Here is a 56,448-nt window from a genome sequence, read left to right on the forward strand (position 1 = left end):
GACTGGCATTGCCGCCTGCGGCCGCCGTGTTGGTGCTGATGGCGCGCTCGAGCACCAACCGCTCCTGTGGCACCGCCTGCCCGGCTGCCACCGCAGTCACCGGCACAATGGTGCCGGGACGCGCCGCCAGCGCCTGCAGCAGGGCCAGCAAGCCGGCTTGCTCGCCTTGGTATAGGGCGGCCTCCAGCGGCGCGCGCAGGACATCCTGCGTGAGCGTCACACGGGCGCGCAGCGCCTCGGGCAAGGCCCGGTGCAAGGCGCCAGCCACGGCATCGCGTCCATCCCAGACCGCCCGCGACCCCACGGCCAGCACCGCCGCCAGCTGCGTCAGCAGGCCCGCCTCGCTGTCGGCGCGGCACAGCACCGCCGCGCGCGGCAGCACTTTGTAGACGTTGCTCTCGCCGGTCGGTCCGGCCAGCACATGCGAGCTGCGCGCAAAGAACGGCGCCGGCGCGACGAACGCCTGCCCACGCGCGTCGCACCATTGCTGCAGGAGCGGCAGGGCGACATCGGGCGCATCGGCCTCGGATGACTGCACGCCGAAGGGCTGCGCCAGCGCCGCATCCGGACGGCTGGCCAGCAGGCGATAGAGATAGAGCGGGCCGCCGGCCTTGGGCCCGGTGCCGGACAACCCTTCGCCACCAAAGGGCTGCACGCCCACCACCGCCCCCACCATATTTCGATTGACATACAGATTGCCCACGCAGGCCTGCGCCGCGACACGCTCGATGGTGTCATCGATGCGGGTATGCAGTCCCATGGTCAGGCCATAGCCGGTGGCCTGCACCTGCGCCAGCACCTCATCGAGCTGGTCGCGGCGGTAGCGCAGCAGATGCAGCACCGGGCCGAAGACTTCGCGGGTCAGTTCGCTCAGGGAGCCGATTTCTATCAGGGTGGGCGGCACATACGTGCCTTGCGCCAGCACCGGTTCGCGCGCCGCAGCGCCGCCCCAGGAAAGCTGATGCACTACGCGGCCCTTGGCCCGCATCGCCTCGATGTGGCGCTCGATGGTGTCGCGCGCACGCGCATCGATGACCGGCCCGACATCATTGTCCAGCTGCATGGGATTGCCCAGGCGCAACTGCGCCATGGCTCCCTTGAGCATGGTCGTCAGGCGATCGGCGACGTCCTCCTGCACACACAGCACGCGCAGGGCCGAGCAGCGCTGCCCGGCGCTGTCGAAGGCCGACATCACCACGTCCTGGACCACCTGCTCGGCCAGCGCCGACGAGTCCACGATCATGGCGTTCTGGCCGCCCGTCTCGGCCACCAGCGGCACCGGGCCGCCGTGCGCGGACAAGCGCTGGGCCAGCACGCCCTGCAGCTCGCGTGCAACCTCGGTAGAACCGGTGAACATGACGCCCTGGACGCGGGCATCGCCGGTCAAGAAGGGGCCCACCTCGCGCCCCCGCCCGGGGACCAGCTGCAAAGCTGCCCGCGGCACACCCGCCTGCCACAACAAGCCGACCGCCTGCGCGGCGACCAGACTGGTCTGCTCGGCCGGCTTGGCCAGCACGGTATTGCCAGCCGCCAGCGCCGCGGCCACCTGGCCGGTGAAGATCGCCAGCGGGAAGTTCCAGGGGCTGATGCAGGTCACCGGCCCCAGCGGTCGGTGGGTGGCGTTATCGAAGGTGGCGCTGACCTGGGCCGCGTAATAACGCAGGAAGTCCACGGCCTCGCGGATCTCGGCCACGGCGTTGGCGTAGGTCTTGCCCGCCTCACGCACCAGCAATCCGATGAGACGAGGCGTGTCGGCCTCCATCAGGTCGGCGCCGCGCTGCAAAGCCGCTGCGCGTGCGCCGGGCGCCACGGCCGCCCAGGTGGGCGCAAAGGTGCTGGCGGCCTCGATGGCCTGGTCCAGCTGCTCAGGCGTGATGCGCCCCAGGCTGCCCACGACATCGGCCGCATCGGCGGGGTTGAGCACCGGCTCGCGGCTGGCCGGCTCGGCCTCGAACGCCAGCATCGGCCCGGCCTGCGCGGCTTGGGCCCCGGCCTGCAATTGCTGCGCCAATTGCGCCAGCGCGGCGTCGCTGGCCAGATCCAGGCCCCGCGAATTGCTGCGCGCCGCGCCATAAAGCGCGGCCGGCAGCGGGATGCCCGGGTGCGAGCGGCCCAGCTCGCCTTCGCGGGCAGCCCACTCCTGCACCTGCTGCACCGGATCCTCCACCAGCGTCTCGAGCGAAATATCGTGATCGGCCACGCGATTCACGAACGAGGTGTTGGCGCCATTTTCGAGCAGGCGGCGCACCAGGTAGGCCAGCAAGGTTTCATGCGTGCCCACCGGCGCATAGATGCGGCACGGTCGCCCCAGCTTGTCCGGACCGCTGCCGACCACCTGCTCGTACAGGGCTTCGCCCATGCCGTGCAGGCACTGGAATTCGTACTGCCCGGGCTGATAGTCCGCGGGGCCGGCCAATTCGTAGAGGGTCGCCAGCGTCTGCGCATTGTGGGTGGCGAACTGCGGATAGATCTCCTTCGGGGCGGCCAGCAGTTTGCGGGCGCAGGCGATATAGGCAATGTCGGTATAAGGCTTGCGCGTGTAGACGGGATAGTCGTCCATGCCATCGAGCTGGGCACGCTTGATTTCGCTGTCCCAATAAGCCCCCTTGACCAGGCGGATCATCAGGCGACGCCCGCTGCGCTGTGCCAGGTCGATGAGGTAGTCGATCACCGCCGGGCAGCGCTTCTGATAACCCTGGATCACAAAGCCGATGCCCTGCCAGCCCGCCAGATCCGGCTCGAAGCACAGGCGCTCCAGCAGATCCAGCGACAGCTCCAGGCGGTCGGCCTCTTCGGCATCGATGTTCAGGCCGATGTCGTAGCGCCGCGCCAGACGCGCCAGCCCCAGCAGGATGGGGTACAGCTCGGCCTGCACCCGGTCCACCTGCGCGCGGCTGTAACGCGGGTGCAGGGCCGACAGTTTGATCGAGATGCCCGGCCCTTCGTAGACGCCACGGCCCGCCGCGGCCTGTCCTATGGCATGAATGGCGCTCTCGTAGTCGGCCAGATAACGTCGGGCATCGGCCTCGGTCAGGGCCGCCTCGCCCAGCATGTCATAAGAGTAGCGAAAACCGCGCTGCTCCAGCGCTGCGGCATGCGCCAGCGCCTTCTGGATGGTCTCGCCGGTGACGAACTGCTCGCCCATCATGCGCATGGCGACATCCACGCCCTTGCGGATCAACGGCTCGCCGCCGCGCGCCAGCAACCGGCCCAGGGCCGAACTCAGGCCGCGTTCGCTGTGCGTGGCGACCAGCTTGCCGGTCACCATCAGGCCCCAGGCCGCCGCGTTGACGAACATCGACGGACTCTGGCCGAGGTGGGCCTTCCAGTCGCCGTCGCGGATCTTGTCGCGGATCAGGGCATCGCGCGTGGCGGTATCCGGAATGCGCAGCAACGCCTCGGCCAGACACATGAGGGCCACGCCCTCCTGCGACGACAGCGAGAACTCCTGCAACAGGCCCTGCACCAGACCGGCCTTGCCGGCGGCGCCCTTGCGCTCGCGCAGGCCACGCACCACCTGCAGCGCCAGCCGGCGGCAGCGCTGCGCCATCTCCGGCGGCAAGGTCGCCGCCTGCACCAGCGCAGGCAGGATGGCCGGCTCGGGCAGACGCCAGGCACGGGTGATCGCCTCGCGCAAGGCCGTACGCGCCGGCAGGGGCGTGATGGCGGAAAAGGGCGGGCAGGCGGCAGACAAAGGCAGGCTGGACATGGCAGGAAGCGTCGGAAGGCACAGGTTATGGAATCAATGACAATGATCCCCAAATATCAGACGAATTATTTGCTATATTTCGTGACCCTGATGGAGGAAAGTTCACCATGGAAGACAGCGATCACGGCCTGGACCGCATCGACGTGCAGATTCTCGACCTGCTGCAACGCGATGGCCGCCTGCCCAACACCAAGCTCGCCGAAGCCGTCTCGCTGTCCCCGACTGCCGTACTGGCGCGCGTGCAGCGCCTGACGCGCGAGCAATACATCCTCGGCTACGAAGCCCGCCTGAACCCCCGCAAGCTGCGCGCCGGCCTGCTGGTCTTCGTCGAGGTGCTGCTGGACCGCACCACCCCCAACGTCTTCAACGAATTCAAGGCCGCCATCGCAGTGCGCCCGGAAATCATGGAATGCCACATGGTGGCCGGCGGCTTCGACTACCTGCTCAAGACGCGCCACCACGACATGGAAGCCTATCGCGAGTTTGCCGGCCGGGTGCTGTGGGAATTACCCGGCATCCGCGAGACCCGCACCTTCGCCGTCATGGAAGAAGTCAAAGACTCGATGCGCCTCGATATCCGCCCCGGTCGCGTGCTCGACTGAGCCAGAGCAGCGGTTGCGGGGAGACAGCGGCATCCGGCCGCCGCGCAAACCCAGGCCATGTTGTGTGTTCCCCACGAAATCGACCGAGCACACCGATTTGCCGGAGGGCGTCATTTGCGGCTTGGGGCAGGCAAGTCTGAGCCCCGCCCTGGTCGCCGGAATGCATTGCTACGGCGCGTCCTGCGGGCCTGAAGGCCTAGCTGCAGCGCCCCGTTCATTACGTCTGAAAATAGCGTTTCCAGACATCGCAAAGTGCCACTAATTGAAAACGCCGGGTACGCACCTGCTGCCACATTGCCTACACTGCGTGACGGGAACCCCCAACCGATGCGGCTGATTCGGATGCGTGGTTCCCTTTTGTTTTTCCGGCGCCCTCCGGCGCCGGGGCTTTCCCCAACTTTTCTCAGTACGGAGAATCCAGGATGAAAAAGACGTTGCTCGCAACGGCTCTGGGCTTGTCCCTGGCCGGCATTGCCCAGGCAGAAACGTCGGTCACGCTCTATGGTGTCATCGACACCGGCATCGGCTACAACAAGATCAAGGGTCCCGACTACAGCGGCAGCCGTGTCAGCATGATCAACGGCGTTCAGGCCGGCTCACGCTGGGGCCTGCGCGGCAGCGACGAACTGGGCGATGGCCTGCGCGCCATCTTCACGCTGGAAAGCGGCTTTGATTCGGGCAACGGCAACAGCGCACAGGGCGGACGCCTGTTCGGCCGCCAGGCCACCATCGGCGTGGCCAACGACGCCTGGGGTTCGCTGGAATTCGGCCGTCAGGCCACCGTCGGCTCCAACTACCTGGCCGACATCGACCCGTTCTACACCAGCTATGGCCAGGCCAACATGGGCACCGGCTTCAGCGCCGCCAACACCATGCGCTGGGACAACATGGTGATGTACCGTACGCCTTCGGTCAACGGCATCGAACTGGGCGTCGGCTACTCGTTCAATGTCGACAGCGAAGACGCCTCGCACTCGGGTTTCCGCACGGCTGACAACACGCGCGGCATCACCGCCGGCGTGCGTTACCTGAGCGGCCCCCTGAACGTGACGCTGACCTATGATCAGCTCAACGGCGCCAGCCGCTCCAGCGTGGACAAGGGTGCGACCCCGCGCCAGTACGCCATCGGCGCCACCTACGACTTCGAAGTCGTCAAGGTCGCCGCCGCCTACGGCCGCACTACCGACGGCTGGTTCGTCGGGCAGGATCTGGATAGCGGCACGCCCTACAGCAACGAGTTCGGCTCCTACCGCTTTGCCGACGGCTTCAAGGCCAACGCCTACATGGTCGGCGCCACCGTGCCGCTCAGCGGCGCATCGAGCCTGTTCGGCTCGTGGCAGCGTGTCGATCCGTCCAACAAGCGCCTGAACGGCAACGATGACACCATGAATGTCTTCAGCCTGGGCTATACCTACGATCTGTCCAAGCGCACCAACGTGTACGCCTACGGCTCCTACGCCAAGGACTATGCCTTCGTCGACGGTCTCAAGAGCACCGCGATGGGCGTCGGCTTGCGCCACCGCTTCTAAGCCGACCCGGCCGGTCTGCACGGGCGCCCAGCGCGCCCCCTTCATGCAGTTCCCCCGCCGCATCGTGTGGCCGGCCGCCACCGTCAACGCGCGCCGCTATTGGCGGCGTTGACGGCCCCGCCAATTGCGGGCAATCTGTTTGCGATAGTGAGCCGGACGCGCCAATGTCCGGCCAGATGCGTTTCCGAGTCCTGTCTTTGCTTCCAACCGCAAGTCTTGCCAACCGGAATTCATGTCATGACACCGCCGCTCTCCGAGTCATCGCCTGCCCGGCCCCTGCAGATCGCAGACATCACCGTCATCGACAACACCAAGCTGAAAAAAGCCGTCACGGCCGCTGCCCTGGGCAACGCCATGGAGTGGTTCGACTTCGGCGTCTATGGCTTTGTCGCCTATGCGTTGGGCAAGGTCTTCTTCCCCGACGCATCGCCCGCCGTCCAGACCATCGCCGCGCTGGGCACCTTCTCGGTGCCCTTCCTGGTCCGTCCGCTGGGAGGGCTTTTCTTCGGCGTCATGGGCGACCGCTTCGGACGCCAGAAGGTGCTGTCGCTGACCATCATCATCATGGCCATCAGCACCTTCTGCATCGGCCTGATCCCCTCCTATGCCGCCATCGGCCTGTGGGCGCCCATCCTGCTTCTGCTGTGCAAGCTGGCGCAGGGATTCTCGGTCGGCGGTGAATACACCGGCGCGGCCATCTTCGTGGCCGAGTATGCGCCGGACCGGCAGCGCGGCTTCCTGGGCAGCTGGCTGGACTTCGGCTCGATCGCCGGCTTCGTGCTGGGCGCCGGCCTGGTGGTGCTGCTGCAGACCATTCTCGGCGAACAGACCTTCCTGGACTGGGGCTGGCGCGTGCCATTCTTCGTGGCCGGCCCGCTGGGCCTGCTGGGCTTGTATCTGCGCCATGCTGCCGAGGAAACCCCGGCCTTCACCCAGCAGCTGGAGCGCATGGAAAAGGAAGACCGCGACGCCATCCAGGAACGGCCCAGCATCTCTTTTCGCGAAATCTTCTCCAAGTACCGCAAGCCGCTGATGATCTGCATCGGCATGGTGCTGGTGACCAACATCACCTACTACATGCTGCTGACCTACCTGCCGACCTATCTGTCGAGCAGCCTGGGCTACTCCGAAGAACACGGCGTGCTGATCATCGTGGTGGTGATGATAGGCATGCTCTTCGTGCAGCCTGTGGTGGGGTTCTTCAGCGACAAGATCGGGCGCAAGCCCTTCCTGCTGGTGGGCAGCGTGGGCCTGCTGGTCGCCGCCATTCCGGCCTTTCATTTCATCGGCAGCGACAACACCGGGCTGATCTTCCTTGGCCTGCTGATGCTGGCGGTGCTGCTGAACTGCCTGACTGGCGTCATGGCCTCCACGCTGCCGGCGCTGTTTCCCACGCGCATCCGTTACAGCGCGCTGGCGGGCTCGTTCAACGTCGCCATCATCATCGCCGGCCTGACCCCCACGGCGGCCGCCTGGCTGGTCGAAGACACCGGCAACCTGCTGATGCCGGCCTATTACCTCATGATCGCCGCCGTTGTCGGCCTGGTGACGTCTTTCTTCCTGCCCGAGACCGCCAACCGCCCGATGCGCGGCGACACGCCCAACGCCTCCAACCGCCAGGAGGCCCGCGCACTGCTGCAACAGGCCTACGAGCACATCGAGGAAAACCTCAATGACGTCGAGGCCGAGATCGCCGAACTGGAAAGCCAGCTCGAAGCCTTGCGCCAGCGCCGCCAGCGCCTGGCCGACCGGCACCCGCACATCAACTGAGAGACGCCTGCTGCCGGCCCGCGAGGGCCGGCGCTTACGGCACCGGGGTCACCGGGCCCCGCCCGGAGAAATAGCCGTCGAGGTTCTCCATGAAGATACGGAACTGCGCGGCCACCGATTCCGGTGACCAGCCCGCCACGTGGGGGCTGAGCAGCACATTGTCCAGCCCGATGAGCGCTGCCGGCGGCCGGGGTTCGCTTTCATAGACGTCGATGCCGGCGCCGGCGATCACGCCCTCGGCAAGCGCCTGGGCAAGCGCCTCGGTATCGACCACGCTGCCGCGTCCGACATTGATCAGGTAGCCCTGCGCACCCAGGGCGCGCAGCACCCGGGCGTCCACCAGGTGATGCGTGGCGGCGCCCCCGGGCGCCGCGCAGACCAGCACGTCGCTCCATTCGGCCAGCGCCAGCAGCGAGTCGAAGTAGCGCTGCGGCGCTGCGGCCTTGGGGCGCCGGTTGTGATAGCCGACCGGCATGCGGAAGGCCGCTGCGCGGGCGGCCAGCTTGTCACCGATCGCCCCCATGCCCAGGATGCCCAGACGCTTGCCCGAGACATGCGCCGGCAAGGAAATGTCCGTGCGCCAGATACCCTCTCGGGTGCACCGGTCGAGCTTGCGGAACTCGCGCAGGCAGGCGATCACCACGCCCATCGCGTGATCCGCCACGCACTCATCGTTGGCGCCGCGTCCGTGGGTGACGATCACGCCGCGCGCCCGCGCTGCCGCGACATCGATGCCTTCGTAACCCACCCCGAGCGAGGCCACCAGTTCCAGCGCCGGCAGCTGTGCGATCTCGTCGGCCGTCAGGCCCGAGCCGCCGTTGGTCAGCACGGCGCGGAACTGCCCACCCTGCGCCTCGATGGCCGCACGCCGGGTCTGCGGCGTGATCGCATACGCGACGGCATAGGCCGGCGACAGGGATTCGAGTTGGGCCTCGGCCAGCGGGCAGAGCACGAGCAAGGGAATGGGCATGGCAGACAAAACCGACATCGGTTCCGGATAAAGAAGGGAAACGCCGCCTGCCCGGGCAGGCAGCAAGGGCGCACGACTATAGGCTTTTCATCGGGGACTGTCATGCCGCGCCGCAACCGTCGGTGCCGCTGCCGTCCGGGCATCGGCATCACGCTGGCTCCTGTATGGAGGGCCGGGAAATTGCGCAGGCGCAGTGCGCCGGGCATAAAAAAAACCGCAAGGCGGCACCTTGCGGTTTTTTCAAGACCTTGCAGGCCAGGGGCCTGCCGCGCCTGTTACAGCGGGGTGATCTTGGTTGCCATCGGGCCCTTGGGACCTTGGCCGGGCACATAGCTCACGCGTTGCTGCTCGACCAGCGTCTTGCGGCCGCTGCCCTGGATCTCGGAGAAGTGGGCGAACAGATCGGGGCCGCCGTCTTCCGGCACGATGAAACCAAAACCCTTTTCGTCATTGAACCACTTCACAATACCTGTTTTCATTCGTCATTCCTTGGGTACGGGGACACCTCTCCCCGAGTAGAGAGGCTGATCAAGGAAAGGAATCTCGACACAGGCGTTGGGATACGCAAAACGGAACAATTATCACGATGCTTGATTAGCCGTGTGTACTGTGCTGCGGCAAGACCTTGCCAGTCAAGTATTTTTTCAATTCTGACGCCGGATTTCCCCCTGGGGATATCACCAGTTGGCAAGCGCGCGACACCCTTGCTATTGCCGCTTTCGCCGGCCATGAAAAACCCCCGGCAGCCAGGGCAGGCCGACGGGGGTGGCAAGCGGGGCGCGCGGCAAGGCGCGCGCCAGTCAGGCTGTGCGATCAGCCCTTGAGCTGAGCCAGCACCTGCTCGATCGAGCGCTGCTGGGCGTCGGCATAGAGCGCGATCTCGTCGTGCACCGAGGCGCCCAGGTCAGCCTCGAAGGCCTGCTGTGCGGCGTTGGCTTCGTATTGCTTCTGTTCCTGGCCGCCCAGGTTGGACTGGAAGATCCCGGCCGCGCTGACCGGCAGGAAGTCTTCGTAGATGATGGCGTCGGCGCGCACCAGACCCTGGGAGATCAGGGCATCCAGGTCGGCCTCGGCCGGCGCGCCCAACTGGCCGCGCTTGGCTTCGCCCTGCGGCGTCAGGCTATAGCGGTAGAAGGCCAGCCCTTCGCGGCGCAGCGCGTCGTGGGTATCGGGGAAGTCGCCGAAGGCGGCCGCCAGACGGGCTTCGTAGTCGGGCGCGGCGCTGCCGGCGCTATCCATGCTGCGCACCTTGGCCAGCAGGGTGTCATAGAGCGCACGGCCCTTGCGGGTGAGGGCCACGCCACGCTGTTCGATCTCGCCGAAACGGGCGGTGTGCGCCCCGGCGCCGGTGTCGTCGGCAAAGCGGATCTTCTCTTCCAGCGCCTTGAAGCTGGTCTGGCGCAGCAGGATGGGGCAGGCGCGACGCGGCGGGCCTTCGACCACGTCCTTGGCGGCGATGCCACGCTGCGGCATCGCCTGCTGGGCCGCGTCGATATCGAGGGTGCGCGGGGTGAGGTGGTTGATGTGCGGGCCACGGAAGCACACCACATCCGAGATCAGGCGATGGGCCTTGAGCAGCGCGGCATAGGTTTCGGCATCGACGGTGGCCTCGCTGTGCCAGCGGAAGGTCTCCAAGGCCTGGCGCACGAATTCGTCGGCCTGCTCGCTGGTCAGGCCACCGGCCGACTCAAACTGCGCGATCAGCGCGAGCGCGCCTTCCGTGAAGATATTGCGCTTGGCCAGGATGGCCTGCGCCTTGGCGCGCAGCTCCGGATCGGCGATCAGTTCCAGGCGCAGCAGCGACGTAAACACGCGGAAAGGATTGGCCAGCAGAGCCTCGTCGGACACCGGGCGGAACGCGGTCGAATGCACCGGCACCCCGGCCACCGACAGGTCGTAATAGCCCACCGGCTCCATGCCCATGACGGCAAACAGGCGGCGCATGGTCGACAACTCGGCAGCGGTGCCGACACGGATGGCGCCGTGGCGCTCCACGCCCAGGCGCTCGATCTCGCCGGCTTCCTGCATGGCGGCGCGCAGCGCCGCATCTTCCTGCAGCACCTGGGCGTTGATATCGGCCACCAGATCCACGAGCGTGCCGTACTGCGGTACCTCCAGGCGGTACATCTCGGACATGGCGCTGGAGAAGCGGTGACGGATCTCGTTGGTCGAAACAAAGGCGGAGGAGGAACAGGAGGACGACATATCAGTGGGCAAGGATAGGGAAACCGTAGCGGAAGCCCGGCTTGAACCGGGCGAAAAAGAAGCAGGTAATTCTGTCTCGGTATACTAATTACCCATGCCGACTCTGGGCAAGCGACGATTCGACCCCTAAGTCATTCCGATTCAGAATGACCAGGGGCGAGAACCAGGATCTCCCAACATGTCTTTGTCACGGCGTTTCCTGCCTCCGATGTCACTGTTGTGCGCCTTCGAAGCGGCCGCCCGCCACGCCAGCTTCAGCGCCGCCGCTGCCGAGCTGCACCTGACCCAGAGCGCCGTCAGCCGGCAGATCCGCGCACTGGAAGATCAGCTGGGCGCGGCGCTGTTCATCCGCGAACGCCAGACGGTACGCCTGAGTCCGGCCGGACAGGCCTATGTCCTGGAAATCCGCGAAGCGCTCACCCGCATCTCGTCGGCCACGCTGTCCTTCAGCACCAACCCGCAGGGTGGCGGCCTGACCCTGGCCATCCTGCCGACCTTCGGCACCCGCTGGCTGGCGCCACGCCTGCCCGAGTTTCTCGACAACCACCCTGGCATCACCATCAGCCTCACCACCCGGCTGGCCCAGTTCGACTTCAAACACGAGGCGGTCGATGCCGCCATCCACTTCGGCGCGCCGCAATGGCCCGGCGCCGATCTGAGCTTTCTGATGAGCGAGACGGTCGTGCCGGCCTGCAGTCCCGCCTTGCTGGCGCAGTTCGGTTTTCGCGAGCCGCGCGACCTGCTCAAGGCCCCCTTGCTGCACCTGGCTTCGCGTCCCGATGCCTGGCGCCAGTGGCTGGCTCAATCGGGCGTGCCGGCGCTGCGGGGTTCGGGCATGGTGTTCGACCAGTTTGCCGTCGCCGCCCAGGCCGCCGTGGCCGGGATCGGCGTAGCCCTGCTGCCGCGCTTTCTGATCGCACGCGAATTGCACCAGGGCGATCTGGTGTGCGCCTTTCCGGATCTGCCGGACATGGAAAGCGCCGAACGCTATTACCTGGCCTGGCCCAGCAGCCGGGCCGACTATCCGCCCCTGCAGGCCTTTCGCCGCTGGCTGGAAGGCGCGGCGCGCGACTTCACCGGAGCCGGGCCGGCCTGACCCTGGCGCTCAGAGCAGATGGCCGCGCAGGGCGCCGCGCTGGATCAGGCGCTCGATCTGGCTGCGCAGCAGATCCATGGTGGCGCGCGCCGGCACCGACAGGGCCGAGAACTCATGCCAGACAAAGGACAAGCTGCGTTCGATGCGCGGCTCTACGATGCGCGCTGCCTGCAGCAGACCGGCCTCGATCTCGACGCTGAAGGCCGAATACGGCACCACGGTGTAGACCGGGCCGGCCATCACGATGCTGCGAAACACCGATAGCGAATCCTGCTCGATGGCGACGTTGATGCGGTAACCCTCGCGGGCGGCGGTGTTTTCCAGATCGATGCGCAGCTGGTTTCTGCGCCCTCCGACGACCAGCGGAAACTTCGCCAGCTGGCTGAACGGCACATCCGGGCCGACGCCCGGCGGCAGTTCCCGGCCGACCAGATACAGCTCCTGAGCGATTACCGGCTCGCTGGCGGCACCGACCCAGGTGGCCACGTTGGGCAGCAGGCCGAAATCCACCTGGCGCGAGGTCACCAGCGTCTCGCTCTCGACCCGCAACAGATCGCGGATCACCAGCTTGATCCCGGGATGGGCCTCGCGCACGCCCCAGTACAGCTGCCCGGCCAGCAGCGGCGCCATCGAGGCGGCCAGCACCAGCCGCACTTCGCCGGCAATGTCGCGCCCCTCGCTGACCGTCTCGGCGCGCACCTGCTCGACGTGACGCAACAACGAGCGCGCGCCGTCGTGCAGGCGCTCTCCGGCCGGCGTGAGCGTCACGCCCTTGGTGCTGCGCTCGAACAAGCGGGCGCCCAGGCTTTCCTCAAGCGCCCGGATATGCGCCGAGAAGGCCGGCTGGGCCAGGTGGGATTTGCGCGCGGCCGCAGAAATGCTGCCTTCTTCGACGGCCCGCAAAAAAAGCCGCAACTGATCCAAGCGCATGACCCCTCCTTTTTAGCCATCGCAATCTACGATAGAGGCCATCTTAATATAATATTTTCCATATATCTGAACCTTATCTATCGTTCCAGCAATCCCGCTTCCATCAAGGTTCAGAACATGCACGTCACCTACCGCGCCGCCACGCAGAATGTCTTTGCCTCCCGCCTGAAGGGGCATCCGCTGTTCTCTTTCTGGACGCACTTTCCCGACCGGGACATGGACGCCGATTCGCTGGCCGAGGCTACCATCGCGCTGCAGCAGACCTTCGACCTGGATCTGGTCAAGACCGCGCCCAATGGCATGTACGCCATCGAGGACTATGGCGTGGAGGTCGATTACTCGCAGGTCAGCCAGGGCGGCACGGCCCGCCTGGTGAGCACCCCCTACCAAAGCGCCGCCGACTGGGATGCGCTGCCAGAACTGGACTGCCTGCAGGGCGCGCTGGCGCGCGAGCTGCGGTCGATGACGCAGGTACGCCGCGCGCTGCCGGACGTGCCGCTGGTGTTCACGCTGTTCAGCCCAATGACCATCGCCGCCAAGCTCAGCCACGGCCGCATCCACGGCCAGATCGCCGAAAAGCGCAACACCCAGGGCATCCACGCCGCGCTGCAACGCATTTCGCGCACGGTGGCGCGCTATGCCCAGAGCGCCATCGCCGCCGGCGCCGACGGCGTGTTCTTCGCCCATCAGGACACCGGCCGCCACCTCCTCAGCTACGACGACTTCAGCGAGTATGTCGCGCCCTACGACATCGAGGCGCTGGCCGGCGCACGCGACGGCCGCTTCAACGTGCTGCATATCCACGGCGAGAACATCCGCTTTCGCGAGCTGCAGGACTATCCGGTGGATGCCATCAACTGGCATGACTCGGAAACCTTCCCGAGCGCGCTCAGCGGCATGCTGACCTCCGGCAAATGCATCCTGGGCGGCATCGATCGCCGCTCCGTGACCGCCAACGACGTGCCGGCCATCCGCCAGCAGATCCGCAGCAACCACGCCGCCGTGGGTGGCCGCGGCGACATCATCTTCGCGCCCAGCTGCACCATCCGCGCCGGCTTCAAGCCGCAGACGCTGCACGCCATCCGCGACGAAATCAGGGCTTCCCATGGCACGCCGTCCGCGCATGACGCCGGGCAGCCCGCCGCACTGGCCGCCGCACTCTGAGCCCACACAACAAGAAAACTCGTCAGACCCCCAAGGGATAGAAAAGGACTTCGCAACATGCGTCGCTTCATTCGCAGCATCCGGGCCATTGCCTGCCTCGCCCTGGCCGGCGCCACCCTGAACGTGCAGGCGGCCGAGCCCATCACGCTGATCGTGCCGTTCCCGCCGGGCGGCTCGCAGGACGCGATGGGCCGCTTCTTCGCCAAGCACCTTGCCACCGAACTGGGCACGCCCGTGGTCGTCAAGAACGATGGCGGCGCCGGCGGAGTCATCGCCACCAGCGAGGTGGCCCGCGCCAAGGGCGACGGCCGCACCTTGCTGCTGGCCACCGGCGGCGCAATCACCATCGCGCCGCACATCCTGAAGAAGCTGCCCTACAACGTCGAACGCGACCTCGCCCCGGTGGCGCTGATCGCCGACACGCCGATGGCCATCGGCGTGAAGGCCGACAGCCCCATCCAGACTCTGCAGGACCTGCTCGATGCGGCCAGGCGCGAGCCGGGCACGCTGTCCTATGCCTCGACCGGCCACGGCACGGTATCCAATCTGGCGGCGGAGCTGCTGAGCCAGAAAACCGGCGCCCGTCTGCTGCATATCCCCTATCGCGGCGCCGGCCCCGCGCTGGTCGACCTGCTGGGCGATCAGGTCAACGCCATCTTCACCAGTACGGCCTCGCTGGCCCCGATGGTGCGCACCGGCAAGCTGCGGCTGTTGGCGACCTTCTCGAAAACGGCCGACGGCACGCTCACCGTCGCACAGACCACGGGCGACGCGGCGCTGGACGTGCCGATCTGGGTCGGGGTCATGGCCCCGCGCGCCACCTCGCCCGAACTGCTGGCGCAACTCGGCCAGGCCATTGCCAATATCTGCCGGACCGCCGACACCGGCCGCTTCCTGGCCGAGCTGGAAGCCACGGCCCGTTGCGGCGACCACGACACACTGGGCCAGACCATCGCTCGCGACGATGCCCGCTGGAAGGCGGTAGTGGCACGCGCCCCCGACCTCGGCGCCCAATGAATACCGGCCCGGGGCCGCCCCGGGCCGGGCACTTTCTCTTCACCTTATTGCTTTTCATCCCATGACTGCAGCCCCCTCCGGCCTGACGGCCATCGCGCCGCCCGGCGCGCCGTCCAAAGGCCCCTACTCGCACGCGATCCAGACCCCGGATCTGCTCTTCATTTCCGGGCAACTGCCCATCGACCCGGCCACGGGCCGCCTCGTCTCCCAAGACCCGGTCGAACAGTTGCAGCAGTGCCTGCGCAACCTCGCGACCCTGGCCCGGGCCGCCGGCAGCGATCTGAGCCGTACGGTCAAGACCACGGTGCTGCTGCGCGACCTGTCGCGCCTGGCCGAGCTCAACGCCGCCTATGCCGCCTTCTTCACGGCGCCCTATCCGGCGCGCACCACCTTCGCCGTCTCGGCCCTGCCCATGGACGCCCAGGTCGAAATCGACGCCACGCTGTATACCGGAGTCCCGGCATGATGAACTTTCCCGCGCTGCCCGCTGCCGCCTGCAAGGATCGCGCCTGGGTGCGCCAGGCCCTGGAGTTGCTGCAGGGCGATGCCCGCCGCTCGGCCGACACCCATCTGGTCAAGCCCATGCTGCCCGGCCTGAAAGGCATCAGCGTCTACCTCAAGGATGAAAGCACCCATCCCACCGGCAGCCTCAAGCATCGCCTGGCCCGCTCGCTGTTTCTGTACGGCATCTGCAATGGCCACATCGGCCCCGGCACGACCCTGGTCGAGGCCTCCTCGGGATCGACGGCGGTCTCCGAAGCCTACTTCGCACACCTGCTGCAACTGCCCTTCATCGCGGTCATGCCGCGCTCGACCAGCGGCCAGAAGATCGCTGCGATCGAGCGCTTCGGCGGGCGCTGCCATTTCGTGGACCATGCCGGCGAAGTCTATGCCGTGGCGCAGCGCCTGGCCGACGAGGCAGGCGGGCACTACCTGGATCAGTTCACCAACGCCGAACGCGCCACCGACTGGCGCGGCAACAACAACATCGCGCAGAGCATCTTCGAGCAGCTGCAGTATGAGGACCACCAGGTGCCTGCCTGGGTCGTGATGAGTGCCGGCACCGGCGGCACCTCGGCCACCATCGGCCGCTACATCCGCTACCGCAACCTCGCGACGCGCCTGTGCGTGGTCGACGTCGAGAATTCCGCGTTCTATGACGCCTGGGCGCAGGGCAACCGCAGCGTGACGGCAGCCGGCAGCCGCATCGAAGGCATTGGCCGCCCGCGCGTGGAGCCCTCTTTCATGCCCCATGTGATCGACCACATGCTGCGCATCCCGGACGCCGCGTCCATCGCCGCCGCCCATGTGCTGTCCGACCGCCTGTTCCGTCGTGTCGGCGGCTCCACGGGCACGAATTTCTTCGGCCTGCTCGTCATTGCCGACCAGATGATGCAGCAGGGCGAGGGCGGCGCGCTGGTGTCGGTCATCTGCGACAGCGGCGACCGCTACGAGTCGACCTATTACAACCCGGCCTGGATTGCAGCCCAGCGCCTGGATCTGGCGCCCTGGCGAGCACGCATCGAGGCCTTCCTGGATCACGGAACGCCTTTGTCCGGCCACGCCTGAGCGCTATCATTTTTCGCCCAATCCCGAGACAGACAAGGGGGAGACAACCATGAAAACCTTGATCCCGGCCGCCCTGGCGGCCCTGGCCCTGAGCGGCGGCAACGCCCTTGCGCAAACCGCCGACTACCCCAACCGCGCAATCCGCCTGGTCGTGCCCTACGCCCCGGGCGGCACGGCCGACATCGTGGCGCGCACCGTGGGCCAGAAACTGGCCCAGTCGCTCGGCCAGTCCGTCATCGTGGAAAACCGGCCCGGCGCCAGCGGCGTGATCGGCTGGAACTTCGTTGCCCGTTCGGCGCCCGACGGCTACACGCTGCTGGCCACCGAAACCGGTTTCTCGATGGCCGGCGCAGTCCTGCCCAAACTGCCCTTCGATCCGAAGAAGGATTTCACGCACCTGAGCATCGCGGCGAAATCGCCCTTCGTGATGGTCACCCCGGCCGACTCGCAATACACCTCGGTGGCGCAATTCGTCGCCGATACCCGCGCCAAGCCCGGCACCCTGAATTACGGCTCGGCCGGCAGCGGCTCCTCGACGCATCTGGCCGGCGAGTGGTTCCAGTCGCTGACCGGCACGCGGCTTATGCACATCCCCTACAAAGGCGGCAGCTCGGCCATCCAGGCGCTGATGGCCAATGAAGTGCAGATGGCCTTTCCCGCCATCGCCTCGACGCTGGAGTTCATCAAGACCGGCAAGCTCAAGGCGCTGATGGTCACCAGCGCACAGCGCAGCGCCGTGCTGCCCGACGTGCCCAGCGCCCCCGAGGCAGGCGTGCCCGACATGATCGGCTCGAACTGGTTCGCCTTCTCGGTGCCCAGCGGCACGCCGGCCGACATCACGCAAAAGCTCAGCCAGGCCATCAACGAGGCCATCGGTGACGACGCGGTCAAGACGCGCCTGAATGCCATCGGCATCGACACCGCAGGCACCTCGCCGGCCGATGCCCAGCGCTTCGTCGACCAGGAAATCCAGGACTGGCAAAACCTCCTCACCCGCGCCGGCATTTCCGTCCAGTGACGCCAGCCTCTCTTTACTCAGGACCCCGCCATGACATCTCTTTCGCCCTGCACCGTGCCGCCGCGCGTGCGTACCATCCAGGCCCGGCTCGCCCAGGCCGGCGTGGATGTGCTTATTTCCATGAAGCCGGAGAACAGCTTCTTTCTCTCCGGCTTCAACCCCATCATCTACAGCCACCCGGTGATCGCCGTGGTCCCCGCCGAGGGGGCCTCCTGCATCCTGGTGCACGCCCTGCGCGATGACCACGCGCGCGCCTCGGCCTGGGTCGAGGACATCCGCCTGTATGGCGCCTGGTCCACCAAGGTCACCATGGGCCCGAACTGGCTGGACGCGCTGCAGGAAATCCTCAAGGAAAAGGGGGTAGCCGAGGCCACCATCGGCTTTGAGGGCGACTGGCTGCCCGCCAACCTGCTGGCGACCTTCCAGGCACGGTTCCCCAACGCGCGCCTGAAGGATGTCAGCGACATCGTCCAGCATGCCCGACTCGTCAAGGATGCGCAGCAGATCCGCGACGCCCGCATCGCAGCCCACCTGGCCGACGCCGGCATGGACGCGGCCATCCGCGCCCTGGCCGGCGGGGCCAGCGAACGCGGTGTGGCCGTGGCGGCGCAAAACGAGATGAACCGCGTCTGGCTGGAGCAGTATCCGGACATCGAGGTGTGCGACTTCGGCAGTCTGGAAGGCGGCGTGCACAACGGTCTGTGGTGCTGGTGCCTGACCGGCGAGCGCGTGCTGATCAACACCGACAACCCGTCGCTGCGCGTGCCGCAACCCGGCGAGATCGCGATGATCCTCATCTGGGCCAACTGCAACGGCGTCCACGCCGAGAACGAGCGCTCGGTCGCCGTCGGCACGCTGCCGGCCGAACGGCAGGCCGCCTATGACGCCATCCTGGAGATCCGCGCCAAGGTGCAGCCGCATATCAGCCCGGGCGTGACCGGCGCGCAACTCTACCAACTGGCCCGACAGGAATACATCCGTCTCGGGCTGGAGCGGTACGTGCCCGGACGCATCGGGCATGGCCTGGGCCTGGGCGCGCACGAACATCCGTCGCTGGATTCCCGTTCGACCGAAGTGCTGGAGCCCGGCATGCTGATCACCTTCGAACCCAACATCCGGGTGCCGGAGTGGGGCGGTTTGCAGCACTCGGATACGCTGCTCATCACCGAAGACGGCTTCGAGTTCCTCACCACCACGCCGCGCGACTTCCTCGCCGTACCGCGCTAGGCGCCCCGGGGTCCGCACGGCGGCAGCAGGGCCGCCGTGTCATCGGGCTGCGCTACACTGGTGCGCCATTTTTTCCCTGGTTCGCCATGACTGCCTGCGGCATCGACTTCGGCACCTCCAACTCCACCGTGGGCTGGATGCGCCCGGGACAGGACGTCCTGCTCACCCTGGAAGACGGCAAGCCGACCCTGCCGTCGGCCATCTTCTTTCACGACGAAGACAACGAAGTCAGCTTTGGCCGCGCCGCCATCGCCGACTATGTGGCGGGCTATGACGGACGCCTGATGCGCTCCATGAAAAGCCTGCTGGGCAGCTCGCTCATGGAAGGCCACACCGAGGTGGCCGGCCGCGCCTTGCCCTTCAAGACGCTGCTCACGCGCTTCATCGGCGAACTCAAGGCGCGCGCCGAACACGCCGCCGGATGCGGATTCGAGGCGGCGGTGCTGGGCCGCCCGGTATTTTTTGTCGACGATGACCCCAAGGCCGACCAGCTGGCCCAGGATACCCTGGGCGAGATTGCGCGCGCCGTCGGCCTGCGCGAGATCGACTTCCAGTACGAGCCGATGGCGGCGGCCTTTGACTACGAGTCGCAGATCGAGCGCGAGGAACTGGTGCTGGTGATCGATATCGGCGGCGGCACTTCCGACTTCTCGCTGATCCGGCTGGGGCCGCAACGCGCCCTGCGGGACGACCGCCGCGACGACATTCTGGCGCACGGCGGCGTGCACATCGGCGGCACCGACTTCGACAAGCAACTGAGCCTGGCGCACGTGATGCCGCTGTTCGGTCTGGGCGGCCAATTGAAGACCGGCAAGGACGTGCCCTCCACGCAATACACCAACCTGGCATGCTGGCACACCATCAACCAGGCCTACACGCGCAAGGCGGCCGAGACCTTCGCCTTCATCCAGGCCCAGGCGCTGGAGCGCGACAAGATCGGCCACCTGATGAAACTGATCAAGAACCGCGAGGGCCACTGGGTCGCCATCCAGGTCGAGCAGGCCAAGATCGCCCTGTCCGAAGCGCCGGCGACCTGTATCGACCTGTCGCGCATCGCCCCCGGCCTGGCGGCCGGCATAGAACGACCCGCCTTCGACCTCGCCATGGACGGCCTGATCGAACGCATCCAGGCCACCGTGGCCAAGCTGCTTCAACAGGCCGGCGTCAGCCGCGTCGATACCCTGTTCTTTACCGGCGGCTCCAGCCGCGTACCCTGTCTGCGCGAGCGGATCTCGGCGCTGCTGCCCGAGGCGCGCAGCGTCGAGGGCGACCTGTTCGGCAGCATCGGCACCGGCCTGGCGCTGGACGCCCGGCGCAAATTCGGCTGAGGCGCACCGCGCCTAGCCCTCGCGCGAAGCCGCCGCGCGCGCTTGCCCGGCCAGCAGCCAATCCCGGAACAAGGCCGCCGGCGGCGACAACGGCTCATCCTGGCGATAGACCAGATAATCGCTGCGACCCGAGACCAGCTTGAAATCAGCCGCCTTGCGTATCAGGCCGTTGCGCAAGAGATCGCCCAGCATGAACTCCCACCCCAGGGCGATACCCTGCTTGTTGAGCGCGGCCGCAATGGCGAGCGTGGCCTGGTTATAGGAAATCAGTTCTTCGCCGGGCTGGTAGGCGACCCCGAAATGGCTCAGCCAATCCTTCCAGGTCGCCCACTTCCAGATCTCCGGATTGAGCTGGATGAGCCGGTGGCGCAACAGATCGGCCGGCGTGTGGATCTCGTCGACCGGATAATCGACATGGCAGACCGGATAGACCACTTCGGCGAACAGTTCATGGCTGTACAGCTGCGGCCACCGCCCGTCGCCATACAGAATGCCGAAATCATAGTCGTCCATGTCGAGGAGATCGATGTCATTGGTCGTGAAGACATTGACCTTCAGGCCGGGCTGAAACGCCGCCAGCTGCGACAGACGCGGCGCGAGCCAGTAATGCGCCACCGCCTCGGTGCAGACGATGCGCACCACCGCATCTCGCCCCAGGCTGCGGGCTTGCTGGATGGTGTGCTGCAGATCTTCGAGCACCCGTTCGGCGCTGGCCACCAGCAGCTCTCCCTGTGCGGTCAGGGCCACGCCCCGGCTCTTGCGGCGAAACAGCGCCATGCCCAGCTGCTCTTCGAGGCTGCGGATCTGCTTGCTGACGGCGCTCTGGGTCACGTGCAGCTGTTGCGCGGCCAGGGTGAAGCTGCCCAGGCGGGCCACCGCGTGAAAGACGGCCAGCGCATGAATGGGAGGCAAACGATTGAACAGCTTCACAGTATCCGGAACCGAAGACGCGGCGGGGGGCACGATGCCCCCGCGCGCGGGAATCACGTTCCGACTTTAGCAGCTTCGCCCAGGTCCATGGCGCCGGTTTCCGGGGCCAGCCGCCAGGAGGCCAGCGCACCGACCAGGGTGATCGCCGCCGCGATATACATGGTGTTGGCGATCCCCAGGCTGTCGAGCGAGATCGGCACCAGATACGTGCCAACGGCCGCGCCGATACGGCTGAGCGACGAGGCCAGGCCGACGGCCGAGGCGCGGATCTCGGTGGGAAACAACTCGTTGGGGTAGACGAACTGCAGGATCTGCGTACCGCCGATGAACAAGGCATAGGCGCTGAAGAACACGAACGTCACGGTCGAGGACGCCTGCGGGAACAGGCCCAGCAGCAACAGGGCCACGCCCGACCACAGAAAACTGTGGATCAGCAGATTTCGCCGGCCCATCGGGTTGACCAGCCACATCGCAACCACGCAACCCACGAAGAACAGCACCGTGATGGCGGCCGAGCCGAAGTTCTCCAGCGGGCCGGTGAGTTTCAAGGCTTCCAGGATCTTGGGCGCGAACGCATAGACCGCAAACAAGGGCACGATCGAGCAGGTCCAGAAGATGGTGATGAACCACATGCGCCTGCCGTAACCGGAATGAAACAGCTGGCCGACCGACACCGAGCGCTCGGCCTGCTGTTCGGGCAGGTCCTTGAGCGAATACTGCGGCCCGTAAACCCGTTTGATGACCGCATCGGCCTCGGCCTTGCGGCCCTTGCTGAGCAGCCAGCGCGGCGACTCGGGCGAACCATAGCGCAGGAACAGGAACAGCACCCCCGGCACCACCGCACTGGCCAGCATCCAGCGCCAGGCGTGCGGACCGGTGCCGATCAGCAGCTCGCCCACGATGTAGGCGGCCGCCGCGCCGACGAACCACATCATGATCAGACCGCCGACCAGCGGGCCCCGGTACTTGCGCGGCAGGAACTCGGTCAGCAGGGACGTGGCTATCGGATAGTCCGCCCCCACCGCCACGCCGATCAACAGACGCCACACGAACAGCATCCAGGCCGAGTCCACCCAGAATTGCGCGGCCGAGAACCCGATGATGGCCACCAGGTCCAGGGTGTAGAGCACCTTGCGGCCATACAGATCGGTGAACCAGCCGCCCAGAAAGCCGCCGAAGAAAATGCCGATCAGCGCCGAGGCCGCGATCAGGCCCTGCCACAGACTGGACAGCTGCAAGGCCGGCGTGGCCTGAATGAGCGCGATGCCGATGATGGACAGCACATAGCCATCCAGGAAGGGGCCGCCGGCCGAGTACAGGGCCAGCCGCTTATGAAAGCCGTTGAGGGGCGCTTCTTCGAGAGAACTGCTGCGTTGTGTCATGGTTGCCTCCTTTTTTGTTTTGACGATGCGCCGGCCAGGCGCCTAGATGTCGCCGCCGGCCTGGGCCGACTCGCGGCGCAGACGCCAGCGCGCTGCCAGGGCGCGCAGGGGGTCGGGCGGGATCCAGGCCGCCTGGTTGTGCTGCCGGATGAACTGCAGGGTCTCGCTGTCGTGGCCCGCCATCAGGTCGGCCAGGTAATAGCCCAGGTAACTGCCCTTGGCCACGCCCACGCCATTGCAGCCGCTCACCACATAGGTGCGCGCATCCACGCGCTGGAACACCGACTCGTGGTTGCGCGTCATGCACAACATGCCGCCCCAGGTATGCCGGAACGCTACCGAAGCCAGGCTCGGGAAACGCGCCTCGAACGAACGGCGATGCTGGCGCCAGGCCTCGGCGCGCTGGCTGGCGTGGCTGCCCAGAGACGGATTGAAATCCAGGGTGTTGCGTATCAGGATGCGCCGGTCCGGCGTCAGGCGCACGGTGGTTCCCGCAGGGTGCGCCGAGGTCAACCCCCAGGGCCGCACCCCGGAAAAACAGGACTCATACTGGGCTTCCGTCAAAGGATCGGTCAGGCTGCCATAGGTAAATACCGGCGCCAGCCGCTGCCTGACCACCCCGAACTCCTCGGCAAACGAATTGGTCGCGTGCACCAGCCGCTCGGCATGCAGCTCGCCGCCCACCGTCCGGATCCGATGCCCGCGCGACGACGACTCCACCGCCACCACCGGGCTGTCCTCGAACAGCGTCGCCTTGCCCGACAGACCTGCCGCCACGCCGCGCACCAGCGCCGACGGGTTCATCAGCACATTGCCCGGCGTATACACCGCCTGCTGGTAATAGGCGGTGCCCAGACGCCGCGCCAGCGCCTCGCCGGCCAGGGACTCATAGGCGAAGCCGCAGGCATCCAGGATGGCGGTGAACGCCGTCAGGCCACCCAGGTTGGCAGTTTCATGGGCGGTCATGTACTTGCCCGCGTCATGCCACAGGCAATCGATGGCGAACTGATCGCGCATGTGCCGCAGCCGTTCGATGGCAAAGCAGTTGAGCCGGTAGAGCGCCTGGTTGTAGGCCACATCGGGCGCGCCCGCATCCAGGTTGTGCGGCAGGTCGATGATGAATCCGGCATTGCGCCCCGACGTGCCCTGGCCGACCTTCAAGGCGTCGACCACCGCGATCGTCACGCCGGGCTCCAGCTCGGCCAGACGGTGCGCCACCGCCAGGCCAGTGAAACCGGCGCCGATGATGACGACATCAAAGCGCTGCGAAGACTTCAGCGGCGCGCCCAGCACCCGGTCTCGGTTGGGCGCGGTCTCGAACCAACCCAGCTCACCGTCGAGCTGGGGCAGGTGACGAATCGATTGCATGGGGTACCCCGTGTTGGATGGGGCGTACTCTAGTGAAGCGATCGCGCGGGAACCAGCGAATTAATGGCATGGCGAAATGCCAAAATGGCATATCACGCCGGCAGCGGCCTGGCTGCTGTCCGGCGCCATGCCTCCACCTCGAACAGGAACCGTCCCAAGCCATGAAGATCGAACGATGCAGCATCGCGCACGCCCAGGCCCTCACCAGCCTGTTCGTTGAAATGGAGGAATACTATTTCGGCGCGGGCTGCGTCAGCCCCCGGGAGATGCTGCTCTATCTGCGCGAACGCGTGCTGTCGCCGGACTCCGGCATGCGCATCATCGCCGCACGCCAAGCGGACACCCTGGTGGGGTTCGCCAGCTTCACCTTGATGCATCCCGGCCCCCGGCGCACCGGCCAGGCCTACATGAAGGAACTGTTCGTCTCGCACCGGGCGCGCGGCCTGGGCGCCGGCCGGGCCCTGATGCGCTTCATCGCCGAGGCGGCCCTGGCGCAAGGATGCTCACGGCTGGACTGGACGGCCGAACGATCCAATCCGCGGGCCGGGACGTTCTATCAGTCGTTGGGAGCAGCGCTCATCGAGGACAAGCAATACTTCCGTTTCGAAGGCGACGCGCTGCAACGCTTCGCCGCACAGACCCAGGCCCTGAAGGCCTGAGCCCGCCGCACCCGGCATCCCGATCGAGGTCCGACATGCGCCAGATCCTGCTGATCATTGATGTGCAACCCACCTTCTCGCCGCCACACTGGCTATTGCGCGGCATCGAAACCCTGGCCAGCCGGATCCCCGCCGTGGCCACCGTCGAGCAACACGATGAACGCGTCACGCCCTTTGCCCGCCAGCTGGGCTGGACGCCGGCGACCGACGACCACAGCCTGGTCCAGGCTGCACGCGTGTTCATCAAGCATGGCTACGCGCCGCCCCCGTCCCTGATCGAGTACCTCAAGGACCAGGCTCCCCAGCGCGTGCTGGTATGCGGCATCCAGGCCGACACCTGTGTTCTGGCTGCCGGCTTTGCGCTGTTCGATGCCGGCCTCATGCCCACGCTGCTGCGCGACCTCACCGTCGGCTCTTCGCTGGACCGCTCGGGCCAGCTGGGCGTGCGCCTGTGGCAGCATCACTTCGGCCACACCACCACCTCAATCGAGGTGCTTCAGGCCCTGGACGGCCCGCCTGCCTCCTACGCTCAGTAGGCAGCCTGATAGATCGCCAGGGCCTGGACCTCGTCGATCGGCAAGGGGTTGTTCATCAGCAGGCGTTGCTGCTGCATGGCCGAGCGCGCCAAGGCCGGCAGATCTTCCTGGCCGATGCCCACCGCCCGCAGGCCTTGCGGCAGCTGCGCCTGGCGGATCAAGTCCTCCAGAAACGCGATGAAGGCGGCCGCGCCGCTGTCGGCATCGGCGCTGGCCGGCAGACCCACGGCCTGGCCCAGTTCGGCATACAGCGGCGCGGCGGCCTGGGCGTTAAAGCGCAGCACGGCAGGCAGCACCAGGGCATTGGACAGGCCATGCGGCACATGGAAGATGCCGCCCACCGGATAGGCCAGCGCATGCACGCCGCCCACCGGGGCATTGGCAAAGGCCTGGCCAGCCAGCATGGCGCCCAGCAACATGTCCGAACGCGCCTGCAGATTCGCGCCGTCACGGCAGGCGGTCAGCAGATTCGCGCTGAGCAGCCGCAGAGCCAGCACCGCCAGATGATCCGACAGCGGATTCTTCAGGCGCTTGCTGGTATAGGCCTCGATGGCATGGACCATGGCGTCGATCCCGGTGGCAGCCGTCGCCGCCGCAGGCAGTCCGACCGTCAGCTCCGCATCCAGATAGGCGGCATCGGCATAGAGCTGGGGCGCGACCACGCCGCTCTTGGTGGTTGCGCCCGTGGTCACGATGGAGATCGGCGTGACCTCCGATCCGGTGCCCGCCGTGGTCGGCACCTGGATCAGCGGCAGACGCGCCACGCGCACCTGATTGACGCCGTACATGGCCGACAGCGCCTGCTCGTCCTGGCACAGCACCGCCACCAGCTTGGCCACGTCCATGGACGAACCGCCGCCGAAGCCGATCACCAGGTCGGCGGCAAAGGCACGGGCACGCTGCGCGGCCGCCTCGACTACGGCCTCGGGCGGATCGGCCACCACATCATCGATGACCAGCGTCTGCCAGCCATGCGCGGCCAGGCTGTCCAGCGCCGGCTGGAGCACACCGCTGCGGTGCAGAAAACCATCGGTGACCAGCACGGCGCGGCGACCGGCATGGCGCTCGCGCAGCAGCTCGCCGAGGCGGCGGGCCAGCCCGGGTTCGACAACGAGATGGGGAACGGTCTGGAAAGCAAAAGAAGACATGGGATCAGGAGAGTTCGTTGATGATGGTTTGCGCCGTGTCCTCAAGCGAGGAACGCGTCGTCATGGCACGGCCCTGGATCTGGCGATGCGCCTCGTGTTCGGTGATGCCCTCGCGGGCAATCAGCAGGGCCTTGGCGGTGGCCACTTTGCTGACCGCGGCATAGCGGCCCTCCAGCTTGCGCACCTGGGCCAGCGAGGCCGCCTGCTGGCGCCAGGCCGTACGGGTGAGCAGCAACTGGGTCAACAGGCCGAAGGGCCGTACCGGACGCTCGATCACGCCGGTGCAGCCGCTTTGCAGCACCAGCTGCAGGGTGGCGGGGTTTTCGTACTCGACGATGCCGATGAGCGGCGGGCTCAGTTCGGTCAGGCTGTCGGCCAGGCGCAGGATGGCGTCGCGCTGATCTTCCTCGATCGGGAGCACCACCACGTCGGCTTCGGTATCCAGCCGTGCAGGCAGGGGCCATTGCTGGGTCGGCGCGCAGCCGATGCGCCGCAGGTGCGACATCAGCAGGCGCGACTCGGCATCCTGCGGATGCAACAACAACACCCGCAGGCTGTTGAGCTCGCGCAGGGCGGTCGTGCTGCGGGCGGGCCGCCGTTGGCCGGGCGCAGTCACGGCAACACCAGCGCCTGGGGATCCAGCGCGTGATCCACCAGATACGGCACGGGCCGCACGGCGGCGCCGGCGGCGTAGATCACCTCGAACTCGCGGCGCGCATTGATGCGCGCGATGCGCGGCCAGAGCGAGGTGTGCTGCGTGCTGCCATCGACCGTCACCAGGCCCTGCGGCGCTTCGAAACTGGCGCCGGCCAGCGCGCCGACCAGCTCCGGCAGGCCCAGTGTGCCGGCACGCCGGGCGGCCTCGGCCACCAGATGCACCTGGAAATAGGCGGCCTCCGCGCCGGCAGTGATCGGGCTGTCCTCGCCGAAGCGGGCATGATAGGCGCGGGAAAAACGTCGGCTGGTGCCGCTGTCCAGGCTGGCGAAATAAGGCGCGGCCGTGATATGGCCTTCGGCCTGCTCGGCGCTCAGCGCCGCCACGTCGGTTTCGTTGGTCGCCAGACTGACGATGGGCATGCGCGCCGGGTCCAGACCCAGCTCGCGATAGGCGCGATAGAGCTTGACGATGTCGCGCCCCACCATGGTCGAGTAGATGGCATCCGGGCGCAGCGCCACGGCGCGCGCGAGCACGTCCCGCAGATCCTGCTGCGGCGCATTGAGCGGCAGATAGACCTCGTCGACCACCTCGCCGCCGGCCTGCTCGTAGAGCTCGCGCATGATGCGGTTGGATTCGCGCGGATAGACATACTGGCCACCGATGAACAGCACCCGGTTGCCGAAATGACGGATCACATAGCTGGCCAGCTGCACCGAGTTCTGGTTGGGCACCGAGCCGGCATAAAAGCAGTTGGGCGAGTACTCGAACCCTTCGTAGAGGGTCGCATAGCACAACAGGGCGCGACGGCTCTCGACCACCGGCAGCACGGCCTTGCGGGTGCTGGACATATGGGTGCCAAAGATCAGCGGCACCCGCTGGCTGTCGCACAGCCACTCGGCCGCCTGACGGTAGTCGGGCGGTTGGGCACCCAGGCGCGCGCTCACCGGCACCAGCGGGACCCCGTCGATGCCGCCGGCGTCATTGACCTCGTCAATCGCCATCAGCGTGGCGTTTTCCTGGGTGATCTCGGTGGCGGCGGTGAGGCTCTCATGCGAGAACAGCAGGCCGACCCGATAACCGTCGCGCGTCATCACAGGGCCGTCCAGTCGAACGATTGTTCAAAGGCGTGGGCCGCGCGATAGATGGTGGACTCGTCGAAGTAACGGCCCACCAGCATCATGCCGACCGGCAGGCCGTCACGCAGCGCGCAAGGCACCGACATGGCCGGATGGCCGGTGACGTCAAAGGGCGCGGTATTGGCATTCATCTCGAGCGCACGGGTCACGAACACACCCGGCTCGGCAGCGCCGCCGATCAGGCGCGGGGCGCGCATGGGGACCGTCGGCATCAGCAGCAGATCCACCCCGGCCAGCGCCTGGTCATAGGCCTGGCGCAGACGGCGCGCAAGGTTCTGGGCCTTGCCGTAGTACTGCCCGCCGTAACGCGCATGGAAATACTCGCCGGCCAGCAGGCAGGTCTTGACGTCATGCGGGAACTCGTCGGCGTGGTCGCGCCAATGGCGCTGCGCCTGCATCAGGCCGGTCACATATAGCCCCTTCCAGTTCGTTCCGTAGTTATACCCCTTCATCTGCTGCGTGGTGCCTTCCACAGCGATCGGCGTCCAGATAGCATGGCCCTGGCGATGCAGCGCGATGGACAGTTCCACCACCTCGGTGCCCAGCCCGGCCAGGCGGCGCGCGGCCTCGCGCACCGCCTCATCGACCACCGGATCGCTGTTGTGCCAGCCAAAGCCCTCGCTGACGACCCCGATGCGCAGGCCCTTGGCCGGCAGGCCCAGCGCGGCCTGGTAGGAGGGCCGTGCCGGCGGCAGCTGCTGCTGGCGCGGGTCCAGCCCGTCGCTGCCTGCGATCACGTCGAGCAGCAGGGCGTTGTCGGCCACGTTGGCCGTCATGGGGCCGGCGTGATCGAGCGTCATTTCAATCGGCATGATGCCGGAGTAGGGCACCAGGCCATGCGTGGGCTTCATGCCATAGATGCCGGAGTAGGCGGCGGGAATGCGCACCGAACCGCCCTGATCGGTGCCGATGGCCATATCGGCCTCGCCCGCGCCCACCAGCGCAGCCACGCCCGACGAGGAGCCGCCGGCCGAGTGATCGGGATTGCGCGGGTTGCGCACCACGCCGGCGGCGCTGGTATGGCTGCTGCCGGAGACGCAGAAATACTCGCAATGGGCCTTGCCCACGATGCGGCCACCGGCATCCAGGATGCGTGTGACCACGGTGGCATCCTGGTCGGGCACGTAGCCGCGCAGCGTGGCCGCCCCGTTCATCATGGGCACGCCGGCCAGGCAGATGTTGTCCTTGAGGACCACGCGCTTACCGGCCAGCGGCCCGTCCGGGCGGCCGTCGATCTCGCTGCGCACATACCAGGCGCCAAGCGGGTTGTCTTCCGGCTGCACGCCCGGGGTGCGCGGGTAGCGCACCACCGGCGGCTGGTCGATCAGGGCATCGACCTGGTCGTAGTCGGCGAAAGTCGCCTGCAGGATCTGGTCATAGGCGCGCAGCGTGGCGTCATCCAGGTTCAGGCCGATGCGGCGAGCCGCCTGCTCCAACGCTTGCAGGGTGGGACGGGGAAGGGACATCTGGAATTCCGTATCAGGATTGCAGACCGCCGTAACGCCGGGCGATCTCTTGCGGGGTGGTGGACGCAGTCGGGACATCGGCGATCAGCGCGCCTTTCTCCAGCACCAGAATCCGGTCGGACAGCGCACACAGAAAATCAATGTCCTGCTCGACCAGCAGGATGGCGATGCCATGGGCGGCTCGCAGATGCTGCAGGGCCTCGACGATCTCATCGCAGATGGAAGGCTGGATGCCTTCGGTCGGCTCATCAAGCAGCATCAGCTTGGGGTCGCCGCAGAGGCAGCGCGCCAGCGCCAGCAACTGTTGCTCGCCACCGGACAGGCTGCCGCCCGGTCGATCCAGCAGGCGCTGCAGCCGCGGAAACACGGTCAGCACCGAAGCGATCTTGGCCTCGGCCTGACCCAGGTTCTTGACGCAGCCCATGCGCAGGTTCTCGGCCACGCTCAGGGCCGGGAAAATCTGCCGGCCCTGCGGCACGAAGCCCAGGCCACGACGGGCGCGCGCATGCGGCGCCAGCGTGCCGACCGGGCAGCCGTCCATCGTCAAGGTGCCGCCGGTCAGCGGCACTTCGCCCATGATGGCGCGCAGCAAGGTGGTCTTGCCCATGCCATTGCGGCCCAGCACGCCGGTGAACTCGCCTGCGCCGATCTCGAAGCCCAGGCCGTGCAACACGGGGATGCGGCCGTAGCCGGCCTTCAGCTCATGCGCCTTGAACATGCGCCTCTCCTTGCTTGCCCAGATAGGCCGCGCGCACTTCGGCATGGGCCATGATGTCATCGAAACTGCCTTCGGCCAGCACCTCGCCCTGATTGAAGACGGTGATGCGCCCGGCGATCAGGCGTATAAAGGCCATGTCATGCTCGACCACCACCACCGTGCTGTGACGGTTGATGGCGCCGATCAGTTCAGCGGTCTTGCGCACTTCGTGGTGCGTCATGCCGGCCGCCGGCTCATCAAGCAGCACCAGCTCCGGGCGCGAGGCCAGGATCATGCCCAGCTCGACCCACTGCCGCTGCCCGTGGGCCAACGCATTGGCGGGCGTCTGCGCCACGTGCTGCAGGCCGATTTCTTCCAGCACCTGCGCGGCGACCGCCGCCGGCTCGCCCCCGGCACGCCGGGCGGCGGCCAGCAGCAGATTCTCCTGCACGCTCAGGCCTTCAAAAACGCTCGGCACCTGGGTCTTGATACCGATCCCCAGTCGCGCCACCTCGTGCGTCGCCAGGCCACGCAGGGCCCGCCCTTTATAAAGGATCTCGCCCCGGCTGGGCCGAAGCTGGCCGGACAGCATCTTGAAGAACGTGCTCTTGCCGGCGCCATTGGGGCCGATCAGGCAGCGCACCTCGCCGCGCAGCAGGCGGAAGTCCACCTCACGCACCGCATGCACGCCGCCAAAGCTGACCCCCAGGCCACGGGTCTCCAACAACATCTCGCTCATGCCTGCTCCTTGGGGGTGCGGCCTGCGCCGCGCGTCAGGCGCCGCGCCAGGCCCATGAAGGTGGGTGCCAGGCCGCGCGGGATCAACAGCACGAACAGAATCAGAATCGCACCCAGCACTACGCCGGTGTCGATGCTTTGCTGCGCACCCAGCTCGGTCACCATGGCCTGCAGGGCCACGCAGGCGATGATGGGCCCGATCAAGGTACCGCGTCCGCCTACGATGACCCAGATGATGATCTGGGCCGACTGCGCCAGGCCGAACACGCCCGGGCTGACAAAGGCGCCCCAGTTGGCGTACAGCATGCCGGCCAGCCCCGCCAGGGCACCGCCCAGCGTGAAGGTGGCCAGCTTGTACGCGCTGGCGTTGTAGCCCAGCAGCAGCGCCCGCTGCTCGTTTTCGCGCACGGCAGCCACCACGCGTCCGAAGCGCGAAGCCATCACCAGGCGCAAACCGAAATAGGCCGCCACCAGCAACAGCGCCACCAGCGTGAACGATCCTTCCGGCATAAGCGGCTCGTCGGCCCCCGGCAGCGTCAGCGGCGGGATCGACGGAATGCCATTGAAGCCACCCAGCAGCGCCGCGCCGATACGGTAGCTGTCGCCCGAGGTCGAGTTCATGAGGTTGAACAGGATCAGCGTAACCGCCAGCGTGATCACGCCCAGATAGACGTCGCTGATCTTGCCGTAGAACATGAAATAGCCCAGCAAGGCCGCGAACACCGCCGGCACCAGCACGGCAAGGGCCAGCGCCAGCAGCCCCGGGCCGAAGTTGAACGCGCCCACGGCCCAGGCATAGGCGCCCAGCCCGAAGAAGGCCGCCTGGCCAAAGCACAGGATGCCGCCATGACCCCATACAAAGGCCAGACTCAGGGCCAGCAAGGCCATGATCAGGTAGACCGTCATGGACAGCAGACTGAACATGTCGACCATGGCCGGCAAGGCAAACGCGGCCCCCACTGCCAGCGCACCGAGCGCCAGGGAAAATACAGGTACTCGCATCAGATGGCTCGCTTGAAGAATCGACCGGTAATGCCTTGCGGCAAGAGGCGGATCAGCATGATGGCTGCCAGCAGCAGGGCCACCTGTCCATAGACCGGTGTGGCCAGGAAGGTCACGCCCTGGCTGATGACGCCGAACACGCTGGAGGCGCTGACCGTGCCGGCAATGACGGCGCTGCCGCCGCTGATCACCGTAATGAAGGCCTTGGCGATATAGGCCGAACCGATGGTGGGGATGACTCCGGTCAAGGGCGCCAGCACCGCACCGGCCAACCCCGACAGCGCCGCCCCCAGGCCGAAGGTCAGCTTGTAGACGCCGTTGGGATTCATGCCCAGGGCATTGGCCATGGCGGCGTTCTGCATGCAGGCGCGCGCCCGCAGGCCGAAGTCGGTAAAACGCAGCAGACACCAGAGCGCCAGCATCACCACCACCGCCAGCCCGATCAGAAACAGCGCATAGCCGCTGACCTGACGCGCGCCGATCGACAGCCCGCCCAGCGGCGCGGAGATGCCGACCGTGGTATTGCCGAACACCATGGTGGCCAGGCCGATGACCGCCAGCGACAGGCCCCAGGTGGCCAGCATGGTGTCTATCATGCGGCCATACAGATGGCGCACCAGCAAATGCTCGACCAGCACGCCGAACACGCCGACCGCCAGGGGCGCCAGCACCAGCATGGACAGCCAGATCGGCACGCCCCACTGGTTGGTGGCCAGAATGGCCACATAGCCGCCCAGCATCATGAATTCGCCATGGGCCAGGTTGATGATCTTCATCATCCCGAAAACCACCGCCAGCCCCACGCTCAAGAGCGCCAGAATGGCGATCGCCCCCAGGATGTCGATGGCATAGATAACAGCAAGATCCATGATGCGCTCAGAATTTGATGGCGTACTGCCGGTTGTCGGCCGGATTCTGGATCAGATCGCACACCGCAGCAGTATCGCTGGGACGCTGCTGGGGAAAGCTCTCGACCAGATTGAGTTTGCGGTCGCGCACCTCGGCGATGTGCACATCCAGCGTGCAATGGTGGGTGGCGGGATCAAGCGTCACGCGCCCGCTGGGCGCATCGATGGCCACGCCCGACTCCAGCGCCTCGATCACCTTCATGCGATCGACCGACCCGGCCTTGCGCACTCCCTCGACCCACAGCATGAAGCCCTGATAGGCGCCCATCGCCAGCTCGGTGATATAGGGATAGTCCGCGCCATAGCGGGCGTGAAAGCGTTGGACGAAATCCACATTGGCCTGGCCTGGCAGTTCCTGCAGATAGTTCTGGCACACCAGGAAACCATTGCACTCCTCGGGCGAGAGCACGATGTGCTCATTGCCACCGGCGAACGTGGTCGAAGCCAGGGGGATCTGCCCGGTCATGCCGGTGGCCTTCCACTGGCGGTAGAACGACATATGCGCACCACCCACCAGGGCCGACCAGATGAAGTCCGGCGACGCCGCCTGGATCTTCGAGATGGCCGCGCCGAAGTCGGTCACATCCATCGGGAAGAATTCGACCGCCACCGTCTGGCCGCCCGCATCGGCGGCATACTTGCGCACCCAGTTCGACACGATCTGACCGTAGTTGTAATCGGCCGCCACGATATAGACCTTCTTGCCCCACTTCTTGACCGCATATGGCGCCAGCTTCTGCACTGTCTGCGCCGGCGTCACGCCGGCAGCGAAATAATTGCGGTCGCACACGCCGCCTTCATACTGGTTGTCGTAGAAGTACAGCGTGCGATAGCGATTGAGCACCGGCCGCACGACCTCTCGCGAAGCCGACGTGATGCCTGCGTGCACCACGGCCGCCTTGTCGCGCAGGGCCGCCTGCTGCGCAAACTGCGCATAGAGCTGCATGTTCGACTGGGCGTCGTAGGCAATGAAATTCAGCGGCCGGCCCAGCAGCCCGCCCTGCGCGTTGACCTCCTCGGCCGCAAAGCGCAAGGCATCCATGACCGGTTTGCCATAGATATCCAGGCCGCCCGACAGGTCATAGATGGCGGCGACATTGATTTTGTCCTCGCCCGCCGCAAAAGCGCGCGTGCCCGTCAGCCCCATCAGGGTCGAGGAAGCCACGGTGGCAGCGGTGTACGAGAGGAACTGACGGCGGTTCATGCTCATGTTGGTAGACCCCTTGCGCGCCAGCGGCGTGCAGGGCTCTACGCCGCGCACGAAGTACACGGACGAGCAGAGGCCCACGCCGTAAGTCGCGTAGACGTTGATTGGTATTGGGAGGTGCCGAGAGACCGGCAGAATGTCGACGCCGTTGTCGACCAATGGACCTTGCTGAATGACCCTGACGGCAGTTGCGCCTTTGCAATTTGCCGGGCCGGTCTTCCTGAATAGAAGATGGACCGTATTCTAGAAGGCGGGCCGACGCCGGCATAACCCCGGGGTTTCCCTAGGGTCATGCCTTGCGCTTGGGTCAGGCCTGCCGTATCGCTCAGGTGGCCGGAGCCGCGATCTAATCCCCGGCCGACAGATACGGATTCTCGAAAACATCCTCTACCGCCAGCTGGAACACGGCGCTGATCCGGAAGGCCAGGTCCAGCGAGGGCGCGTGCTTGCCGGTTTCCAGGGCGTTGACCGCCTGGCGCGAGACGCCCAGGTACTCAGCCAGATCGGCCTGCGTCCAGTTGGCCTCGGCGCGCAAGACTCGCAAACGGTTCTTCATCAGCGGCTCATACGCATCAACGGCGTCATCAGCCCGAACAAGGCCATGAAGCAGGGGTAGATGAGCCAGCCCGGCGCATGCGCGGCCGCCGCATAGGTTTCGCCAAAGCCCCAGGCCGTCCACAGGGCCAGGGTCGTGCCGGCGGCCAGGATGAAGCCTCTGGCGATGAGGGCGCGCACATACTCGTCGCAACCGGCCATCAGGCGCAGCGTCGCCCAGACCTGGGCGGCCACGGGCGCAGCCACCGCCACGGCCAGCGCCCAACCCGCAGGCCGGCCCACGACGCCATCGAATATCCCCAGGATGGCAGCCAGGTTGAGCAGGACATAGATTCCCATGAAAGCGCAGGTACGCAGGAGATAGCTGCGGCCCGCCTGGGCAGCCTGCACACGTTGTGCGGTGAAAGCCATGATGACATCCAGATGTAAAGACAACCTTACTTTATAGATGACATGAAAACATGTCAATAAGTCATGTTGGCTTTACATACAGTCCGTTCTGTTCGTGGCACCGCAGGCAGCGCCGGAAGCCATCAACCCAGATAGACGATCCACCCCACAGCCAGCGCCAGGCACAGCAAAGCCACCGGCAGACCGGCTCGCATGAACTCCATGAAACCGATCGTCACGCCCTGGGCCTGCCCCTGCTCGGCCACGATGATGCCAGCCAGGCTGCCGAAGATGACCATGTTCGAGGAAAAGCCCGTGCCCAGCGCGATCGCCGCACCCAGCGCTTCAGGGTCGGCCGCGCCATGGATGAAGGGTGCCACCAGCATCACGGCAGGGTTATTGCCCACCACATTGCTCAGCACCGACATCACGGCCAGCATCGACAGCGGGTCCGTCAGATGCAGGCCGACGCCACTGAGCGCCGTCAGCAGATGCTCGGGCAGATGCGTGGCGGCTACCGCCTGGTTGACGATGAACAGGCCGATCAACAACAGCAACAAATCGCCATCGACACGGTTGAGCATGTTCTTCGAAGAAATGCCCCGGTTGACCAGCAACACGGCTGCGCCGCCCAGGGCGATCAGCATATGCGGCCAGCTGCTGAAGACGAACGCCCCCACCATGATCAGCGTCACCACGGCCGCCTTGAATGTCTCGACCCGGTCGAACGCCATCGGCGCTTCCACCACCGCGCCGGCCCTGGCCGGCGGCGCCGCGCGCAGCCACTTGCCCCGATAGAGCAGGGCGACCGTCGCCCAGATGACCGGCAGGCCCAGCAGCGCCGGCAATGCCGACACCTTCATGAAGCCGTTGAACGACAGCCCCAGCGCCTCGGCCGCGATCATGTTCTGCGGACTGCCGATGATCGTCGCCGCCGAACCCACATTGGCGGCGAAACAGAAGGCCAGCAGAAAAGGCACCGGGTTCAGGCCTCGCGTGAGCGTGATGGACACCAGCACCGGCGTCATGGCCACGACCACCACGTCATTGGTCAGGATGGCCGACAACCCTCCGCCCACGGCGATCAGGATGGCCAGCAAGCGGGGCGGCGAAACCTCCAGCTCTCCCACCCATCGGGCCACCTTGTCATAGAAGCCGGACACCACGAAAGCGGAAGACACCACCATCAAACCGAAAAGCAGGCCGATGGTCCGGTAGTCGATCGCATTCCAGGCTGCCTGCGGCGAGATATAGCCGAGCGCCAGCAGCACCATCGCCCCGACCGCCGCCGCCCCCGTCCTATCCAGTTTGAACCCCGGCAGGTGGCCCACCCCCATGGCCACATAGACCAGCACAAACACCGCAAGCGTGACGTCCATCCAATACCCTTTACTAATTCAGCTTTCCGTTGACCCTCGTTTTTAACCGTTTCCGTCTTTCCGGGCCGGCTGCATCCCCGCCATGCCATCGACCGCCCGGCGCTTGCCCTTCATTTGGCGAGTGCAAAGACCGCAAGCAACAGACAAAGGCGACCATGGGTGCGGGGACGACCCTTGCCAGACGGCAGGCAGTGATGAACCATCAGACAGCCTGCGCCATGGAGGCTTGGCTCCCCGGGCTGTCCGGGATTTCTTCAGGCAAAGACTGTCTGAGCAACTCGCCAAACAAACTTTATGTATGGTTTTTTTGGGGAGAAATTACGCTACAAAATACATACAAAAACAAGCATTCAGGAACTTGCAGGGATCTAAGCGCTAAAATCAGATTGCTTGCAGGGAGCATGGCTCCACTCTCCCCACTCCCTGCCTCATTCACGTTGCGATGCGTTGGCTACCACGCAGTGAGTACGTGGGAGAAAGCCTCCGGGCTCTCTCTGCCGCTACTGCCGACCGCGCTGGTCGTGCCGTGTTTGTCTGGACGCGGAGAGTCGGTGTTCTTCAACCCCGGAGCGCAAGAAGGGATCGAGCAGCATGATCCCGGACTCGCCGGACTCGGGCTGATGCTTTTCGTGGGGCGCACGGCGATCGTTCGTTTTGTCCTGCCTGGCCCACGAGTAGTCAATGAAGCTGCTGAAGCAGCGTTTTGAGGAAATGATGAATTTTTGGGTCCCTGTAATCTTCGGTACGTTCAAGCTCGTCGTCTTGGCTACGTTCATGTTTCTCGCCATCAAGTCCCACTACGATGGAGAGAAAGAAGAGAAGAAAAAGAAGGAAATGCAAGCGCAGTAACGCAGCCGCCCGTTGCCATCGGAAACCTCCTGATCGAGGAGTTCGATGCCATGGCGTGAGGGGCGGCACAGGCCATTTTGCCCGGGGCGCGGCCATCACGCCGGCTCCGTGCTGAACTATCCGCCCGACCTGGCAAGCATGTGGGATCGGCGGGGTAACCGGAAAGCGTCACCCCGCTGTCCACATGGCTTTATTGCTCGTTAGGGAGAACGACGTCGTTGCTCGCCGATTGCTGCCATTTCAGCATCTCGGGCGTGACGAACTTCTTGCGGATCGACGCCACTTCCTCCTGTGTGACGGGCCTCGCGCTGTTGCCCCAGCTGTTGCGCACGAAATTGACGAGGTCGGTCGCCTCCTTGTCATCCAGACGCCAGGCGAAGCCGAGCATCGCATACCGGGTAGGCGCGCCCGCGGTGCCGGGCATCTGGCTGCCACGCAGAATCATGCTGATCACGGAATCGGCATTGCTGTTCATGATGGAGGCATTGCCCGCCAGCGCCGGGAAGGTCTGGGCATAGCCCTTGCCGTCGGTACGATGGCAGCCCGCGCAGTTGTTCAGGAAGGTAAGCGCTCCCGGCACATCCACTCGGCCCTGCGACAGCGCTTCTTGCGTGGCGGGGTTGTATTTGTATACCGCCCCGTCAGGCGTGCTGGGCGCCAGCGACTTCAGATAAGTGGCAATGGCAGCAATATCCCGGTCGGTGAGATGCTGAAGGCTGTCCTCAACCACTTCCGCCATCGGGCCAAACACGGCGGACTGGTTGTTCCGGCCGGTCTTAAGCAGCTGTACCAGGTCTTCCTGGCTCACCCGGCCGAGGCCGTCCATATTGTTGCCACGCAGGTTGACGGCATTCCAACCCTCCAGCGATCCGCCTCCCGACAGAAAGCGCCCCTCCTTGTCGTTCGCAAACGCGACCTGGATCATGGCGTCATTCCGGGGGGTGTGGCAGGTGCCGCAGTGCCCCAGACCTTCCACCAGATAGGCGCCGCGCAGAAGCTGATCCGCATCCTCCTTGAACGCCACCATTGAAGTGACATCCGGCGCGAACAGCAGCCGCCAGGCATTGATGGGCCAGTTCATGGTGAATGGCCAGGACCCCGATGGGCCGGGAACGACATTGTTGACCGGCTTCACGTCATGCATGAAGTAGGCATAGAGGGCCTCAACGTCCTCACTCGATACCGAAGCGAAAGAGGGGTAAGGCATGGCGGGATAGAGGCTTGCGCCGGATTTCCTGATCCCATACCTGAACGCATTGTCGAAATCCTGCAGGCTGTAATTCCCGATGCCGGTCTCTTTGTCAGGGGTGATGTTGCTCGGATAGATAAGCCCCACCGGCGTGCCTGAGTCCAGACCGACACCGCCGGCAAAGTTGCCCTTGTCACTGGTGTGACAGGCCATACAGTCACCGACCCTCGCCAGGTATTTTCCTTTCAGAATCAGCTCGTCCTTGGACAGCTTGGAGGTGGGCTGAATAGTGGATTCGTTTCCTTTGTAGAAGTAGAAAAACCCGACAACCAAGATGGCCGCCAAAATAACGAATAAGACCAGATTCCTGATGATCCTCATGACGTTTTCCTTGTAGCCATCAAACCATCATGCCCGGTTTGGGAAGATATTTTTCGACGATGTTGGAGACAGAAAAATATGCCAAAGCCCCTACCAGCGCCGTCGGGTTGTAGCCCACGTTTTGCGGGAAAGCGCTTGCGCCGGACACAAACAGGTTATGCACATCCCAGTGTTGCAGGTATTTGTTCACCACACTGGTGCTGGGATCGTCGCCCATGATCGCGCCGCCCGTGTTGTGCGTGCTCTGGTACTTTCTGGTGTCGTACGGCGCATCCAGCGCGAAGTCTTCGTACTCCACCTTGCCGCCCAGGGCGCGCCCGACGAACGCCATCTTGTTCATCAGGTAGTTGGCGACCTTGTTCTCATTGGCGTGCCAGTTGAAGGTCATGCGCAACAGAGGCAGGCCAAGATTGTCGGTATAGGTCGGGTCCAGATCGAGATAGGCGTTTCGATAGGACATCACGGAACCAGAAATTCCGATCGAGAATATTCTCTGATAGCCCTCCTGGGTGGCCTTTTTCCAGCCACTGCCCCATTTTGCCGAACCGGCTTCCGTCGGCGTCTGCTGGATGGGCCGCCCACCATGAATGCTGGTACGGATGCTCGCCCCGCCCAGGAAACCCAGACCGGAATGGTCGAAGGTCGTTTCATTGAAGTTATCCATCGCCACGCCACCGGCCCCGGTGCCGATGAAGGTATTCAGCTTGGTCCCGGCAGGCATGACCACCTTGATGCTCACGTCGCGCTGATAGGCGTAGCTGCGCCCCAGAGTGCCGGTCTGCGAAACAGGATCGTAAGGCTGGCCGATCTTCGACAAAAGCAGCAGCCGCACGTTATGGATGGCAAACGCGTTCAGGATGACGATATCTGCCGGCTGAAATACCTCACGCCCCTGACCATCCACGTAGGTGACGCCGGTAGCGATTTTCTTTTCGCTATCGGTGTTGATCTTCACCACGTTCGCATTGGTTCTCAGCTCGAAATTCTGCCTTTGCAGCAGCACCGGCAGAATGGTGGTCTGAGGAGACGCCTTGGAATAGTTATAACAGGCGAATTTTTCGCAGAACCCGCAGTAGTTACAGGGGCCGAGACGGACCCCGTACTGGTTGGTGTAGGGCGCCGAGGCATTGGCCGCCGGGGCCGGGTAGGGCGAATACCCCAGTTCCTCGCAACCCTTGCGAAACAGCTCGGAGGCATAGCTGTTGATCAGCGGCTTGTTGGGAAACTCGGTGGAGCGCCAGCCCTCGAAGGGATTGCCGCCCTTGAGCTTGACGCCTTTCAGATTGCCGGCCTGGCCGGACACACCACAGACCTCTTCGAACTTGGCGAAATAGGGTTCGAGCTCTTCATAGCTTACCGGGTAGTCCTGCAGATACATCCCTTCCGGGACGATGCCTTTGCCGTACTTTTCTTCATAGAAACTCTTCAGGCGGAGCTGATTGGGCAGGTAGCGATAAAACATGCCGTTCCAATGCAGTCCGGCACCCCCTACGCTGTTGCCCAGCAGAAAAGAGCCGTACTGCCTGTAGGGCACTGCGGTATGGCCCACATCATGACGTATCGTCAGGCTGTCTTTGGCCAGCGGCTGGAACAGCTTGCCCCGCACTCCATAGTTGAGCTCGTCTGCCACCTGTGGAAACTTGGCGTCTGTCGAGGTCTGCTGCATATGACCGCGCTCCAATGCAACGACAGTCTGCCCCGCAGCAGTCAGCTGCTCGCCAAAGATCGCACCCGTCCAGCCAAAGCCGACCAGCACGACGTTGACCCTTTCTTTCTGAATGGCCATTTCGTTTCCTTAGCAGTTAGATTTTCTTGGGAATGATGGAGACGGGCCCGAGCGGATATTCGACGTTGTACTTGTCCGCCCAATCCAGGTAGCTGGCTCTCGCCCCGGGGAATCCCACCATCTTCCAACCGGCCATATCCCGGTTGCCGCCGTACATCGGGTCCGCGAAGAAGCCTTCTTTTGTGTTTTCCCAGAGCTGCGAGAAAAAGACGCCGGCCGGGACATCGTCCTCGCCAAACTCAAGCTTTTCATCGCTCAGAAGGGTCAGCACCTCGGTGCGCTTGCCGGGATCCAGCTCCGCGAAGGATTTCCCATGGTTCTTGCTGCACCACTTGTTCAGTGCGGCGATGCCAGAGCGGTAGATATCGCGGGGTGTCATGTTGAGCTGATAGCCCAGTGTCGGCGTGCTCTTCATGATCTCCGGATGGAAAGGCCCTTTCATGTACCACAGCTGGCCGTGGCCATAAGGCGTCTCCATCTGACGATCGATGAATACCGGCACGCCTGCCGCGATCGCCCCGGGCCCCAGATCATCCTCGGGAATAAGCAGATCCACCGCACTTTTTATGAAGGCATATTCCTGATCATTGAAGAAAACCGGCAGATAGTCGCTGGTTTCGCGTGGCAGATCGGCCAACGCATCGACCGATCCGGGTGCGCCAGGCAGCGCGTGAGCCGCCGTCGAGGCGCCGACGGCAGTCACCGCCGCCGCCGGTATGATCTTCAGAAAACCCCTCCGCTGAGGGCTTGTGGCTTGCTTCTCTTTCATTTCCCTACCCCTGTTGAAATTGCGTCAGACAGCACGTGGCGATCAACACAGATTGAAATGCTCCGGATTTCCCAAACAGCCAGCCGCCAGGCACCCGCAGTACGCCTGACCCAAAAAAAAGCCGCCTTCCCGGGCTGCACCAGCAACCCGGGAATCCGGAGAATTGAACTAAGCGGTATTCAAGACAAGGCGGACGCACCCTCCAGGCCAGGAGGGAGGCCGCCGCGATAGAGGAACCATTCTGGATGCCAGAAGGAAACTATTCATTCCTGGCGCAATGATCTGGAATGGCCCGGAAAATGATGGTGTGGAATTTATATTGATTCATGATCATCCAGCTCATCCCTTTTGATATCAGTTCAAGTCCCCGCTGACTTGCTGAATAGATGCCCCAATGCAATGGGACAGCGCCCCAGAACAGAGCAGGGGGCACCGAACCACAAACGCGAGAATAACCATGGCGGAATCCGCCAAGCCGCGCCGGGTGGCGACACACGATATACGAAACCATATCAAGGTTCGTGGGCGCAGAGCTTGAGGAAACGCATAGCCTGACACCCGTACCGCTTCTTGTGCTGCCTTTCCGGTTTTACCTGAGTGGAACCATATGGGCAATCTGACCTACCGGTTTTATTCAGAAATCCGGGCTTCTGTTTTGTTATTGCTGCAGAAATATCGGCGCAAGGATAAACCCTGCTTTTTTTGAACCGATGTGCCGCGAAGATATGCGTTCCCGGAAAAACCGGGAATCATCCGGGCCTGCATTCAGGCCCGCCCTCCCTGCTCGGAGCGAAACCGCCGTGCCAATGGAAAAGGGCCGCTTTAAAGCGGCCCTTTTCCGTTCAAGGAAGCAATCGGTGTTTCAAGGCGGGATCACCAGCATGGCATGCCTTCCCCCGCCCTCCGCCCTGCCTCACTCCACGGTCACGCTCTTGGCCAGGTTGCGGGGCTTGTCCACATCGGTGCCGCGGGCGCAGGCGGTGTGGTAGGCCAGCAGCTGCAACGGAATGGTGTGCAGGATGGGCGAGAGCATGCCGTAGTGCTCGGGCATGCGGATGACATGCATGCCGTCTTCGGTGGCGATCTTGCTGTCGGCATCGGCAAAGACATACATTTCGCCGCCGCGCGCGCGCACTTCCTGGATGTTGGACTTGAGCTTCTCCAGCAAGGCATCCTTGGGCGCGATGGTCACGACCGGCATGTGCTCGGTCACCAGGGCCAGGGGGCCGTGCTTGAGTTCGCCGGCCGGATAGGCCTCGGCGTGGATGTAGCTGATTTCCTTGAGCTTGAGCGCGCCTTCAAGGGCAATCGGATAGTGCATGCCGCGGCCCAGGAAAAGGGCGTTTTCCTTGCTGGCGAAGCGGTCGGCCCAGGCCATGATCTGCGGTTCCAGGGCGAGCACGGCGCTGATGGCCACCGGCAGGTGGCGCAGCGCCTTGAGGGCTTCGGCCTGGGCCTCATCGTCGAGCTGGCCGCGCACTTGCGCCAAGGTCAGCGTCAGCAGGTAGAGCGCGGTCAGCTGCGTCGTGAAGGCCTTGGTCGAGGCCACGCCGATCTCCACCCCGGCGCGCGTGATGTAGTTCAGCTTGCACTCGCGCACCATGGCGCTGGTGGACACGTTGCAGATGGTCAGCGTGTGCTCCATGCCGAGCGAGCGGGCATGCTTGAGCGCGGCCAGGGTGTCGGCCGTCTCGCCCGACTGCGAAATGGTGACGACCAGGGTCTTGGGGTTGGGCACGCTGTCGCGATAGCGGTACTCGCTGGCGATTTCCACCGACACCGGGATGCGGGCCAGCGATTCGATCCAGTACTTGGCGGTCAGCCCGGCGTAGTAGCTGGTGCCGCAGGCCAGGATGAGCAGGCGGTCGATGTCCTTGAAGACGGCATAGGCGCCATCGCCGAAGAGCTCGGGCGTCACGCTTTCGATGTCCTGCAGGGTGTCGCCCACGGCGCGCGGCTGCTCGAAGATTTCCTTCTGCATATAGTGGCGGTAGGGGCCGAGTTCGGCCGCGCCCGTGTGCACCTGCACGGTGTGCACGGTGCGCTCGACAGGCTTGCCCTGCTGGTCGGTGATCCACACGCGGGCCAGTTGCAGGTCGACCACGTCGCCGTCTTCCAGATAGATGATCTGGTCGGTCGTGCCGGCCAGGGCCAGCGCATCCGAAGCCAGGAAATTCTCGCCCTTGCCCAGGCCCACCACCAGCGGCGAACCCTGGCGCGCACCCACCACACGGTGCGGCTCGTCGCGGCAGAACACGGCGATCGCGTAGGCGCCATGCAGGCGCTTGACCGCCTGCTGCACGGCCTCGAACAGGTCGCCGTTGTAGAGATGGTTGACCAGATGGGCGATCACTTCCGTGTCGGTCTGGCTCTCGAAGGTGAAGCCGGCTTCCTGCAGCTCGGCGCGCAGCTCGATGTAGTTCTCGATGATGCCGTTGTGCACCAGGGCAATGCGCGGCTCGTCCTGGCCGATGGCCGAGAAGTGCGGGTGGGCATTGAAGGTGGCCGGCACGCCATGCGTGGCCCAGCGGGTGTGCGCGATGCCGGTGAAACCGGCCAGGCCGTCGGCGGCCACCTGCTCACCCAGTTCGGAGACGCGCTGCGTGCTGCGCGTGCGGCGCAGATGACCATCCATGTAGACGGCCACGCCGCAGGAGTCGTAACCCCGGTATTCCAGCCGACGCAGGCCTTCCACCAGCACCGGAGTGATGTCGCGCTGGGCGACTGCGCCAACAATACCGCACATGAGTCTTGCTCCTTAAGAATGGAACCCGCATTGTGCGTCGTATGGCATGAAATTTGATTTCTATATATCGACCAATATGAAAGTTGATTTTCTAACATAAATGTATTGAAATCTTCTTTCATTAACACGGATTTATTTTTCTTTAATGGACGAAAACAGCGTTTCTCCAGTGCATTCGCTGCTTCTGGATGACCTCGACCGTCGCATCCTGGAACAATTGCAGCGCGACAGCGCGCTCACCAACCAGGATCTGGCTGCCAAAGTGCACGCGTCGCCCCCGACCTGCCTGCGGCGGGTACGGCGCCTGACCGAGGAAGGCGTGATCGCTCGACAGGTGGCGCTGCTGGACCCCGACCGCCTGGGCAGCACGCTGACGGCCATCGTCGAAATCACCCTGGATGTGCAGGCCGCCGAGAGGCTGGCCGAGTTCGAACAGCACATGCAGGAGGAAGCGGCGGTGCGTCAGTGCTATCGGGTGTCGCCCGGCCCGGATTTCGTGGTCATCGTGCAGGTGCCGGACATGCCGGCGTATCACGCGCTGGCGCACCGCGCCTTCACGGCGCACGCGAACGTGCGCAACGTGCGGACCTTCTTCTCGGTCCATCGCGCCAAATTCGAAACCCGCGTGGATCTGCCGGCGGCGTGATCAGCGCCGCAACAGGCGCTCGAACTGCAGCAGGTAGCGCCGCCCCATTTCGGTGACGTCGTGTTCGGTGCGCACGTAGTCATAGGCGCGCTGGGTGATCTCGGCGCGGAAGGCGGCATCGTCGAGGCAGCGTGCCATGCCCTGGGCCATGGCATGGTGATCGCCCACCGCCACCAGCACGCCGCGCCCGTCGGCCAGGCTTTCCTTCAGGCCGCCGGCGTCGGTCGACACCACCGGGACCTTCTGCAGGAAGGCATCCAGCACGCTGCTGCCCAGCGCCTCCTCGTTGGAGGCCATCACGAACACATCCATGATGCTGTAAAAGTCTTCGACGCCCTTGCGAAAGCCGGCAAAAACATAAACGTCCCCGATGCCCAGGCGCTGCACTTCAGCGCGCGCCTCGGCCTCGCGGTCGCCGCCGGCGCCGAAATGCAGGAACACGAAGTCGCGTCGCTGGCGCGCCAGTTCGCCAACGGCGCGCACCAGCGTGACCGGATCCTTGTCGCGGATCAGCGCGGCCGAGGTGGCCAGCAGCCTCTTGCCGCGCAAGCCGAACTCCTCGACCAGGTTTTGTACGTTGCTCTGGTCGATCAGGTGGGGTTCGACCGCGCTGCGGATGATGACCGGCTCCACGCCCAGGCGGCGCGGCTCGCTGGCTGCCATCTCGCTGATGGCCACCAGCAGATCGACGTGGCGCCACTTGAAGCCGGTTTTCCATGCATCACCAGGCTGCACCACAAAGGACGTGCGCCGCGAGAACACCACAGGGCGGCGATGCAGGGGTTTGGTCAGCACGGCCCAGGTGTTGGTGTTGGCGGTCTGCGAATGCAGGATGTCGTAGCGGCGGCCCCGGCCGGCCAGAAAGGCCAGCTGGCCCGGAACATTGCGCACGCCATGCGTGACAAAACCCTCGGCGCCGGCGCGCGCCTGCAAGGGAGCCCCCTCGCGGCACAGCAGCTCGACCTCGTGGCCGGCCTTGCGAAAGGCGCGCATGCAATACAGCGTCTGCCGCTCGCCGCCACGCCAGCCTTTCTCGAAATTGAGCTGCAGTATCTTCATGCGCGGCCGATTCCCTGATATTCAAAGCCCTGCTCATGCATCTCGGCCGGCACCCACAGGTTGCGGCCATCGATGATCAAGGGGCGCTTGAGCAACTGTTTGACCCGGGCGAGGTCCGGTGCGCGAAACACCTTCCATTCGGTGGCGATCAGCAGCGCGTCGGCGCCTTCCAGCGCGGCGTACATGTCGCCCGTCATGGTGACGGCGGGATTGTCGTCCAGCATGCCGCGGGCCTGCTCCATGGCCACCGGATCGAAGGCGTGCACGGTCGCGCCACGGCGCGTCAGTTCGGCGATCGTCACCAGGCTGGGTGCCTCGCGCATGTCATCGGTGTTGGGTTTGAATGCCAGCCCCCAGAGCGCGAAGCGGCGCCCGCTCAGGTCTTCCCCGTAGGTGTCGATGACCTTCTCGGCCAGGCGCAGCTTCTGGCGTGCATTGGCCGCTTCGACCGCCTCGATGACCTGCATGGTCTGGCCATGTTCGCCGGCGCTGCGGATCAGGGCCTGCACGTCCTTGGGAAAGCACGAGCCGCCATAGCCCACGCCAGGATAGAGAAAGTGGTAGCCGATGCGCGGGTCCGCGCCGATGCCGCGGCGCACCTGCTCGATGTCCGCGCCCAGCTTCTCGGCCAGGTTGGCCATTTCGTTCATGAAGGAGATGCGGGTGGCCAGCATGGCATTGGCGGCGTACTTGGTGAGCTCTGCCGAACGCACATCCATCACCATCAGGCGCTCGTGGGTGCGCTGGAAGGGCGCATAAATGCGCCGCATGACATCCACGGTATGAGCGTCGTCGGCGCCCACGATGATACGGTCCGGGCTCATGAAGTCGGCGATCGCCGCCCCTTCCTTGAGAAACTCGGGGTTGGACGCCACCGAGAAATCCAGCGTCACACCGCGCTCGGCCAGCACCTCGGCCATGGCCGTACGCACCCGGTCGGCGGTGCCCACCGGCACGGTGGACTTGTCCACCACCACCTTGGCTTCGGTCATGTGCTGCGCCACGTTGCGGGCGGCGGCCAGCACATACTGCAGGTCGGCCGAGCCGTCTTCGCCCGGCGGCGTGCCCACCGCGATGAACTGCACCGCACCGAAGGCCACGCTCTCGGGGATGTCGTCCGTGAAGTGCAGCCGCCCGCCGGCAACGTTGCGCTGCACCAGTTCTTCGAGCCCCGGCTCGTAGATGGGGATACGCCCCAGACGCAGCTGGGCGATTTTGCGGGAGTCGGTATCCAGGCACATGACGTCGTTGCCCATGTCCGCCAGGCAGGCGCCCGACACCAAGCCCACATAACCGGTTCCGATGACCGTGATTTTCATGCCCGCATGCCTCGTATTCCACGCGTCGCTGGGTCGCGACGCCTTGCCTGCATTATAGAAGCGGGCCCGCCTCGCGGCCGGCCCGCGCACGCTCAGACCGCCGGCTGGCCGACCCGTTTGGCGATACGCACCGAGTTCACGGCAATGGCCAGGCCGGCGCACAGTGCCGCAGCCACCAGCCCCAGCGTGGGCCCATGGCTCAGGCTCATGCCGAAGGCGATCGCCACCAGGGCCGTGCCGAAACTCTGGCCGAATACCCGCGTGGTGGCCTGCAAGCCTCCGACTGCGCCCGAACGATGACGCGGCGCCGACGACAGCAGCACGCGGTTATTGGGCGTCTGGAAAAAGCCGAAACCCAGGCCTGCCACCAGCATGCCCGCCATGATGCGCGCATTGGACGCGTCAGCCGGCGACAGAACCAGCCACAGCAGCCCCGCCATCATCGCGCCAGCGCCGACGGCGGACAGCACCGCGGCCGAATAACGATCCGACAGAAAGCCGGCAGCCGGCGCGATCAGGCCCGTGCCCAGCGGCCACGCCGCCATCAGCAGGCCGACCTCCAGATGCGGTCGCCCCAGCACCTCATGAAAATAGAACGGCAGCGTCACATAGGCCGCCATCTGTGCGCTGAAGGTCGACACTGAAGCCATCACGGCGAAGGCCAGCGGCCGGATACGCAGCAGGTCCACCGGCACCAGCGGCGCCGGCTGCGTCCAGCTGCGCCGCACCAGCAACAGCCCGGCCACCCCGCCCACGGCCAGCAAGCCCAGGCCCCGCAGCACGTCCGACCCCAGCGAGTCGATGCCCGAGATCACACAGCCCAGCGCCACCATGCTCAACAGCGCCGACAGATAATCCATCGGCAGGCGGTTGCGCGGCACCTCGGGCAGAAAGCGCAGCCCCAGCATCAGCAGCAGGCCGACCGGCAGGTTCACCGCGAAGATCCAGCGCCAATGGGCCACGCTGAGAATCAGCGAGCCAAGGGTAGGGCCCAGCACCGACATCAGGGCCACCGTGGTGGCGTTGATGCTGATGCCGCGCCCCAGCATGTGGGTCGGGTAGATGTTGCGCACCAGCCCGCCGAACATGCACATCAGGGTGGCTGCGCCCACGCCCTGGACCATGCGTGCGAGGCTCAGCTGTTCCAGCGAAGTGGCGAAGGCACAGGCCAGCGAGGCCAGCATGAAGAGCACCAGCCCGACGGAGAACATGCGGCGAAAGCCCACCCGCTCGGCAACCGCCGACATCGGCAGCAACATGGTCACCACCGCCAGGTTGTAGGCGTTGATGACCCACACCGCCGCCGAAGGCGGCGCGTTCAGATCGGCGGCGATGGTGGGCAGCGCCACGTTGGCAATGGTGGCGTCCAGCACCGACAGGCTCATGCCCGTCAGGACGGTCGCGGCGGCGTAGTACCGCCGGGGAGTGGGCAGGCCATCCGGCGCGCCCTGACCGGATGCGCCGGTTGCTGGCTCTGCCGCCATCACGATTTCTTGACCGGGCGCTTCCAGCCTGCCAGCGTGCTCTGGCGCACACGCGACAGGGTCAGGCTGTCGGCCGGCGCATCCCGCGTCAGCGTGGTGCCCGCGCCCAGCGTGGCGCCACGCTCCACACGCACCGGCGCGACCAGTTGGGTATCCGAGCCGATGAACACGTCGTCCTCGATGATGGTGCGATGCTTGTTCACGCCATCGTAGTTGCAGGTGATGGCGCCTGCGCCCACGTTCACGCGCGCGCCGATGTCGGCGTCACCGATATAGGCCAGATGATTGGCCTTGCTGTCTTCGCCCAGCACCGCGTTCTTGATTTCCACGAAGTTGCCGACATGGCTACGCTCGCCCAGGCGGGCGCCGGGACGCAGCCGCGCATAAGGGCCGATACGGGCATCCGCCCCCACCTGGGCCTGCTGCAGATGGCTGTAGGCCTCGATCTGAGTGCCTGCGGCCACGCTGACGTCACGCAGCACGCAATGCGGGCCCACGCGCACGCCGTCGCCCAGCGTCACCTCGCCTTCGAAAACACAGCCCACGTCGATGAATACGTCGCGGCCGCAGTGCAGCGTGCCACGCTGATCGAACCGGGCCGGATCGGCCAGCGTCACGCCGGCTTCCAGCTGGCGACGAGCCAGCTCGCCCTGCCAGCGACGCTCGAGTTCCGCCTGCTGGATGCGGCTGTTCACACCCAGCGTTTCCCAGCCTGCGGCCGGGTGCGCCGCATGGACCGGCACGCCGTCGGCCACCGCCAGCGCGATGATGTCGGTCAGGTAGTACTCGCCCTGGGCATTGTTGTTGTCGATACGGCCCAGCCAGTCTTTCAGCCTGGCAGTGGGCGCCACCAGGATGCCGGTGTTGACTTCCTTGATGGCGCGCTGGGCTTCGCTGGCATCCTTGTGCTCGACGATGCTCACGACCTGGCCCTGCGCATCGCGCACGATGCGGCCATAGCCGGTGGCGTCATCCAGCACTTCGGTCAGGACCGCAACGCCTTCGCCACGCGCGGCCAGCAGGCGGCGCAGGGTCTCGGGCTGCACCAGCGGCACATCGCCATACAGCACCAGCGTGGCGTCATCGGCCTGATCGCCGCCCAGCAACTGAGGCACGGCCTGCTGCACGGCATGGCCGGTGCCATGCTGCGGACGCTGCAGGGCAAAGGCCAGCTCGGGTTGCTCCGCGTAAGCGGCCTGCACCTGTTCGGCGCCATGGCCGACCACCACGGTCACGCGACCCGGCTCCAGTTGGCGTGCGCTGTCGAGCACATGGCTCAGCATGGAGCGACCGGCGATACGGTGCAACACCTTGGGCAGGTCAGACTGCATGCGCTTGCCCAGACCGGCAGCGAGAATTACGACATTCAGCATAGAACTCAACTCAAAAATGACACGGGCGCCTCTGCGCCCGTGCGTGGACAGCGACGGAGCTCAACTCGCGCGCGAAGACTTCGACGCGCGGGCCGTGCTGGTTTTCTTGGCCGCCCGCGGCGCGCTGGCGCGTTTGGCGGCCGGCTTGGCGGCGGGTTTGGCAGACGCGGCCGGCGCAGGCTCGCTGGCCGGCGCGCCCGCCTGCATGCTCTGCTCGGCCGCCTTGGCCATGGCTTCCATGGTGGGCAGGCTGGCGGCCGTGGCGGCGGCCAGATTGCTGAACTGCTGGTTCAACATGTCCCACCAGGCCTGCGAGGCCGATTGGGCCGCGGCGTTGACCGTCTCGGCCGGGCTTTCCGACGGCTCGGCCGGCGCCGTGGCCGCCTGGGCCGGCGCGGGCTTGAGGCCCAGCGCCACCTCGAGCGGTGACGGCGCGCCATCGGCGGCCTGCGGCATGCCCGGCACCGAGCTCACGAAGGATCGCAGGGTGGCGATGGTGGCGCGCTGCACTTCCAGGCCCTGGATGGTGCTGCTGAGCATCTGCAGATTCATGCGCAGCCAACCCTCGACTGTGCGCAACTCCGCGATGCGGCGTTCCAGGTCTTCGGGATTGAGCGGCGGCGTCAGCGGCAGGCTCTGGCCCAGGCCGCCCGATCCGGCCAGGCCACTCCAGGCCTGGCGCATCATTTCCATGCTGGCCAGCAGGGGGTTGCCGGACAGGTCGGCATCCTGCCCCAGGCCGGGTAGAACGAAGGGGTTGGAATGGGTCATGCGGTCTCCTGTGGCATCCTGTGGGGCAGGCGCCCTGGCATCTCTGAAACTGCCTCGCCGCCTCGGACGCCAAAGCCGCGAGGGCCGCCGCGCCGCGAAGCAGGATGGCTTGCGGCCTAATATTACGCCCGACTTCGCAGACTGCCAAAACGTCGCCCGCCAAGGGCGTCAGCAACATTCTGGGACAATTTAGACATGAACGATGTCATCACGCTGACCGACCTGGAACAGGCCATCAACTACTGGCGCCAGCGCAAGCCCTCGCAGGGCGAGGAGGCCCGCCTGTGCGCCGAAGCGGCGGCACTGGCCACGCCCTACGCCACGCTGATCATGGCGCGCCGGCAGACCTTGCGTCTGGATGAGCTGGGCGAGAATGCGCGCCGGGCCTATCAGGCCTGGCGCGACCCGCAAGCGGCTGCCGGGGCCTGAGCCCAGGCCTCAGTTAGGTTTCTGGTCCAGCAACAGCTTGATGTCGTGGGCCAGCCCCTCGGCGCCCAGGTTGCTGTTGGCCAGCACGCGGGACTCGCCCTTGCCGTCGATCAGATAGAAGGCAGCCGTATGGTCCATGGTGTAACCGCCATCTTTGGTCGGCACCTTGGCGTAGTAGGCCTTGAAAGCGCCGGCCGCCTGCTTGATCTGCTCGGGCGTGCCGGTCAGCGCCAGAAAGCGCGGATCGAAGCTCGTGACGTACTCTTTCAGTACCTCGGGCGAATCGCGCTCCGGATCCACCGTCACCAGCAGCACCTGCACACGGTCGGCATCGGGTCCCAGCATCTGCATGACCTGGGTCAGTTCGGCCAGTGCCGTCGGGCACACGTCAGGGCATTGCGTGAAACCGAAAAAGACCACCGCCACCTTGCCGGCAAAGTCATTGAGCGTGCGCGGCTGGCCGTTCATGTCGGTCAGGGCGAGGGTCTTGCCCAGCTTGGTGCCGGTGATATCGCTGCCCTTGAACGGCGGCGGAGTGTCGCCGCAGGCCGCCAGCGCACCCGCCAACGAAATCGCAGCCGCCGCTTGCAGCATGCGGCGCCGGGCAACAGAAAACACAGACATCAAAACCCCCGTCAAATCGGTCAGGCCAGCAAAACACCGACCCAATGGTCCACCAGCAGGGCCGCAAACAGCAGCGCCAGGTAGAGAATGGAGAAGCGGAACATACGGCGCGCGCGGGCATCGCTGTACTGGCGATACAGGCCCACGGCATGCCCCACGAACATACCGCCCAGCACCACGGCGGCCAGCAGGTAGAGCGGGCCGTTCATGCGCATGGCGTAGGGCAGCAGCGTCACGGCGAACAAGGCGAAACTATAGAGCACCATCTGCTGGCGCGTGTACTTGCTGCCATGGGTGACCGGCAGCATGGGCAGGCCGGACTTGATGTAGTCCTGGGTGCGATACAGCGCCAGCGCCCAGAAGTGCGGCGGCGTCCAGATGAAGATGATCAGCACCAGCACCCAGGCCTCGGCCGGCACAGCGTTGGCCACGGTCGCCCAGCCCAGCGCCGGCGGCATGGCGCCGGCCAGCCCGCCGATCACGATGTTCTGCGGCGTGCTCGGCTTGAGAAAGACGGTGTAGATGATGGCGTAGCCCACGAAAGTGGCGAACGTCAGCCACATCGTCAGGGGGTTCACCAGGTGATACAGCACCAGCATGCCGGCGCCGCCGAGCAGGCCCGACATGCCCAGCACCTGGGCCGGTGAGATGGTGCCGCGGGCCGTGCCACGTCGTGCCGTGCGCGCCATGCGGGCGTCGATTTCCTGTTCGATCAGGCAGTTGATCGCGAAAGCGGCAGCGGCCAGCAGCCAGATGCCAAGCGTGCCGAACAGCACGCGGGACAGATCGGGCACGCCCGGCACGGCCAGGAACATGCCGATCACGGCACAGAAGACGGCAAGCTGCGTGACTCTCGGCTTGGTCAGCACGAAATACTGCCGCAGCAATCCGGGTTGGGAAGCAGCGAGGGTAGACATATTGGCCATTTTAGCGCTCCTGTCGCTCACAATTTGCGCAAGGGCGGGCCGCCCGCCGTCGACAGCCGCACCAGGGCCACCACGCAGGCCAGCACCAGGCCGGCAGCGCCCCCGTTATGCAGCACCGCGATCAGCAGCGGCCACTGGAAAAAGATAGTGGTCAGGCCGGTCAGCAATTGCGCCAGCAACAAGGCCAGCATCAGCCAGGCCGGACCGCTCACCCCCGGCACCCGGCGCATTCGCCAGGCCAGCACGCCCAGGTAGAGAAAGACGACGAAGGCAAAATTGCGGTGCAGCCAGTGGATCGCCGTCAGCGCGCTCTGCGAGATCATTTCCCCTGACGGCAGCTCGCCCAGCGCACGAATGAGCGAGAAACCACCGTGGAAATCCATTTCCGGCACCCACTCCCCGTGACAGGTGGGGAAATCCATGCAGGCGAGCGCCGCGTAGTTGGTGCTGACCCAGCCCCCAAGGGTCACCTGCGCGGCCAGCAGGCCCAGGCCGCCGGCCAGCCAGGGCAAGAGCCGGGCGGCGTAGGCCGGCACGGCCAGATGGGGACGCTCGCGCGCGGCCAGCCAGGTCATCAGGGCCAGCAGCGACAGGCCCAGCACCAGATGCGCGGTCACCACCACCGGCATCAGCCGGTGCGTTACGGTCCAGGCGCCGAACGCCCCCTGCACACAGACGGCCACCAGGGCCACGGTGGCCAGAACCGGCGAGCGGCCCAGTTGACGGCGATAGCGCCAGGCCATGTAGGTGATGGCGATGATCAGCAAGCCCAGCAGGGCGCCCACATAGCGGTGGATCATTTCGATCCAGGCCTTGGACAGGGTCACCGGGCCGAACGGCATGTCGGTGGCGGCCTGGTGGATATCGGCCAGCGCGCCCAGCGGCGAAGCCTTGCCGTAGCAGCCGGGCCAGTCCGGGCAACCCAGACCCGAGTCGGTCAGGCGCACGAAGGCGCCGAACATGATCAGGTCCAGGGTGAGAAACCAGGTGAAGAAAACCAGCTTGCGATAACGCTCAATGATGCGGTCCATGGACTCAGCCAATACGCGGGTTGCACAACGGCCTGCCCGCCACCGGACCGGCAGGGCCGGCAGGGAGACGGTGGCATCAGGCCAGGAACCGGATGGATCGGCGCAGACTGCCGTCCCGCGCCACGATGGCGCAGGCAAACGGATCCATGGGTCGGCGCGCGCGGCACGAGCCCGCCCGGGAGGCTTCTTGCTCTTGGGGAGTACCGGGCAGAGGTCGGCAAAGGTGCCTTACGCGAGCGGCGAGAGACGCTCTGGCCCTGATCGGCGTATGCATGGCGCGCAGCGGCTAGTGTAAGCGCAGCCGTCAGGCCGCCCAATGCGACCAATAGACGCAGGGGGCGCTGCCTGCCCCCTGGCGTGCTCCTAGGGCGGGGTCCGCCGCTGGCTGGCCGCCCAGGCGGAAAAAGCCTCTTCGGACAAGGCGTGCACCTCGACCCAGGCAGGCGCGCCCGGACACAGATCGCCGCTCGGGATGCGATAACGGCCCGGCGCCTCGGCGCGGAACCAGACCTGGCGCTGACAGGCCGGCGCCGTACGCCAGCTCAGGCGCAGCACGGTGTCGGCCGGCGCCGTCAACGGCCCCGGGCGGGCCGCGGCCGTCGGCAGGCCCGCGGCCACGCCATCGTCGTAGCGATAACGCCACTGGCCCGCCTCGCTCTGAACCTCCAGGTGAAGCGCCGGCCCGCCGGCCCCCGCCATGGCCAGCGCTGCGCTGGCCGCCGGCCAGGCCATCGCCACCGCGATCACGAAGGGCAGCAGGCACCAGATGAACTCCACGCCCAGCGACTGGCGAAACGGCACCTCGCCGCGCTCGCCCGAACGACGATGCGACAACACCGAATAGAACATGATGGCGAAAACCGCCAGGAACATGACGGCGCCGACAGCCAGCACGGCCTCATGCCAGCCCAGCCCGCTGTCGTCATGCAGCGTCAGCGCCTGCAAGGCGCGCGACACAGGCTCATCCCTTTCCTGGGCAAGCGCAAGATTGCCGGTGCCCAGCGCCATGACGCCGATCCCCGGCAAACCCTTCCAGATTTTCATGCTGACCTCGAAACAGGGCGCGGATCGCGCCATGCCGGCCCAAAGCGCCATGCCGGCGTCACGGTGACGCCAGGCGCGGCCGCGCGCCGGGAAACAGGGAAATTATAGCGACAGGGCCCAACCCTTCGCCGTGGCGGCTGGGCGCGACCCGGGCGCCTGCACTAAAATCCGCGCCATGTCCTCGATGCCCTCCGATTCCCTCGCCGCGCGCCTGTCCCTTCTGGAAGCAGACCTGCGCGCCCAGGCGGTGCAAGCGCCCCCTGATCACGCCCGTCCCGTGCACCTGGCCGGCCAGCGCTGCGGCTGGGCCACTCTGGCCGCCTGCGACGCCCTGCGCGACACCGGCCTGGTACGCCTCGAAGACCAGGCCCTGCAATTGCTGCCCGGCCTGATGCCGGGCCCGGCGCTCGATGCGGGCCTGGCGCGCATCGCCGACACCCTGCGCCAGGCGCGCTGCCTGCGCGGCTGGCGCGACGAACTGCTGGACATCACCGTTCCCGGGGCCTGCCTGGGCGCCATCGAGCGTGCCGCCATGCGGCCGCTGGGCCTGCTGACCTTTGCCGTGCACCTGAACGCCTGGACACCGGACGGCCGGCTCTGGGTGGCGCGCCGTTCCCTGTCCAAATCCACCGACCCCGGGATGTGGGACACCCTGGTCGGCGGCCTGGTCGGCAGCGGCGAAGCCCTGGACCGGGCGCTGGTGCGCGAGTGTGACGAAGAGGCCGGCCTGGATCCCCACCAGATCGCCGCGCGCGGGCCGCTGCGCACGGTGCTGCGCATGCAGCGCCGCCTGCCCGAGGGCTATCAGGTCGAAGACCTGCTGACCAGCCGCTGCGTACTGGCGCCCGGCGTGCAGCCGGCCAACCGGGATGGCGAAGTCATGGAAATCGCCACCCTGAGCGTGGCCGAGGTCATCGCGCGCATCGAGGCCGGCGAATTCACGCTCGAAGCCGCGCTGGTCATCCTGGAAGACATCCGCCAGCACCACCTCTGACGAACAGGCGCGCTCAGGCCTCGGGCTGCGGCGCGACCGGCGGCGGCGTGGCGGGCACGGGCGCCGGCCCCCCGGGCGGATGTACCTGGCCGGTCGTCGAGAACTGCCGCCACACCTCGATGGCCCGCAGACGTTGCTTGACCACCTTGTCCAGCCGCTCGCGCAGATCCGGATCGCGCGCCAGCAGCGCACGCAGGTCCCGCGCCGACAGCATCAGGAGCTTGCTGTAGCCCAGCGAACGCACATCGGCGTTGATGTGCTCATCGCCCAGCAACGCCAGTTCGCCGAAGAATTCGCCGCTGCCCAGTTCGGCCATGGTGCCATCGGGCAAGTGGACCTCCACCGCCCCCGATGCCACGAAGCACATTTCCTGGCCATGCCGGCCGTGCGCCAGGATGCGTTGCTTGGGCAGCGCCAGCCTGGGGCGCAGCAGCTTGCAGATGGCGCGCAGCGAGTCTGCGCTCAGGCCCTCGAAGATCGGCACCCGCTTGATCAGTTCGGCCGCGCTCAGTTCGATGTCCAGCGGCGGGCGCTGATCGATGTGTTCCCAGCGTGTCTGCAACTGGCCCATGAGGTCGGCATACACCTCGCCGCTGATGAGCGACTGCTCCAGCATGGTGTGGTAACGGATACGCTCCAGCTCGCGCGCCACCCGGCCCAGATAGTTTTCCTGCAGCCACAGAGCGTAGCTGGGATACTGCAGATTCAGCGCCTGCAAAGCGTTGTCGATCAGGT

At 65.7% G+C, this 56,448-nt stretch carries 51 protein-coding genes (1 of these 51 cut by a window edge); 17 read left to right on the forward strand and 34 right to left on the reverse strand.

The genetic code is table 11. The features are described 5' to 3' along the window. Positions 1–3,709, reverse strand: a 3,709-nt coding sequence (gene putA / locus A7V84_RS04880) for a trifunctional transcriptional regulator/proline dehydrogenase/L-glutamate gamma-semialdehyde dehydrogenase (protein WP_063939973.1), incomplete at its 3' end; no start/stop codon positions are given. A gap of 107 nt (positions 3,710–3,816) precedes the next feature. On the opposite strand from putA, the gene A7V84_RS04885 reads away from it, so the two are divergent. From A7V84_RS04885 to proP, 3 genes are all read left to right on the forward strand, one after another. Then, the gene (locus tag A7V84_RS04885) at positions 3,817–4,311 is read left to right on the forward strand and encodes an Lrp/AsnC ligand binding domain-containing protein (RefSeq protein WP_025515094.1); all 495 of its coding nucleotides are present in this window, start codon (positions 3,817–3,819) and stop codon (positions 4,309–4,311) included. A 422-nt stretch (positions 4,312–4,733) separates the two neighbouring features. Next, the gene (locus A7V84_RS04890) at positions 4,734–5,840 is read left to right on the forward strand and encodes a porin (RefSeq protein ID WP_025515093.1); all 1,107 of its coding nucleotides are present in this window, start codon (positions 4,734–4,736) and stop codon (positions 5,838–5,840) included. A 237-nt stretch (positions 5,841–6,077) separates the two neighbouring features. Then, positions 6,078–7,610, forward strand: coding sequence for a glycine betaine/L-proline transporter ProP (gene proP / locus A7V84_RS04895; protein WP_025515092.1), 1,533 nt, complete (start codon positions 6,078–6,080; stop codon positions 7,608–7,610). A 34-nt stretch (positions 7,611–7,644) separates the two neighbouring features. Here the strand turns inward: proP and A7V84_RS04900 are convergent, their stop codons facing one another. From A7V84_RS04900 to hglS, 3 genes are all read right to left on the reverse strand, one after another. After that, positions 7,645–8,580: a 2-hydroxyacid dehydrogenase gene (locus tag A7V84_RS04900; protein ID WP_033534398.1), complete on the reverse strand. Its 936-nt coding sequence runs from the start codon at positions 8,578–8,580 to the stop codon at positions 7,645–7,647. A 275-nt stretch (positions 8,581–8,855) separates the two neighbouring features. Then, a complete protein-coding gene (locus A7V84_RS04905; RefSeq protein ID WP_025515090.1) occupies positions 8,856–9,059 on the reverse strand; it encodes a cold-shock protein in 204 nt (67 codons plus the stop codon). Positions 9,060–9,393: 334 nt separating this feature from the next. After that, a complete protein-coding gene (gene hglS, locus A7V84_RS04910; RefSeq protein WP_025515089.1) occupies positions 9,394–10,785 on the reverse strand; it encodes a 2-oxoadipate dioxygenase/decarboxylase HglS in 1,392 nt (463 codons plus the stop codon). Positions 10,786–10,963: 178 nt separating this feature from the next. On the opposite strand from hglS, the gene gcvA reads away from it, so the two are divergent. Further along, the gene (gene gcvA / locus A7V84_RS04915; protein ID WP_025515088.1) at positions 10,964–11,881 is read left to right on the forward strand and encodes a transcriptional regulator GcvA; all 918 of its coding nucleotides are present in this window, start codon (positions 10,964–10,966) and stop codon (positions 11,879–11,881) included. Between the two features lie 9 nt (positions 11,882–11,890). On the opposite strand, the gene A7V84_RS04920 is transcribed toward gcvA, so the two are convergent. Next, on the reverse strand, positions 11,891–12,811 hold the full coding sequence (locus tag A7V84_RS04920; RefSeq protein WP_025515087.1) for a LysR family transcriptional regulator: 921 nt from the start codon (positions 12,809–12,811) through the stop codon (positions 11,891–11,893). A gap of 117 nt (positions 12,812–12,928) precedes the next feature. On the opposite strand from A7V84_RS04920, the gene A7V84_RS04925 reads away from it, so the two are divergent. The 7 genes from A7V84_RS04925 to A7V84_RS04955 all read left to right on the forward strand — a co-directional run bounded on the left by A7V84_RS04925 (position 12,929) and on the right by A7V84_RS04955 (position 20,134). Continuing rightward, complete coding sequence (locus A7V84_RS04925) at positions 12,929–13,975, forward strand: uroporphyrinogen decarboxylase family protein (protein WP_025515086.1); 1,047 nt, start codon at positions 12,929–12,931, stop codon at positions 13,973–13,975. A 57-nt stretch (positions 13,976–14,032) separates the two neighbouring features. Continuing rightward, the gene (locus A7V84_RS04930) at positions 14,033–14,992 is read left to right on the forward strand and encodes a Bug family tripartite tricarboxylate transporter substrate binding protein (protein WP_025515085.1); all 960 of its coding nucleotides are present in this window, start codon (positions 14,033–14,035) and stop codon (positions 14,990–14,992) included. 61 nt (positions 14,993–15,053) lie between these two features. Further along, positions 15,054–15,458, forward strand: a complete 405-nt coding sequence (locus tag A7V84_RS04935; RefSeq protein ID WP_051348237.1) for a RidA family protein — start codon at positions 15,054–15,056, stop codon at positions 15,456–15,458. Further along, positions 15,455–16,561 carry a PLP-dependent cysteine synthase family protein gene (locus tag A7V84_RS04940; protein ID WP_052125648.1) on the forward strand — a complete coding sequence of 369 codons (1,107 nt, stop codon included), beginning with the start codon at positions 15,455–15,457 and terminating at the stop codon, positions 16,559–16,561. Before A7V84_RS04935 ends, A7V84_RS04940 begins: the two co-directional genes overlap by 4 nt. Before the next feature lie 49 nt (positions 16,562–16,610). Continuing rightward, entirely contained in the window at positions 16,611–17,579 is a 969-nt protein-coding gene (locus A7V84_RS04945) for a tripartite tricarboxylate transporter substrate binding protein (RefSeq protein ID WP_063491636.1), read from the forward strand. A gap of 30 nt (positions 17,580–17,609) precedes the next feature. After that, the gene (locus A7V84_RS04950) at positions 17,610–18,806 is read left to right on the forward strand and encodes a M24 family metallopeptidase (RefSeq protein WP_063491637.1); all 1,197 of its coding nucleotides are present in this window, start codon (positions 17,610–17,612) and stop codon (positions 18,804–18,806) included. Between the two features lie 86 nt (positions 18,807–18,892). Then, positions 18,893–20,134, forward strand: a complete 1,242-nt coding sequence (locus A7V84_RS04955; protein WP_063491638.1) for an Hsp70 family protein — start codon at positions 18,893–18,895, stop codon at positions 20,132–20,134. A 12-nt stretch (positions 20,135–20,146) separates the two neighbouring features. Here the strand turns inward: A7V84_RS04955 and A7V84_RS04960 are convergent, their stop codons facing one another. The 3 genes from A7V84_RS04960 to A7V84_RS04970 are packed head-to-tail and all read right to left on the reverse strand — an operon-like array spanning position 20,147 to position 23,814. After that, positions 20,147–21,064 carry a LysR substrate-binding domain-containing protein gene (locus A7V84_RS04960; protein WP_025515079.1) on the reverse strand — a complete coding sequence of 306 codons (918 nt, stop codon included), beginning with the start codon at positions 21,062–21,064 and terminating at the stop codon, positions 20,147–20,149. A gap of 53 nt (positions 21,065–21,117) precedes the next feature. Beyond that, on the reverse strand, positions 21,118–22,446 hold the full coding sequence (locus A7V84_RS04965) for an MFS transporter (protein ID WP_025515078.1): 1,329 nt from the start codon (positions 22,444–22,446) through the stop codon (positions 21,118–21,120). A gap of 42 nt (positions 22,447–22,488) precedes the next feature. Further along, complete coding sequence (locus A7V84_RS04970) at positions 22,489–23,814, reverse strand: NAD(P)/FAD-dependent oxidoreductase (protein ID WP_025515077.1); 1,326 nt, start codon at positions 23,812–23,814, stop codon at positions 22,489–22,491. Positions 23,815–23,975: 161 nt separating this feature from the next. On the opposite strand from A7V84_RS04970, the gene A7V84_RS04975 reads away from it, so the two are divergent. Then, positions 23,976–24,473 (forward strand): GNAT family N-acetyltransferase, encoded by a 498-nt coding sequence (locus tag A7V84_RS04975; protein WP_025515076.1) that lies wholly within the window; start codon positions 23,976–23,978, stop codon positions 24,471–24,473. 35 nt (positions 24,474–24,508) lie between these two features. After that, on the forward strand, positions 24,509–25,009 hold the full coding sequence (locus A7V84_RS04980) for an isochorismatase family protein (protein ID WP_063491639.1): 501 nt from the start codon (positions 24,509–24,511) through the stop codon (positions 25,007–25,009). Here A7V84_RS04980 and A7V84_RS04985 read toward each other — a convergent pair. The 12 genes from A7V84_RS04985 to A7V84_RS05040 all read right to left on the reverse strand — a co-directional run bounded on the left by A7V84_RS04985 (position 25,003) and on the right by A7V84_RS05040 (position 36,293). Continuing rightward, positions 25,003–26,157 (reverse strand): iron-containing alcohol dehydrogenase, encoded by a 1,155-nt coding sequence (locus A7V84_RS04985; RefSeq protein WP_063491640.1) that lies wholly within the window; start codon positions 26,155–26,157, stop codon positions 25,003–25,005. The two genes, A7V84_RS04980 and A7V84_RS04985, sit on opposite strands and share 7 nt — an antisense overlap. A 4-nt stretch (positions 26,158–26,161) precedes the next feature. Further along, entirely contained in the window at positions 26,162–26,773 is a 612-nt protein-coding gene (locus A7V84_RS04990; RefSeq protein ID WP_082832943.1) for an ANTAR domain-containing response regulator, read from the reverse strand. Continuing rightward, the gene (locus A7V84_RS04995) at positions 26,770–27,906 is read right to left on the reverse strand and encodes a transporter substrate-binding domain-containing protein (RefSeq protein ID WP_063491641.1); all 1,137 of its coding nucleotides are present in this window, start codon (positions 27,904–27,906) and stop codon (positions 26,770–26,772) included. Before A7V84_RS04995 ends, A7V84_RS04990 begins: the two co-directional genes overlap by 4 nt. Continuing rightward, complete coding sequence (locus A7V84_RS05000; protein ID WP_063491642.1) at positions 27,906–29,417, reverse strand: amidase; 1,512 nt, start codon at positions 29,415–29,417, stop codon at positions 27,906–27,908. Before A7V84_RS05000 ends, A7V84_RS04995 begins: the two co-directional genes overlap by 1 nt. 13 nt (positions 29,418–29,430) lie before the next feature. Then, on the reverse strand, positions 29,431–30,135 hold the full coding sequence (locus A7V84_RS05005) for an ABC transporter ATP-binding protein (protein WP_063491643.1): 705 nt from the start codon (positions 30,133–30,135) through the stop codon (positions 29,431–29,433). Then, positions 30,119–30,853, reverse strand: coding sequence for an ATP-binding cassette domain-containing protein (locus A7V84_RS05010; protein ID WP_063491644.1), 735 nt, complete (start codon positions 30,851–30,853; stop codon positions 30,119–30,121). Before A7V84_RS05010 ends, A7V84_RS05005 begins: the two co-directional genes overlap by 17 nt. Beyond that, the gene (locus A7V84_RS05015) at positions 30,850–31,854 is read right to left on the reverse strand and encodes an ABC transporter permease subunit (RefSeq protein WP_063491645.1); all 1,005 of its coding nucleotides are present in this window, start codon (positions 31,852–31,854) and stop codon (positions 30,850–30,852) included. The genes A7V84_RS05010 and A7V84_RS05015 overlap by 4 nt, the downstream gene beginning before the upstream one ends. After that, a complete protein-coding gene (locus tag A7V84_RS05020; RefSeq protein ID WP_063491646.1) occupies positions 31,854–32,723 on the reverse strand; it encodes a branched-chain amino acid ABC transporter permease in 870 nt (289 codons plus the stop codon). The genes A7V84_RS05015 and A7V84_RS05020 overlap by 1 nt, the downstream gene beginning before the upstream one ends. A 7-nt stretch (positions 32,724–32,730) precedes the next feature. After that, the gene (locus tag A7V84_RS05025) at positions 32,731–33,972 is read right to left on the reverse strand and encodes an urea ABC transporter substrate-binding protein (RefSeq protein ID WP_063491647.1); all 1,242 of its coding nucleotides are present in this window, start codon (positions 33,970–33,972) and stop codon (positions 32,731–32,733) included. A gap of 343 nt (positions 33,973–34,315) precedes the next feature. Continuing rightward, positions 34,316–34,525 carry a helix-turn-helix transcriptional regulator gene (locus A7V84_RS05030; RefSeq protein WP_025515074.1) on the reverse strand — a complete coding sequence of 70 codons (210 nt, stop codon included), beginning with the start codon at positions 34,523–34,525 and terminating at the stop codon, positions 34,316–34,318. Continuing rightward, entirely contained in the window at positions 34,525–34,935 is a 411-nt protein-coding gene (locus A7V84_RS05035) for a hypothetical protein (RefSeq protein WP_025515073.1), read from the reverse strand. The genes A7V84_RS05030 and A7V84_RS05035 overlap by 1 nt, the downstream gene beginning before the upstream one ends. Positions 34,936–35,057: 122 nt before the next feature. Next, entirely contained in the window at positions 35,058–36,293 is a 1,236-nt protein-coding gene (locus A7V84_RS05040; RefSeq protein ID WP_063491648.1) for an ArsB/NhaD family transporter, read from the reverse strand. 681 nt (positions 36,294–36,974) lie between these two features. Between A7V84_RS05040 and A7V84_RS21420 the strand changes: the two genes are divergently transcribed. Further along, positions 36,975–37,142 (forward strand): hypothetical protein, encoded by a 168-nt coding sequence (locus tag A7V84_RS21420; RefSeq protein ID WP_162835202.1) that lies wholly within the window; start codon positions 36,975–36,977, stop codon positions 37,140–37,142. A 190-nt stretch (positions 37,143–37,332) separates the two neighbouring features. Here A7V84_RS21420 and A7V84_RS05045 read toward each other — a convergent pair whose 3' ends face one another. From A7V84_RS05045 to glmS, 4 genes are all read right to left on the reverse strand, one after another. Beyond that, positions 37,333–38,712 carry a cytochrome c gene (locus A7V84_RS05045; protein ID WP_033534354.1) on the reverse strand — a complete coding sequence of 460 codons (1,380 nt, stop codon included), beginning with the start codon at positions 38,710–38,712 and terminating at the stop codon, positions 37,333–37,335. 19 nt (positions 38,713–38,731) lie between these two features. Next, positions 38,732–40,498: a GMC family oxidoreductase gene (locus tag A7V84_RS05050; RefSeq protein WP_025515069.1), complete on the reverse strand. Its 1,767-nt coding sequence runs from the start codon at positions 40,496–40,498 to the stop codon at positions 38,732–38,734. A gap of 16 nt (positions 40,499–40,514) precedes the next feature. After that, positions 40,515–41,267 (reverse strand): gluconate 2-dehydrogenase subunit 3 family protein, encoded by a 753-nt coding sequence (locus tag A7V84_RS05055; protein WP_063491649.1) that lies wholly within the window; start codon positions 41,265–41,267, stop codon positions 40,515–40,517. A 913-nt stretch (positions 41,268–42,180) separates the two neighbouring features. Then, positions 42,181–44,013, reverse strand: coding sequence for a glutamine--fructose-6-phosphate transaminase (isomerizing) (gene glmS / locus A7V84_RS05060; protein WP_025515067.1), 1,833 nt, complete (start codon positions 44,011–44,013; stop codon positions 42,181–42,183). Positions 44,014–44,158: 145 nt separating this feature from the next. Between glmS and A7V84_RS05065 the strand changes: the two genes are divergently transcribed. Beyond that, entirely contained in the window at positions 44,159–44,659 is a 501-nt protein-coding gene (locus A7V84_RS05065) for an Lrp/AsnC family transcriptional regulator (RefSeq protein ID WP_063491650.1), read from the forward strand. Here A7V84_RS05065 and A7V84_RS05070 read toward each other — a convergent pair whose 3' ends face one another. The 5 genes from A7V84_RS05070 to A7V84_RS05090 form a co-directional block, all read right to left on the reverse strand. Continuing rightward, entirely contained in the window at positions 44,660–45,718 is a 1,059-nt protein-coding gene (locus A7V84_RS05070; RefSeq protein WP_025515065.1) for a glycosyltransferase family 4 protein, read from the reverse strand. Continuing rightward, on the reverse strand, positions 45,715–47,037 hold the full coding sequence (locus A7V84_RS05075) for a UDP-glucose dehydrogenase family protein (protein ID WP_025515064.1): 1,323 nt from the start codon (positions 47,035–47,037) through the stop codon (positions 45,715–45,717). Before A7V84_RS05075 ends, A7V84_RS05070 begins: the two co-directional genes overlap by 4 nt. A 92-nt stretch (positions 47,038–47,129) precedes the next feature. Continuing rightward, entirely contained in the window at positions 47,130–48,521 is a 1,392-nt protein-coding gene (locus A7V84_RS05080; protein WP_025515063.1) for an MFS transporter, read from the reverse strand. Then, positions 48,521–49,894, reverse strand: coding sequence for a bifunctional UDP-N-acetylglucosamine diphosphorylase/glucosamine-1-phosphate N-acetyltransferase GlmU (glmU, locus tag A7V84_RS05085; RefSeq protein WP_063491651.1), 1,374 nt, complete (start codon positions 49,892–49,894; stop codon positions 48,521–48,523). Before glmU ends, A7V84_RS05080 begins: the two co-directional genes overlap by 1 nt. Before the next feature lie 60 nt (positions 49,895–49,954). Beyond that, positions 49,955–50,665, reverse strand: coding sequence for a PhaM family polyhydroxyalkanoate granule multifunctional regulatory protein (locus tag A7V84_RS05090; protein ID WP_063491652.1), 711 nt, complete (start codon positions 50,663–50,665; stop codon positions 49,955–49,957). Between the two features lie 195 nt (positions 50,666–50,860). Between A7V84_RS05090 and A7V84_RS05095 the strand changes: the two genes are divergently transcribed. Then, entirely contained in the window at positions 50,861–51,094 is a 234-nt protein-coding gene (locus A7V84_RS05095) for a DUF3717 domain-containing protein (protein ID WP_025515060.1), read from the forward strand. Positions 51,095–51,103: 9 nt separating this feature from the next. Here the strand turns inward: A7V84_RS05095 and A7V84_RS05100 are convergent, their stop codons facing one another. The 4 genes from A7V84_RS05100 to A7V84_RS05115 all read right to left on the reverse strand — a co-directional run bounded on the left by A7V84_RS05100 (position 51,104) and on the right by A7V84_RS05115 (position 54,719). Next, entirely contained in the window at positions 51,104–51,718 is a 615-nt protein-coding gene (locus tag A7V84_RS05100; protein WP_025515059.1) for an SCO family protein, read from the reverse strand. 20 nt (positions 51,719–51,738) lie between these two features. Beyond that, positions 51,739–52,635: a heme o synthase gene (gene cyoE, locus A7V84_RS05105; protein ID WP_025515058.1), complete on the reverse strand. Its 897-nt coding sequence runs from the start codon at positions 52,633–52,635 to the stop codon at positions 51,739–51,741. Between the two features lie 26 nt (positions 52,636–52,661). Next, entirely contained in the window at positions 52,662–53,675 is a 1,014-nt protein-coding gene (locus A7V84_RS05110) for a COX15/CtaA family protein (protein ID WP_025515057.1), read from the reverse strand. A gap of 363 nt (positions 53,676–54,038) precedes the next feature. Next, on the reverse strand, positions 54,039–54,719 hold the full coding sequence (locus A7V84_RS05115) for a cytochrome c oxidase subunit II transmembrane domain-containing protein (RefSeq protein ID WP_157935696.1): 681 nt from the start codon (positions 54,717–54,719) through the stop codon (positions 54,039–54,041). 184 nt (positions 54,720–54,903) lie between these two features. Between A7V84_RS05115 and A7V84_RS05120 the strand changes: the two genes are divergently transcribed. Next, positions 54,904–55,713, forward strand: a complete 810-nt coding sequence (locus tag A7V84_RS05120; RefSeq protein WP_025515055.1) for an NUDIX hydrolase — start codon at positions 54,904–54,906, stop codon at positions 55,711–55,713. 13 nt (positions 55,714–55,726) lie between these two features. Here A7V84_RS05120 and A7V84_RS05125 read toward each other — a convergent pair whose 3' ends face one another. Next, positions 55,727–56,448 carry the end of a cation:proton antiporter gene (locus A7V84_RS05125; protein WP_025515054.1) on the reverse strand. 1,849 nt of this gene lie beyond the right edge of the window, so the window shows 722 of its 2,571 coding nt (coding positions 1,850–2,571); the start codon falls outside the window, past its right edge — the gene reads right to left on this strand; it ends in the stop codon at positions 55,727–55,729.

Origin of the sequence: Bordetella trematum (assembly GCF_900078335.1) — a bacterium.
GTDB classification, from domain to species: domain Bacteria; phylum Pseudomonadota; class Gammaproteobacteria; order Burkholderiales; family Burkholderiaceae_B; genus Bordetella; species Bordetella trematum.

Excerpts from the sequence above, each read along its gene's own strand:
- A7V84_RS05110 (WP_025515057.1), bottom strand. The coding sequence starts at position 53,675 with ATGGACCGCATCATTGAGCGTTATCGCAAGCTGGTTTTCTTCACCTGG.
- cyoE (WP_025515058.1), bottom strand. The coding sequence starts at position 52,635 with ATGTCTACCCTCGCTGCTTCCCAACCCGGATTGCTGCGGCAGTATTTC.
- A7V84_RS05120 (WP_025515055.1), top strand. The coding sequence starts at position 54,904 with ATGCCCTCCGATTCCCTCGCCGCGCGCCTGTCCCTTCTGGAAGCAGAC.
- A7V84_RS04925 (WP_025515086.1), top strand. The coding sequence starts at position 12,929 with ATGCACGTCACCTACCGCGCCGCCACGCAGAATGTCTTTGCCTCCCGC.
- A7V84_RS04965 (WP_025515078.1), bottom strand. The coding sequence starts at position 22,446 with ATGACACAACGCAGCAGTTCTCTCGAAGAAGCGCCCCTCAACGGCTTT.
- A7V84_RS04970 (WP_025515077.1), bottom strand. The coding sequence starts at position 23,814 with ATGCAATCGATTCGTCACCTGCCCCAGCTCGACGGTGAGCTGGGTTGG.
- A7V84_RS05030 (WP_025515074.1), bottom strand. The coding sequence starts at position 34,525 with ATGAAGAACCGTTTGCGAGTCTTGCGCGCCGAGGCCAACTGGACGCAG.
- glmU (WP_063491651.1), bottom strand. The coding sequence starts at position 49,894 with ATGCTGAATGTCGTAATTCTCGCTGCCGGTCTGGGCAAGCGCATGCAG.
- A7V84_RS05075 (WP_025515064.1), bottom strand. The coding sequence starts at position 47,037 with ATGAAAATCACGGTCATCGGAACCGGTTATGTGGGCTTGGTGTCGGGC.
- A7V84_RS05055 (WP_063491649.1), bottom strand. The coding sequence starts at position 41,267 with ATGAAAGAGAAGCAAGCCACAAGCCCTCAGCGGAGGGGTTTTCTGAAG.
- A7V84_RS05115 (WP_157935696.1), bottom strand. The coding sequence starts at position 54,719 with ATGAAAATCTGGAAGGGTTTGCCGGGGATCGGCGTCATGGCGCTGGGC.
- A7V84_RS05040 (WP_063491648.1), bottom strand. The coding sequence starts at position 36,293 with ATGGACGTCACGCTTGCGGTGTTTGTGCTGGTCTATGTGGCCATGGGG.
- A7V84_RS05025 (WP_063491647.1), bottom strand. The coding sequence starts at position 33,972 with ATGAGCATGAACCGCCGTCAGTTCCTCTCGTACACCGCTGCCACCGTG.
- A7V84_RS05035 (WP_025515073.1), bottom strand. The coding sequence starts at position 34,935 with ATGGCTTTCACCGCACAACGTGTGCAGGCTGCCCAGGCGGGCCGCAGC.
- A7V84_RS05005 (WP_063491643.1), bottom strand. The coding sequence starts at position 30,135 with ATGTTCAAGGCGCATGAGCTGAAGGCCGGCTACGGCCGCATCCCCGTG.
- A7V84_RS05080 (WP_025515063.1), bottom strand. The coding sequence starts at position 48,521 with ATGGCGGCAGAGCCAGCAACCGGCGCATCCGGTCAGGGCGCGCCGGAT.
- gcvA (WP_025515088.1), top strand. The coding sequence starts at position 10,964 with ATGTCTTTGTCACGGCGTTTCCTGCCTCCGATGTCACTGTTGTGCGCC.
- hglS (WP_025515089.1), bottom strand. The coding sequence starts at position 10,785 with ATGTCGTCCTCCTGTTCCTCCTCCGCCTTTGTTTCGACCAACGAGATC.
- A7V84_RS04955 (WP_063491638.1), top strand. The coding sequence starts at position 18,893 with ATGACTGCCTGCGGCATCGACTTCGGCACCTCCAACTCCACCGTGGGC.
- A7V84_RS04905 (WP_025515090.1), bottom strand. The coding sequence starts at position 9,059 with ATGAAAACAGGTATTGTGAAGTGGTTCAATGACGAAAAGGGTTTTGGT.
- A7V84_RS04885 (WP_025515094.1), top strand. The coding sequence starts at position 3,817 with ATGGAAGACAGCGATCACGGCCTGGACCGCATCGACGTGCAGATTCTC.
- A7V84_RS04935 (WP_051348237.1), top strand. The coding sequence starts at position 15,054 with ATGACTGCAGCCCCCTCCGGCCTGACGGCCATCGCGCCGCCCGGCGCG.
- A7V84_RS04945 (WP_063491636.1), top strand. The coding sequence starts at position 16,611 with ATGAAAACCTTGATCCCGGCCGCCCTGGCGGCCCTGGCCCTGAGCGGC.
- A7V84_RS05065 (WP_063491650.1), top strand. The coding sequence starts at position 44,159 with ATGGACGAAAACAGCGTTTCTCCAGTGCATTCGCTGCTTCTGGATGAC.
- proP (WP_025515092.1), top strand. The coding sequence starts at position 6,078 with ATGACACCGCCGCTCTCCGAGTCATCGCCTGCCCGGCCCCTGCAGATC.
- A7V84_RS05010 (WP_063491644.1), bottom strand. The coding sequence starts at position 30,853 with ATGAGCGAGATGTTGTTGGAGACCCGTGGCCTGGGGGTCAGCTTTGGC.
- A7V84_RS04975 (WP_025515076.1), top strand. The coding sequence starts at position 23,976 with ATGAAGATCGAACGATGCAGCATCGCGCACGCCCAGGCCCTCACCAGC.
- A7V84_RS05090 (WP_063491652.1), bottom strand. The coding sequence starts at position 50,665 with ATGACCCATTCCAACCCCTTCGTTCTACCCGGCCTGGGGCAGGATGCC.
- A7V84_RS05020 (WP_063491646.1), bottom strand. The coding sequence starts at position 32,723 with ATGGATCTTGCTGTTATCTATGCCATCGACATCCTGGGGGCGATCGCC.
- A7V84_RS04995 (WP_063491641.1), bottom strand. The coding sequence starts at position 27,906 with ATGACGCGCGACGGTTATCGGGTCGGCCTGCTGTTCTCGCATGAGAGC.
- A7V84_RS05070 (WP_025515065.1), bottom strand. The coding sequence starts at position 45,718 with ATGAAGATACTGCAGCTCAATTTCGAGAAAGGCTGGCGTGGCGGCGAG.
- A7V84_RS04980 (WP_063491639.1), top strand. The coding sequence starts at position 24,509 with ATGCGCCAGATCCTGCTGATCATTGATGTGCAACCCACCTTCTCGCCG.
- A7V84_RS05050 (WP_025515069.1), bottom strand. The coding sequence starts at position 40,498 with ATGGCCATTCAGAAAGAAAGGGTCAACGTCGTGCTGGTCGGCTTTGGC.
- A7V84_RS05000 (WP_063491642.1), bottom strand. The coding sequence starts at position 29,417 with ATGTCCCTTCCCCGTCCCACCCTGCAAGCGTTGGAGCAGGCGGCTCGC.
- A7V84_RS05045 (WP_033534354.1), bottom strand. The coding sequence starts at position 38,712 with ATGAGGATCATCAGGAATCTGGTCTTATTCGTTATTTTGGCGGCCATC.
- glmS (WP_025515067.1), bottom strand. The coding sequence starts at position 44,013 with ATGTGCGGTATTGTTGGCGCAGTCGCCCAGCGCGACATCACTCCGGTG.
- A7V84_RS05095 (WP_025515060.1), top strand. The coding sequence starts at position 50,861 with ATGAACGATGTCATCACGCTGACCGACCTGGAACAGGCCATCAACTAC.
- A7V84_RS04950 (WP_063491637.1), top strand. The coding sequence starts at position 17,610 with ATGACATCTCTTTCGCCCTGCACCGTGCCGCCGCGCGTGCGTACCATC.
- A7V84_RS04900 (WP_033534398.1), bottom strand. The coding sequence starts at position 8,580 with ATGCCCATTCCCTTGCTCGTGCTCTGCCCGCTGGCCGAGGCCCAACTC.
- A7V84_RS21420 (WP_162835202.1), top strand. The coding sequence starts at position 36,975 with ATGAAGCTGCTGAAGCAGCGTTTTGAGGAAATGATGAATTTTTGGGTC.
- A7V84_RS05015 (WP_063491645.1), bottom strand. The coding sequence starts at position 31,854 with ATGCGAGTACCTGTATTTTCCCTGGCGCTCGGTGCGCTGGCAGTGGGG.
- A7V84_RS04890 (WP_025515093.1), top strand. The coding sequence starts at position 4,734 with ATGAAAAAGACGTTGCTCGCAACGGCTCTGGGCTTGTCCCTGGCCGGC.
- A7V84_RS04920 (WP_025515087.1), bottom strand. The coding sequence starts at position 12,811 with ATGCGCTTGGATCAGTTGCGGCTTTTTTTGCGGGCCGTCGAAGAAGGC.
- A7V84_RS04930 (WP_025515085.1), top strand. The coding sequence starts at position 14,033 with ATGCGTCGCTTCATTCGCAGCATCCGGGCCATTGCCTGCCTCGCCCTG.
- A7V84_RS04985 (WP_063491640.1), bottom strand. The coding sequence starts at position 26,157 with ATGTCTTCTTTTGCTTTCCAGACCGTTCCCCATCTCGTTGTCGAACCC.
- A7V84_RS05100 (WP_025515059.1), bottom strand. The coding sequence starts at position 51,718 with ATGTCTGTGTTTTCTGTTGCCCGGCGCCGCATGCTGCAAGCGGCGGCT.
- A7V84_RS04940 (WP_052125648.1), top strand. The coding sequence starts at position 15,455 with ATGATGAACTTTCCCGCGCTGCCCGCTGCCGCCTGCAAGGATCGCGCC.